At 58.1% G+C, this 56,547-nt stretch carries 58 protein-coding genes (2 of these 58 running past the window's edge); 15 read left to right on the top strand and 43 right to left on the bottom strand.

The window, feature by feature from the left end:
* From lon to K5E80_RS02735, 5 genes are all read left to right on the top strand, one after another.
* A protein-coding gene (gene lon, locus K5E80_RS02755; protein ID WP_220634718.1) for an endopeptidase La crosses the window boundary here: on the top strand, positions 1-436 show its 3' portion. Its footprint begins 2,024 nt before the window's first position; the window shows 436 of its 2,460 coding nt (coding positions 2,025-2,460); its start codon lies beyond the left edge, outside the window; the stop codon is at positions 434-436.
* A gap of 360 nt (positions 437-796) precedes the next feature.
* A complete protein-coding gene (locus tag K5E80_RS02750) occupies positions 797-1,834 on the top strand; it encodes an HlyD family secretion protein (protein WP_220634717.1) in 1,038 nt (345 codons plus the stop codon).
* A complete protein-coding gene (locus K5E80_RS02745) occupies positions 1,834-3,663 on the top strand; it encodes an ATP-binding cassette domain-containing protein (protein WP_220634716.1) in 1,830 nt (609 codons plus the stop codon). The genes K5E80_RS02750 and K5E80_RS02745 overlap by 1 nt, the downstream gene beginning before the upstream one ends.
* A 47-nt stretch (positions 3,664-3,710) precedes the next feature.
* Positions 3,711-4,817 (top strand): ABC transporter permease, encoded by a 1,107-nt coding sequence (locus K5E80_RS02740; protein WP_220634715.1) that lies wholly within the window; start codon positions 3,711-3,713, stop codon positions 4,815-4,817.
* A 5-nt stretch (positions 4,818-4,822) separates the two neighbouring features.
* The gene (locus K5E80_RS02735) at positions 4,823-5,932 is read left to right on the top strand and encodes an ABC transporter permease (protein ID WP_220634714.1); all 1,110 of its coding nucleotides are present in this window, start codon (positions 4,823-4,825) and stop codon (positions 5,930-5,932) included.
* Between the two features lie 380 nt (positions 5,933-6,312).
* Here K5E80_RS02735 and K5E80_RS02730 read toward each other — a convergent pair whose 3' ends face one another.
* Positions 6,313-6,708 carry an MAPEG family protein gene (locus K5E80_RS02730; protein WP_220634713.1) on the bottom strand — a complete coding sequence of 132 codons (396 nt, stop codon included), beginning with the start codon at positions 6,706-6,708 and terminating at the stop codon, positions 6,313-6,315.
* A gap of 293 nt (positions 6,709-7,001) precedes the next feature.
* Between K5E80_RS02730 and K5E80_RS02725 the strand changes: the two genes are divergently transcribed.
* A complete protein-coding gene (locus tag K5E80_RS02725; protein WP_220634712.1) occupies positions 7,002-7,823 on the top strand; it encodes an alpha/beta hydrolase family protein in 822 nt (273 codons plus the stop codon).
* 112 nt (positions 7,824-7,935) lie between these two features.
* Here K5E80_RS02725 and aceB read toward each other — a convergent pair whose 3' ends face one another.
* From aceB to aceA, 3 genes are read right to left on the bottom strand one after another with little or no spacing between them, the layout of a single operon-like run.
* On the bottom strand, positions 7,936-9,579 hold the full coding sequence (aceB, locus tag K5E80_RS02720; protein ID WP_220634711.1) for a malate synthase A: 1,644 nt from the start codon (positions 9,577-9,579) through the stop codon (positions 7,936-7,938).
* 1 nt (position 9,580) lies between these two features.
* A complete protein-coding gene (locus tag K5E80_RS02715) occupies positions 9,581-9,802 on the bottom strand; it encodes a hypothetical protein (RefSeq protein WP_220634710.1) in 222 nt (73 codons plus the stop codon).
* A gap of 22 nt (positions 9,803-9,824) precedes the next feature.
* Positions 9,825-11,153: an isocitrate lyase gene (aceA, locus tag K5E80_RS02710; protein WP_220634709.1), complete on the bottom strand. Its 1,329-nt coding sequence runs from the start codon at positions 11,151-11,153 to the stop codon at positions 9,825-9,827.
* 144 nt (positions 11,154-11,297) lie between these two features.
* On the opposite strand from aceA, the gene K5E80_RS02705 reads away from it, so the two are divergent.
* Positions 11,298-12,845 (top strand): DUF3612 domain-containing protein, encoded by a 1,548-nt coding sequence (locus K5E80_RS02705; protein ID WP_220634708.1) that lies wholly within the window; start codon positions 11,298-11,300, stop codon positions 12,843-12,845.
* Between the two features lie 44 nt (positions 12,846-12,889).
* Here K5E80_RS02705 and K5E80_RS02700 read toward each other — a convergent pair whose 3' ends face one another.
* From K5E80_RS02700 to ylqF, 6 genes are all read right to left on the bottom strand, one after another.
* Entirely contained in the window at positions 12,890-13,141 is a 252-nt protein-coding gene (locus tag K5E80_RS02700; protein WP_220634707.1) for a hypothetical protein, read from the bottom strand.
* A 55-nt stretch (positions 13,142-13,196) separates the two neighbouring features.
* Positions 13,197-14,444, bottom strand: a complete 1,248-nt coding sequence (locus tag K5E80_RS02695) for a TIGR03862 family flavoprotein (RefSeq protein WP_220634706.1) — start codon at positions 14,442-14,444, stop codon at positions 13,197-13,199.
* The gene (locus K5E80_RS02690) at positions 14,431-14,979 is read right to left on the bottom strand and encodes a YaeQ family protein (protein WP_220634705.1); all 549 of its coding nucleotides are present in this window, start codon (positions 14,977-14,979) and stop codon (positions 14,431-14,433) included. The genes K5E80_RS02695 and K5E80_RS02690 overlap by 14 nt, the downstream gene beginning before the upstream one ends.
* A 195-nt stretch (positions 14,980-15,174) precedes the next feature.
* On the bottom strand, positions 15,175-15,600 hold the full coding sequence (locus K5E80_RS02685; protein WP_220634704.1) for an acyl-CoA thioesterase: 426 nt from the start codon (positions 15,598-15,600) through the stop codon (positions 15,175-15,177).
* Between the two features lie 8 nt (positions 15,601-15,608).
* A complete protein-coding gene (locus tag K5E80_RS02680) occupies positions 15,609-16,445 on the bottom strand; it encodes a class I SAM-dependent methyltransferase (RefSeq protein WP_220634703.1) in 837 nt (278 codons plus the stop codon).
* Positions 16,442-17,317, bottom strand: coding sequence for a ribosome biogenesis GTPase YlqF (ylqF, locus tag K5E80_RS02675; protein WP_220634702.1), 876 nt, complete (start codon positions 17,315-17,317; stop codon positions 16,442-16,444). Before ylqF ends, K5E80_RS02680 begins: the two co-directional genes overlap by 4 nt.
* A 105-nt stretch (positions 17,318-17,422) precedes the next feature.
* Between ylqF and ygiD the strand changes: the two genes are divergently transcribed.
* From ygiD to K5E80_RS02660, 3 genes are read left to right on the top strand one after another with little or no spacing between them, the layout of a single operon-like run.
* Entirely contained in the window at positions 17,423-18,223 is an 801-nt protein-coding gene (gene ygiD, locus K5E80_RS02670; protein WP_220634701.1) for a 4,5-DOPA-extradiol-dioxygenase, read from the top strand.
* A complete protein-coding gene (locus K5E80_RS02665; protein ID WP_220634700.1) occupies positions 18,220-18,741 on the top strand; it encodes a gamma carbonic anhydrase family protein in 522 nt (173 codons plus the stop codon). Before ygiD ends, K5E80_RS02665 begins: the two co-directional genes overlap by 4 nt.
* Before the next feature lie 11 nt (positions 18,742-18,752).
* Positions 18,753-19,454 carry an SIMPL domain-containing protein gene (locus tag K5E80_RS02660; RefSeq protein ID WP_220634699.1) on the top strand — a complete coding sequence of 234 codons (702 nt, stop codon included), beginning with the start codon at positions 18,753-18,755 and terminating at the stop codon, positions 19,452-19,454.
* 48 nt (positions 19,455-19,502) lie between these two features.
* On the opposite strand, the gene K5E80_RS02655 is transcribed toward K5E80_RS02660, so the two are convergent.
* Both K5E80_RS02655 and K5E80_RS02650 read right to left on the bottom strand, forming a co-directional pair.
* Complete coding sequence (locus tag K5E80_RS02655; RefSeq protein ID WP_246590839.1) at positions 19,503-20,120, bottom strand: outer membrane lipoprotein; 618 nt, start codon at positions 20,118-20,120, stop codon at positions 19,503-19,505.
* 150 nt (positions 20,121-20,270) lie between these two features.
* Entirely contained in the window at positions 20,271-20,918 is a 648-nt protein-coding gene (locus tag K5E80_RS02650; RefSeq protein WP_220634698.1) for a GDSL-type esterase/lipase family protein, read from the bottom strand.
* Positions 20,919-21,249: 331 nt separating this feature from the next.
* Here K5E80_RS02650 and K5E80_RS02645 point away from each other — a divergent pair, with 331 nt between their 5' ends.
* A complete protein-coding gene (locus K5E80_RS02645; protein WP_220634697.1) occupies positions 21,250-22,488 on the top strand; it encodes a protein kinase domain-containing protein in 1,239 nt (412 codons plus the stop codon).
* A gap of 178 nt (positions 22,489-22,666) precedes the next feature.
* Here K5E80_RS02645 and K5E80_RS02640 read toward each other — a convergent pair whose 3' ends face one another.
* The 7 genes from K5E80_RS02640 to K5E80_RS02610 form a co-directional block, all read right to left on the bottom strand.
* Positions 22,667-24,709, bottom strand: coding sequence for a PAS domain-containing sensor histidine kinase (locus K5E80_RS02640; protein WP_220634696.1), 2,043 nt, complete (start codon positions 24,707-24,709; stop codon positions 22,667-22,669).
* A gap of 64 nt (positions 24,710-24,773) precedes the next feature.
* Positions 24,774-25,874: an HD domain-containing phosphohydrolase gene (locus K5E80_RS02635; RefSeq protein ID WP_220634695.1), complete on the bottom strand. Its 1,101-nt coding sequence runs from the start codon at positions 25,872-25,874 to the stop codon at positions 24,774-24,776.
* A complete protein-coding gene (locus K5E80_RS02630; RefSeq protein ID WP_220634694.1) occupies positions 25,867-27,087 on the bottom strand; it encodes a protein kinase domain-containing protein in 1,221 nt (406 codons plus the stop codon). Before K5E80_RS02630 ends, K5E80_RS02635 begins: the two co-directional genes overlap by 8 nt.
* Positions 27,088-27,095: 8 nt before the next feature.
* A complete protein-coding gene (locus K5E80_RS02625; RefSeq protein WP_220634693.1) occupies positions 27,096-28,169 on the bottom strand; it encodes a protein-glutamate methylesterase/protein-glutamine glutaminase in 1,074 nt (357 codons plus the stop codon).
* Positions 28,170-28,414: 245 nt separating this feature from the next.
* On the bottom strand, positions 28,415-29,485 hold the full coding sequence (locus K5E80_RS02620; protein WP_220634692.1) for a protein-glutamate methylesterase/protein-glutamine glutaminase: 1,071 nt from the start codon (positions 29,483-29,485) through the stop codon (positions 28,415-28,417).
* Positions 29,482-30,093 (bottom strand): chemoreceptor glutamine deamidase CheD, encoded by a 612-nt coding sequence (gene cheD / locus K5E80_RS02615; RefSeq protein ID WP_220634691.1) that lies wholly within the window; start codon positions 30,091-30,093, stop codon positions 29,482-29,484. The genes K5E80_RS02620 and cheD overlap by 4 nt, the downstream gene beginning before the upstream one ends.
* Entirely contained in the window at positions 30,086-30,952 is an 867-nt protein-coding gene (locus tag K5E80_RS02610; protein WP_220634690.1) for a CheR family methyltransferase, read from the bottom strand. The genes cheD and K5E80_RS02610 overlap by 8 nt, the downstream gene beginning before the upstream one ends.
* Between K5E80_RS02610 and K5E80_RS02605 the strand changes: the two genes are divergently transcribed.
* Positions 30,872-31,048: a hypothetical protein gene (locus tag K5E80_RS02605; RefSeq protein ID WP_220637379.1), complete on the top strand. Its 177-nt coding sequence runs from the start codon at positions 30,872-30,874 to the stop codon at positions 31,046-31,048. The two genes, K5E80_RS02610 and K5E80_RS02605, sit on opposite strands and share 81 nt — an antisense overlap.
* An 89-nt stretch (positions 31,049-31,137) precedes the next feature.
* On the opposite strand, the gene K5E80_RS02600 is transcribed toward K5E80_RS02605, so the two are convergent.
* The 10 genes from K5E80_RS02600 to K5E80_RS02555 form a co-directional block, all read right to left on the bottom strand.
* Positions 31,138-31,656 (bottom strand): chemotaxis protein CheW, encoded by a 519-nt coding sequence (locus K5E80_RS02600; RefSeq protein ID WP_220634689.1) that lies wholly within the window; start codon positions 31,654-31,656, stop codon positions 31,138-31,140.
* An 82-nt stretch (positions 31,657-31,738) separates the two neighbouring features.
* Positions 31,739-33,412 (bottom strand): methyl-accepting chemotaxis protein, encoded by a 1,674-nt coding sequence (locus K5E80_RS16900; protein WP_220634688.1) that lies wholly within the window; start codon positions 33,410-33,412, stop codon positions 31,739-31,741.
* A gap of 113 nt (positions 33,413-33,525) precedes the next feature.
* Positions 33,526-33,999, bottom strand: coding sequence for a chemotaxis protein CheW (locus tag K5E80_RS02590; protein ID WP_246591041.1), 474 nt, complete (start codon positions 33,997-33,999; stop codon positions 33,526-33,528).
* Between the two features lie 127 nt (positions 34,000-34,126).
* A complete protein-coding gene (locus K5E80_RS17085; RefSeq protein ID WP_220634686.1) occupies positions 34,127-35,830 on the bottom strand; it encodes a methyl-accepting chemotaxis protein in 1,704 nt (567 codons plus the stop codon).
* A gap of 47 nt (positions 35,831-35,877) precedes the next feature.
* On the bottom strand, positions 35,878-36,396 hold the full coding sequence (locus K5E80_RS02580; protein ID WP_220634685.1) for a chemotaxis protein CheW: 519 nt from the start codon (positions 36,394-36,396) through the stop codon (positions 35,878-35,880).
* 82 nt (positions 36,397-36,478) lie between these two features.
* Positions 36,479-38,197: a methyl-accepting chemotaxis protein gene (locus tag K5E80_RS02575; RefSeq protein ID WP_246590838.1), complete on the bottom strand. Its 1,719-nt coding sequence runs from the start codon at positions 38,195-38,197 to the stop codon at positions 36,479-36,481.
* A 229-nt stretch (positions 38,198-38,426) separates the two neighbouring features.
* On the bottom strand, positions 38,427-40,199 hold the full coding sequence (locus K5E80_RS02570) for a chemotaxis protein CheA (protein ID WP_220634683.1): 1,773 nt from the start codon (positions 40,197-40,199) through the stop codon (positions 38,427-38,429).
* Positions 40,200-40,228: 29 nt separating this feature from the next.
* Positions 40,229-40,594: a response regulator gene (locus K5E80_RS02565; protein ID WP_220634682.1), complete on the bottom strand. Its 366-nt coding sequence runs from the start codon at positions 40,592-40,594 to the stop codon at positions 40,229-40,231.
* A gap of 87 nt (positions 40,595-40,681) precedes the next feature.
* Positions 40,682-41,203 carry a hypothetical protein gene (locus K5E80_RS02560; RefSeq protein ID WP_220634681.1) on the bottom strand — a complete coding sequence of 174 codons (522 nt, stop codon included), beginning with the start codon at positions 41,201-41,203 and terminating at the stop codon, positions 40,682-40,684.
* Positions 41,200-42,546, bottom strand: coding sequence for a protein kinase domain-containing protein (locus K5E80_RS02555; protein WP_220634680.1), 1,347 nt, complete (start codon positions 42,544-42,546; stop codon positions 41,200-41,202). The genes K5E80_RS02560 and K5E80_RS02555 overlap by 4 nt, the downstream gene beginning before the upstream one ends.
* A gap of 237 nt (positions 42,547-42,783) precedes the next feature.
* Between K5E80_RS02555 and K5E80_RS02550 the strand changes: the two genes are divergently transcribed.
* On the top strand, positions 42,784-42,939 hold the full coding sequence (locus K5E80_RS02550) for a hypothetical protein (RefSeq protein WP_220634679.1): 156 nt from the start codon (positions 42,784-42,786) through the stop codon (positions 42,937-42,939).
* A gap of 236 nt (positions 42,940-43,175) precedes the next feature.
* Here K5E80_RS02550 and tpx read toward each other — a convergent pair whose 3' ends face one another.
* The 5 genes from tpx to K5E80_RS02525 form a co-directional block, all read right to left on the bottom strand.
* The gene (gene tpx / locus K5E80_RS02545) at positions 43,176-43,679 is read right to left on the bottom strand and encodes a thiol peroxidase (RefSeq protein WP_220634678.1); all 504 of its coding nucleotides are present in this window, start codon (positions 43,677-43,679) and stop codon (positions 43,176-43,178) included.
* Positions 43,680-43,868: 189 nt separating this feature from the next.
* Positions 43,869-44,834 carry a magnesium/cobalt transporter CorA gene (corA, locus tag K5E80_RS02540; RefSeq protein WP_220634677.1) on the bottom strand — a complete coding sequence of 322 codons (966 nt, stop codon included), beginning with the start codon at positions 44,832-44,834 and terminating at the stop codon, positions 43,869-43,871.
* Between the two features lie 23 nt (positions 44,835-44,857).
* Positions 44,858-46,042 carry an acetyl-CoA C-acyltransferase family protein gene (locus K5E80_RS02535; protein ID WP_220634676.1) on the bottom strand — a complete coding sequence of 395 codons (1,185 nt, stop codon included), beginning with the start codon at positions 46,040-46,042 and terminating at the stop codon, positions 44,858-44,860.
* A 74-nt stretch (positions 46,043-46,116) separates the two neighbouring features.
* A complete protein-coding gene (locus tag K5E80_RS02530; RefSeq protein ID WP_220634675.1) occupies positions 46,117-47,043 on the bottom strand; it encodes a CobD/CbiB family protein in 927 nt (308 codons plus the stop codon).
* 56 nt (positions 47,044-47,099) lie between these two features.
* Positions 47,100-47,702: a CoA pyrophosphatase gene (locus K5E80_RS02525; protein ID WP_220634674.1), complete on the bottom strand. Its 603-nt coding sequence runs from the start codon at positions 47,700-47,702 to the stop codon at positions 47,100-47,102.
* 317 nt (positions 47,703-48,019) lie between these two features.
* On the opposite strand from K5E80_RS02525, the gene K5E80_RS02520 reads away from it, so the two are divergent.
* Positions 48,020-48,730, top strand: a complete 711-nt coding sequence (locus tag K5E80_RS02520) for a type 1 glutamine amidotransferase (protein WP_220634673.1) — start codon at positions 48,020-48,022, stop codon at positions 48,728-48,730.
* Positions 48,731-48,962: 232 nt separating this feature from the next.
* Here K5E80_RS02520 and K5E80_RS02515 read toward each other — a convergent pair whose 3' ends face one another.
* From K5E80_RS02515 to rpsT, 9 genes are all read right to left on the bottom strand, one after another.
* A complete protein-coding gene (locus tag K5E80_RS02515) occupies positions 48,963-50,222 on the bottom strand; it encodes a YCF48-related protein (protein ID WP_220634672.1) in 1,260 nt (419 codons plus the stop codon).
* Positions 50,223-50,606: 384 nt separating this feature from the next.
* Positions 50,607-51,101 carry a YajQ family cyclic di-GMP-binding protein gene (locus K5E80_RS02510; protein ID WP_220634671.1) on the bottom strand — a complete coding sequence of 165 codons (495 nt, stop codon included), beginning with the start codon at positions 51,099-51,101 and terminating at the stop codon, positions 50,607-50,609.
* Positions 51,102-51,113: 12 nt separating this feature from the next.
* The gene (gene ppnP / locus K5E80_RS02505) at positions 51,114-51,428 is read right to left on the bottom strand and encodes a pyrimidine/purine nucleoside phosphorylase (protein WP_220634670.1); all 315 of its coding nucleotides are present in this window, start codon (positions 51,426-51,428) and stop codon (positions 51,114-51,116) included.
* Position 51,429: 1 nt separating this feature from the next.
* Positions 51,430-51,657, bottom strand: coding sequence for a DUF2788 domain-containing protein (locus K5E80_RS02500; RefSeq protein WP_220634669.1), 228 nt, complete (start codon positions 51,655-51,657; stop codon positions 51,430-51,432).
* The gene (locus K5E80_RS02495; RefSeq protein WP_220634668.1) at positions 51,654-52,913 is read right to left on the bottom strand and encodes an argininosuccinate synthase; all 1,260 of its coding nucleotides are present in this window, start codon (positions 52,911-52,913) and stop codon (positions 51,654-51,656) included. The genes K5E80_RS02500 and K5E80_RS02495 overlap by 4 nt, the downstream gene beginning before the upstream one ends.
* Before the next feature lie 21 nt (positions 52,914-52,934).
* Entirely contained in the window at positions 52,935-53,855 is a 921-nt protein-coding gene (gene argF, locus K5E80_RS02490; RefSeq protein WP_220634667.1) for an ornithine carbamoyltransferase, read from the bottom strand.
* The gene (locus K5E80_RS02485) at positions 53,852-55,030 is read right to left on the bottom strand and encodes an acetylornithine transaminase (protein WP_220637205.1); all 1,179 of its coding nucleotides are present in this window, start codon (positions 55,028-55,030) and stop codon (positions 53,852-53,854) included. The genes argF and K5E80_RS02485 overlap by 4 nt, the downstream gene beginning before the upstream one ends.
* 139 nt (positions 55,031-55,169) lie before the next feature.
* Complete coding sequence (locus K5E80_RS02480; protein ID WP_220634666.1) at positions 55,170-55,394, bottom strand: hypothetical protein; 225 nt, start codon at positions 55,392-55,394, stop codon at positions 55,170-55,172.
* 197 nt (positions 55,395-55,591) lie between these two features.
* Positions 55,592-55,852: a 30S ribosomal protein S20 gene (gene rpsT, locus K5E80_RS02475; RefSeq protein WP_220634665.1), complete on the bottom strand. Its 261-nt coding sequence runs from the start codon at positions 55,850-55,852 to the stop codon at positions 55,592-55,594.
* Positions 55,853-55,981: 129 nt separating this feature from the next.
* On the opposite strand from rpsT, the gene murJ reads away from it, so the two are divergent.
* Positions 55,982-56,547 carry the 5' portion of a murein biosynthesis integral membrane protein MurJ gene (gene murJ / locus K5E80_RS02470; RefSeq protein WP_220634664.1) on the top strand. Its footprint extends 967 nt past the window's final position, so only the first 566 of its 1,533 coding nucleotides appear in the window; the start codon lies at positions 55,982-55,984; its stop codon lies off the right edge, out of view.

Raw genomic sequence — 56,547 nt, 5'->3', positions numbered from 1 at the left:
CGACGTGATGAAGGAAAGCGCGCAGGCGGCGCTATCGCTGATCAAGGCGCGTGCGGCGGAACTGGGACTCGATGCCGGGCTGCTCGGAAAGTCCGACATCCACGTGCATGTGCCCGCCGGCGCCACGCCCAAGGACGGGCCCAGCGCCGGCGTCGCCATGTTCACCGCCCTCGCCTCGCTGCTCACGCAACGTCCAGTACGCAGCGACGTGGCGATGACCGGCGAGATCAGCCTGCGCGGGCTGGTGCTACCGATCGGCGGCGTGAAAGAGAAAGTGCTCGCCGCGCTGCGCGCCGGCATCAAGACCGTGCTGCTGCCCGCCCGCAACCGCAAGGATCTGGAGGACATCCCCGCCGAAGCGCGCGAGAAGCTGGAATTCCTCTGGCTGGAACATGTGGATGACGCGCTGACGGTGGCGCTGTCGAAAGATGGCTAAGGAAACGCTGAATAAGCCGCCGCAAAACTCAGCGGTAATTTGCCCTTTGCTGTATCATGACATTGGCAAGTCCCATGGCGGCTTACTGATATAGCTGCCGCCCACGAGAATTGGCTGTCAGACAGCAGGTGGGCCATTGCCGCCGCTGCACCACGGCATGGTGTGAGAGCGGTGATCTTCGGCTTTTAGAGCGAAATAGCTTTGATTCATGTCAATATCGGCAATTCGACGCCAGAAAAAAAGTGTGGGAATTGCGGCGGGCTGACACTCATGGATGCACATTATGAAACAGCTATACTTCATGTCACAAAGATGTTGCATTTCAGATTTACATCTGCTGTTTGAAATGAGCAAGGCCAAATGAAACGCAAAATAGGTATTCTGCTCCTCGTGATTGCCATTTTCGGTACGGCTGGCGGCTATTTCTGGCAATACACGCATAATCATGAACCGCCAGCCCACGTGCTTACGCTTTATGGCAACGTCGACATCAGGCAGGTGCAGCTGGCATTCAATGGATCGGACCGGATCGATCGCATGCTGGTCAAAGAGGGAGAGACCGTTCGCCAAGGGCAGCTCCTTGCTTCGCTCGATACTACCCGGCTGCAACAAAATGTCGCATTACTGGAGGCGCAACAGGCTGCGCAGCATCAAGTGGTTGCCCGTCTCAAGGCAGGCAATCGACCGGAAGAAATTCGAAAGGCACGTGCGGATGAAGACGCCGCCAGGATTGAGGCCAACAATGCCGAGCGGACTTATCATCGATTGAATGATCTTGTCGCCCGGAACTTCGTCGCCAAGCAGCAGGCAGACGACGCCAAGGCTGCGGCAGATGCCGCACATGCCAAGTACGAAGCAGCGCAAGCGATGCATCGACTTGCCGAGTTGGGCCCGCGTATGGAGGATATCGCCGCCGCCAGTGCTACTCTCAAAGCAAATGGGGCGGCGCTTGCGATTGCCAGCAGACAACTGGCCGATGCTTCACTTTATGCGCCTGCCGATGGTGTCATTCAAGACCGGATTCTTGAGCCGGGCGACATGGCTTCACCTCAACTTTCCGTATATACCCTGGCCCTGACCGATCCAATCTGGGTGCGCGCGTATGTGCAGGGATCGGACATGGGCAAGATTCACAACGGTATGCGCGCCGAGGTCACCACAGACAGTTATCCCGGCAAGCGCTATCGTGCATGGCTGGGATATATTTCGCCCAGCGCCGAATTTACACCGAAATCGGTGGAAACGACGGAAGTCCGATCCAACCTGGTTTATCAGTTGCGGGTGTTTGTCTGCAACTCGCAGAATGAACTGCGCCTCGGCATGCCTGCAACGGTGAATATTGTGCTGGATCAATCCCAGTCCGTTGCTACTGAAATACCGCCTTGCCCGAGCCAGTAATGCCGCAAGGCACCGCCATACTTTCGACAAGCCTCCATTTCCCATCGGATCGGGGGGGTGACATCGTACTGGACATCGATCAGCTCTCCAAGAATTTTCATTCGAACGGGCGCGTGGTTCAGGCGCTCAACAATGTCAGTTTTCGGGTTCAGCACGGCAAGGTGACCGGCCTTATCGGCCCGGACAGCGCCGGCAAAACGACCCTCATGCGCTTGGCTGCCGGCTTGCTGGTTCCCGATAGCGGCAGCATCAAGGTGCTTGGTAAAAATGCCGCCACCCAGTCACTTCAGGTTCAAGGCAGCATCGGATACATGCCGCAACGTTTTGGCCTTTATGAAGACCTGACGGTGCAGGAGAATCTCGACCTCTACGCTGACCTACAGGGCGTTCCGGTCATACATCGTGCGGATCGCTATCAGGAGTTGCTACAGATGGCGGGACTTGAACCATTTACCGGGCGCCTAGCCGGACAACTCTCCGGAGGCATGAAGCAGAAGCTCGGGCTGGCCTGCAGCCTGGTGCGCCAACCCGCTTTGCTACTGCTGGATGAGCCGACCGTCGGCGTGGATCCGCTGTCGCGGCGCGAACTGTGGGCCATCGTCAATCGGCTGGTTCGCAATGAATTCACCACCGTGCTGCTGAGCACCGCCTACCTGGATGAGGCGGAACGCTGCGACGAGATATTTCTGTTGTATGACGGGCAACTCCTTGATCAGGGCGATCCGAAAGCATTGCGCGACCGCATGCAAGGCAGAACCTGGTCCGTCACCGCAGAAAGTCTGTTCAAGCGATCGCTGCAGGCGCATTTGTCGCATGCACCCGGCGTGGTGGACGCACTGGTTCAGGGCGAGCATGTGCGTCTGGTGATGGAGGATACGACGCCCCCCGATCTGGAAGCGATACTGCCCGGCATGCAAAACGTCAGCGTGGCCAAAGTGGCGCCTCGCTACGAGGACAGCTTCATCGCCCTGCTGAAGGGCCAGCCCCATCCGGACGGCGCCACCTTGCCTCAAGCTACGCCTCCACAGGCATTGTCATCCGCAAAGACAGCCGATGGCGGAGCAATCATCGAAGTGGATCAACTGGAGCGCCGTTTCGGCAGTTTCCGCGCCGTCAAGAACGTCAACTTTGCCGTAACGCGCGGCGAGGTCTTCGGCTTGCTGGGCGCCAACGGCGCCGGCAAGACCACTACCTTTCGCATGCTGTGTGGTCTGCTGCCGCCCAGCGCCGGCAACCTGAGGGTGGCCGGCGTCGATCTTCGGAATGCGCCTGCTGCGGCGCGTGCACACATCGGCTACATGTCGCAGAAATTCTCGCTGTATGGGCACCTCAGCGTCATCGAAAACCTGCGCTTTTTCAGCAGCGCCTATGGCTTGTCGCGCAAGCGGGCCGAGCAGCGCATGCAATGGGCAATGACGGAGTTTGCCCTGGCACCGCTGGCGAATACGGTCAGCGGCGATCTCTCGCTTGGCTACAAGCAGCGCCTGGCACTGGCCTGCGCCCTGATGCATGAACCGGACATCCTGTTTCTGGATGAACCGACATCGGGCGTCGATCCCCTCGCGCGCCGCGAATTTTGGCAGCGCATCGATACGCTGGCCGAGCAGGGCGTCACCATCATGGTGACCACCCATTTCATGGAAGAAGCCGAATATTGCGATCGCCTTGCCATCATGGTGAGCGGTGAAATCCTGACCATCGGCACCCCGACCGCGATCAAGCTTCAGGCCCGGACCGAGGCCGTGCCCGACCCGACCATGGAAGATGCCTTCATTGGCCTGATCGAAGCGCAGACCCAGGCCAACAGTCAAATGGTGCCCAGCGCGTGAACGATCGCCCACATCAAAACAGTTCGGAAGCGCCAGGAAAATTCGGCATGCGTTTGCGCGGCCTGATTCGCAAGGAATTCCTGCAGATTTTCCGCGACCCAAGCAGCATCGGCATCGCTTTTCTGATGCCCGTGGTCTTGCTGCTGCTGTTCGGTTATGGCGTTTCGCTGGACTCGGAATCGATCCCGGTGGCCCTAGTGGTCGAACAGCCGAGCGCGGACACCGCCAGCTTCACCGCAGCGTTCCACAAGTCCCGTTATTTCGTGCCCACTTCATACCCCACCACCCGGGCCGCTGAAGCCGACATGATGGCAAGCCGCGTGAAAGCCATCGTCGTGTTGCGCCAGGACTTTGCACAACGTCTGCGGGGGCGGGGCAGCGCGCCGATTCAATTGATCGTGAACGGGGTCGATGCCAACACGGCCCGCATCATTTCGGGTTATGTCGAAGGCGTATGGGGTACATGGCTGGAGCATGTCGCCCTGGCACGCGGCCAGTCGCTGGCCACGCCGGTGCAGATCGGGCAGCGCGTCTGGTTCAACAGCGAACTGCGCAGCCGCAATTTTCTGGTGCCGGGTCTGGTCGCGATCATCATGACGCTGATCGGCGCCCTGCTGACGGCGATGGTGATGGCGCGCGAATGGGAGCGCGGCACCATGGAAGCGCTGATGGTGACGCCGGTGACCATGAACGAAGTGATTCTGGGCAAACTGATCCCCTACTTTATTCTGGGGATGGGCGGGCTGGCGCTTTCCGTAGCCATGGCGCTGTGGCTGTTTGATGTACCGCTGCGCGGCTCGCCCTGGCTGCTGCTCGGCGCATCGGCGCTGTTTCTGCTAACCGCGCTGGGCATGGGCCTGTTCATTTCCACCGTCGCCAAAAGCCAGTTCGTCGCCGGGCAGATCGCGATCATCACGACCTTCCTGCCAGCATTCCTGCTGTCCGGATTCATTTTCGATATCGGCAGCATACCCCGCATCGTGCAAACCCTTACGCATGTCATTGCAGCCCGCTACTACGTGGCCATTCTGCAAACAGTATTTCTTGCCGGCAATGTATGGAGCGTAATTCTACCCAACCTGTTGGGTCTGGCCGTATTGACCGTGATCTTCCTCGGTCTGACTTACCGCAAATCCCGCAAGCGCTTGGAGTAGTCCTGATGTGGAGACGCATTCTCGCCCTGACGATCAAGGAGTTCCTGACGCTGCTCAAGGACAAGCGCAGCCGTGTGGTCATCATCGTGCCGCCGCTGATCCAGTTGATCGTGTTTGGCTACGCCGCCACCTTCGATCTGAAACAGGTACCGTTTGCCGTCTTCAATGAAGACAGCGGTATCGTTTCACGGCAGGTAATCGCGGCCTTTCGCGGCTCGCCCAGTTTTGAGGAAGTCGAGCAGCTGACGCAGGACAGGGAGATTGTGCCGATGATCGACAGCAAGCAGGCGCTGCTGGTCATTCGTATCGGGTCACGCTTCAGTGCAGAGGTGCTGAACGGACATCCCGCGCCGATCCAGATCATGGTTGACGGACGCAATTCGAATACGGCGCAGCTGGCAGTCAACTATGCGCAACTGATCATCAAACAGTTCAATACCGACTGGGTAGCCAGCCACGGTGGCAGGCCGCCGCCGGCAGTGATCGAAACACGGGCCTGGTTCAATCCCAACCTGGAAAGCCGCTGGTTTTTTGTGCCAGGCATCGTCGGCCTGCTGACGCTGCTCGTCACCATGCTGGTGACGGCTCTGTCTGTAGCACGGGAGCGCGAACAGGGCACGTTTGACCAGTTGCTCGTTACGCCCCTGCGGCCGGTTGAAATCCTGCTGGGAAAGGCATTGCCCAGTTTTGTGATCGGCATCGCCGAAGCCACTGTGATCATTCTGGTTGCCGTATTCTGGTTTCATGTCCCGCTGTTGGGCAGTTTGCTGACGCTGTATACCGGCATCGTGTTGTTCCTGCTGTCAGCAATCGGTCTGGGCCTGATGATTTCGTCGCTCGCCGTCACCCAGCAGCAGGGATTGCTAGGGGCTTTTTTCTTCATGGTGCCCGCCATAATCCTGTCCGGATTTGCGACTCCGATCGAAAATATGCCGTCGCTGGTGCAGGATCTGACCTTGCTGAATCCCCTGCGATATTTTTTGGTGGTGCTGCGGGGGGTATTTCTGGAGGGCACTCCGTTCCATCTGCTGATCCACCCGTTTGTTGCAATGGCGTCGATTGGTGCGGTAGCTCTGACGAGTGCGGCATGGCTGTTCAGGCACAGAATGTATTGAGACCATTAACCATCGAATCAGCGAGCCTCAAATTGAAATTTTTCTCTGGCATAACTGAGTTGGTTTTGCTTGCAAAATGGGTCGCTTTTGTTGAGGGCTCTGCCAAGAGATCACCAAAGCCGCTTTTCAGTATGATTTTCTGGCATACATCCGGCGACGAACCCGTGGTAGCCGTCAGAGTCCCGTGAGTCCAACGGCGGCAATTGCCGAGGATTGGGCTGGATTACTACAGGGGCGAGCGGCAGGTATCTGATGAGTTGCCAGCCGTTCGAGCGGCTCAATTTTTTTGGGTCGCTACGCCCGCACCTGGCCGACTTCTGCCTCATGAGAAAGGTAGTCCATGGACACATGGAGCTAACAGTTATATATGCTAAACAGATTCAGTGCAACATCACTCTTCCAACACCCCATAGAGCTCCAAGCCACAGCCCGACAAATGCCAGGAAAGAGAGACCGTATCCGCCGCTTCGTTTGACTGGGTCGCTCATATAAGCAACCGCATACCATACACGGGCGCCAAGCCATATGATTCCCATTACGCCGGCACCCCGGTCGCCGATATATCCTGCGTATATCCACAAGGCGGGCAACAACAGTGCTGCACTTTCCAAAGTGTTCATTTGAACGCGGAACGCGCGCTCGAACATCGCATGTCCCGTCACTGCGGGGGCTTTGATGCCATAGCGTTCCCTGGCACGTCCAACATTCACTCCTGTAACAGCCATAAGCAAGAGCACCAGCAGGGTAACCAATGAAGCCAAGGGGAAGGAAGTCATAACGTAATCCTTGAATAATTAGGCCAGTTTCTTCCATACACAACCGCCTGCCATCGCACAGGCATGGCCAAGCAACTCATCAGCAGTACTATAAATCGATTGACATGGATACCATTCATGGCCTTGGAACTTCTTGTTGATACAGGAGCAACAGTATTGCTGACTTGAGTCTTTGAGTGTAATTTCCAATTGCATGCATGAGTGACAAGAGTCTGACACGCTGACAGGTGGATTGCACTTCATGCGCACTCGACCGGTATATTTAGACAAAAAAAGGCCAAATTAACAACGTCATGAGTCCAAAAACCAATAAAGGCGTCGTGATTGCCTCAACCGCGCTCCTGGCGACCTGGGCGGGGATTCTCGCAACCCTGCTAGTGAAACAGGATACGCTGGCGTTTCCGGGTTCGCGCACCTTGGTACCACCCACATCGGATGCCTTGCACAATGCAGATGCCCGCCTTCTATCTGTTCTTGCCGACGATGGACGTTCTATCCAATGCTTCACTGTCGGTGCGCACGAATCGAAAAACATCCTCCTGGCTTTTCCGGGCAATGGCGGTGACGCACTGGAATACGCTACCCGGCTGCGTGAGGAGCTATTGTCTTACGCCCCGGCAGCATCGTTCTGCGTGATTGCACCTCACTATCGGGGCTACGGCGCCACGGGCGGACAAGTTAGCGGTCCCGCCATGGCTTTGGATGCGCAGGTGCTTGCACGTACGCTCCAGCCGCGCGCCATCTTCGGTCGTTCATTTGGGGCCGGCATGGCGGCGCTGGCGGCTACGGCGTACCCAGTACCGGCATTGGTCGTGTCCCCCTGGGACTCCCTGACCAAAGTCGCACATGACTACTCCCATGGCATTGCACCGCTGCGGATACTCAAGAGATTTTTCCGACATGGAATCGATGTCGATAGCGCGGTCGGGCAAGCAGCCTCGCCGATTCGCTGCCTGGTCTTCGCCCACGACGTCGTCATTCGGAAGGAGCGTTCGCGGGCGTTCTTTGAAGCCTGGTCAGGCCCTAAAACCTGGGTGGAGCTAACCGGAGAACATGAAGACGACATCCGGCTATCGTCTGCAGACGCCGAGTTTTTGCTGAGTACTCTAGCCTGATTTCCAACTCGCTGACCCACGTCAAGCAATGTCTTGCGTCATCAAAACTCCAATGGGGAAGCTCCTCGTAATGTATACGCGGCATGATAAACCATGGCCATTAAGCAGTAACTCACATGATCATTTCATATGCCGGCAATGTCAGGAATTCCGTGTATTTGTCGCTGGTCGTAATTTGCTCGAACAACCGCGCCGCGTTTTCGTACTGGCCTGCGTTCCAGCCTTTCTCGCCAAGCAGAGTTCGGATTCGCGGCAACTCTTCGGCGAGCAGTTGACGGAACAGAAGCTCGGTCACCTTGCGACCGTCGTCGAGCACGCCTTTGGGATTCCTGATCCATTGCCAAATCTGCGAACGTGAAATTTCGGCGGTGGCGGCATCTTCCATCAGGTTGAACACCGGAACGCAACCGTTGCCGGCCAGCCATGAGCCCAAATACTGCACGCCCACGCTGATGTTGTTGCGCAGTCCTTCTTCGGTAATCGGTGTTTCTGGCTCGAACTGGAGCAGATCTCGCGCAGTGACGTTGACGTCGTTTCGCTGGCGCTGGATCTGGTTTGGCGTGGGCATATGCCGGTCGAAAATCTCTTTTGCAATGGCAACCAGGCCGGGGTGAGCCACCCATGTGCCGTCACAGCCATCGGTAACTTCGCGCAACTTGTCCGCGCGCACTTTTTCCAGGGCTGCTTCGTTTGCCGCCGGATCATTCTTGATCGGGATCTGTGCTGCCATGCCGCCCATCGCGAACGCGTTGCGACGATGGCAGGTTTTGATCAGCAAGAGGGCATATGCGCGCAGGAACGGTGCCGTCATCGTCACCCGCGCGCGATCGGCGAGGCAGAACTCGTGACGGGAGCGAAATTTCTTGATGCAACTGAAAATGTAGTCCCAGCGCCCGATGTTAAGGCCGGCCGAATGCTCGCGCAGTTCGTAGAGTATTTCGTCCATTTCGAACGCAGCGAGCACGGTTTCGATCAGCACCGTCGCCTTGATGGTGCCTTGCGGGACGCCCAACATGTCTTGCGCCGCGATAAAAACATCGTTCCAGAGCCGTGCTTCGAGATGGCTTTCCATTTTCGGCAGGTAGAAGTAGACGCCGCTGCCGTTGGCGATACGCTGCTTCGCGTTGTGAAAGAAATAGAGCGCAAAATCAAAAATGGATCCCGCGACCGCATCGCCATCGATTTGAACGTGTTTTTCCAGGAGATGCCAGCCGCGTGGCCGCACCAGCAGCGTCGCCGTTCGCTCGGCCAGCCGGTAGCTTTTCCCTTCCGTGCTGGTGTAGCTGATAGTGCCATCGATGGTGTCGCGCAGATTGATCTGGCCCTGAATGAGGTTCTCCCAGGTCGGGGTATTCGAATCCTCGAAGTCTGCCATGAAGACGCTGGCGCCGGAATTCATGGCGTTGATCACCATCTTGCGTTCCGTCGGACCCGTGATCTCGACGCGGCGGTCCTGCAGGTCCGCCGGACACGGCGCAACAGTCCAGCTTCCGCTCCGGATATGCGCAGTGTCGGGCAGGAAATCCGGCAGCATGCCGGCGTCGAATTCCATCTGCCTTCGCGCGCGCGCCGCGATGAGTTCGCGGCGGCGCGACTCGAAGGTGCGATGCAGCCTGGCGACAAATTCAAGCGCGTCGTGAGTCAGTATCTCTTCGAAACGTGGCAGCAGGGGAGCGTCTATTCTGACGCCCTTCGGCAGATTGAAAGACATTGGCGCCCTCCGGCTCAGCGCCGCGGTATTCTTGGCGTAGTTCATTTTAATCCTCCGGCACCAGCTCTGCCACGTCTGCTTCGATGGTGATGCCGAGCTGCTTTTGCGCGTCGGTATCGATGATGGCGTCAATATGTGCCCGTACCGCATCCCATGAATGGCAGTCGCCGTTGCTCTCTGTCAGGTCATTGACGAAGTTGATGATAGCCTCGGCCTGGGCATTGCGGCGGTTCTGGTTGCAATTGGCATAGTAGGTGGTGATGGTCATGATGTTCTCCTTTAAGGATATATCAGGCAGCGACAGCCTTGGGCTGTGCCGCGGCGTGGAACTGAGTTTCTTCGGTGGATCCTGTAAAGGCCGTGGTTGAGGACAGCCCGCCCTGAACGATTTGCGTAACGGCATCGAAGTAGCCAACGCCGACCTCGCGCTGGTGCCGCGTCGCCGTGTAGCCATGCTTCTCGGCGGCAAACTCGGCGTTCTGCAGGCGCACATATGCCGTCATTTCTTCCTGCGCATAACCCTTCGCCAGTTCGAACATGCTGTAATTGAGCGCATGGAAACCGGCGAGCGTAACGAACTGGAACTTGTAGCCCATGGCGCCCAGTTCGCGCTGGAATTTCGCAATGGTCGAAGCGTCGAGGTTCTTGCGCCAGTTGAAGGAGGGCGAGCAATTGTAGGCAAGCAGCTTGTCGGGATAGACCTTGCGGATCGCCTCGGCGAATCTTTTTGCGAAGTCAAGATCGGGTTTCCCCGTTTCACACCAGACCATGTCGGCATAAGGCGCATAGGCCAGGCCACGCGACACCGCCTGATCGAGACCCTCACGCACATAGAAGTAGCCTTCCGGCGTGCGCTCACCAGTCGCAAATGGCTTGTCGTTGTCATCGATGTCCGATGTCAGCAGGCAAGCAGCTTCCGCGTCAGTGCGTGCAATTAGCACGGTGGGAACACCCAGGGTGTCCGCTGCCAGGCGCGCGGATATCAGTTTCTGCACGGCTTCCTGCGTGGGAACCAGTACCTTGCCGCCCATGTGGCCACATTTTTTCACGCTGGCCAGTTGATCCTCGAAATGCACCCCGGCGGCTCCCGCTTCGATCATCGCCTTCATCAGTTCGAAGGCATTGAGCACACCGCCAAATCCCGCTTCCGCGTCGGCGACGATAGGCGCAAGCCAATCGATGCTGTCGTCGCCCTCGGTGTGGTGGATCTGGTCGGCGCGCAACAACGTGTTGTTGATTCGCCGCACGACGTTGGGAACGGAATCCGCTGGATATAGCGACTGATCGGGATACATCTGGCCTGCATTGTTGGCATCCGCGGCGACCTGCCAGCCGGACAAATAGATCGCAGGAACGCCGGCCTTCACCTGCTGCATCGCCTGGTTGCCGGTCATCGCGCCCAGCGCATTGACGAAGGGACGCTCCTGAAAGAGCCGCCAAAGATTTTCTGCTCCGCGTTCGGCGAGCGTATATTTAATGCGCACGGTCCCCCGCAGCCGAACCACGTCGTCTGCGGTATAGCCACGCTTCACTGACCGCCAGCGCGGATTCTCGGTCCAGTCCTTCTGAATCATGGCAGCGTCAGCTGCAGCCTGCCGCTTGTCCGTGCTCTTGATCATGATGATCTCCTTTGATGTGAAAACGATGGCTGGACGATAAGGCAGGTATTATGTGAATTCCACATAATAGAAGTTGACTGTGTTAAGTTGACAAGCATCGGTTTCTGCAACTTCACAGCATCATTTTTACGGGCTGGATGAGACATGGAACAAATCATCAGGAATAGCCACTTTCTCGGTGCCAAACTGCGCAACCTGCGCAAGGAGCACCGGATTACGCTTGAAGACCTGTCTGCACGTTGCGCTCAGATCGATCCGCAATCCGCTCCGTCAGTGTCCTACCTCAGCATGATCGAAAGCGGACGCCGCAATCCCTCCCAGGAATTGCTCGCCCTGATTGCGGGCGTTCTCCAGCGCAAGCCGGCGTGGTTCCTCGACCAAACGGAGTTCGCCCCGGTTGGGCGCAAACAAGCCGCGGGCGGTGCGGCACGGATTCCTTTCGAGCCTTCGTTCCTTTTTTCCAAGGATCTGCTGCAGGCTGCGATTCCTGAACTATTGTCACAAACGGGAACGACGGGACGCCAATTCGCGCAACTGCTGATTCGCTCACATCAGGAAATATCCCGTAACGAATATCCCGATCTGGAACGTGCCGCCGAGATGGTGGGCAAACGCGTCTTTCCGCTCAACGTCGACGATCTGATGGCGTTATGTAAGCATCATGGCCTTGAGATTCGCTGGTTTGAGCGCAAGCCGATTCTTGCGGGGAATAAAGACCGCGAGGTTCGTAGCGTGATCCGATCCTTTTTCGATTCTCCCGGCACCATATTTCTGAACAAGGCTTTGCAATCGGATCCGGCGCGGCTGAAGTTCGATCTGGCGTCCCATATCGGACATAAGGTGCTCCATGGCGGCGACGGCCTGAAATCTCCTCATGCCACTGGAGGCGATATAGGGGAAAGTCCGGACAGCGGTTCAGCCTCCAATACCGGCATCGAAGCGAGAGATGTTCTGCATGCATGGAGAGACTTCGAATGTAGTTTCTTCGCCGGTGCGCTGCTCTGCCCAAAAATACCGTTTCGCCGCTTTCTCACCAGGGAACGATATCGCGTCGAGGCAAGACAAAAGCTCGAACTCACAGCGGCAGTCATCATGCGGCGAATGACCAAGGTTTCCGCTTATCCCTATTGGCACTTTTTTGACGCGGACGCACCCGGCCATTTTCGCGCCGTGTATCGCGGCAACGGCATCCCGCTGCCTTGGGGCAATATGGCTCGCGCTACAGATCCATGCCCGCATTGGGCGGTATTCCGCATGTTTGGAAACACGCCGAACGCGAGTTCGCAGATATCGGTGCTGAGAGAAAACGATCAGTGGCAACTTTACTGTTGCCACACGCTGCGCACGCGCGATATGGCTGGAAATCCCCATGTCCTGTCCGTAGGGATCGACCTGTTGCCCGCCCTGTCATCGAATGGGGCCGATGCAGTGCAGATTGTGGATAGCATCGCAGAAGACTGCCTGCGGAAAAAAGGCCAGGCCAAGGTAAATCGCGCGGCAACAGAGGCCATTCGCGAAGTGGCCAGCATTCTCAGCATTGCCTGGGTAGAAGAATCCCTGGAACAATCCGCACGCATAATCTGCTCCCGCTGCTCAAGTTGTCCGCGCCAGGGACAATGCGATGCGGCACCGGTGACTCGCGCGCGCAACATCGCCGACGTCCAACAGGAAATCCTCACGACTACGAAATAAGAACCAGCCCCGAGCAAACCGGGGGTTCCCTGCCCTGGCGCGCGTCAGTGCTGAAACTTGAGTTCCAGGTCCGTGTCCAGCCCGATGACGGCATCGAGTACCTTGCCGACGATCTCGGCGTCCTCATCCGACCATTCGGCATCCGGATCGTCCGAACGCGTCGACAGCGGCGCGATGTCGAAGTCGACAAACTCATCACCGATCTTGAGCACCTGAGCGCCGGAAGGATGTTCGACCAGTTCCCAGTCGTCGGGGACTTCCAGTTCCGCATGGATAACGACGTTCAATCTTTTCATTTTCAGGCCCCCTTGGCGAAAGGTGAACTTTACCCCGGATATCGGATCGTATCGCTTAGTGTCGGCTCAACAGCCAATTGAGAACGCCCTGCCCCGCCTTGCGTCCGCTGGCGAAACAGGCGGTGAGAAGGTAGCCGCCGGTCGGCGCCTCCCAATCCAGCATCTCGCCGGCGCAGAAAACGCCGGGCAGTTGTCGCAGCATTAATTGCGCATCGAGTGCATCGACGCAGATGCCGCCCGCGCTGCTGATCGCTTCGTCGAGCGGGCGGGGCGAAACCAGTGTCATGGGCAGTGACTTGATTGCCGCGGCAAGACGCGCGGGATTGGCATAGTCGTCCCTGCTCGCGCATTCGCGCAGCAGGCCGGCCTTGACGCCGCGGATGCCGGCGCGGCTTTGCAGGTGGCTGGCCATGGAGCGCGCGCCGCGCGGATGGGCGATCTCTTCGCTGAGGCGCTGCAAGGACTTGGCCGGAACAAGATCGACATGCACGATGGTGCTGCCCTGCGCCTCGATGGCATCGCGCAGGCGTGCCGAAAAAGCATAGATCAGGCTGCCTTCGACGCCGTGCGCGCTGATGACGAATTCGCCTTGCCTGTGCAGCACATTCCCCTGCGCATCCGTATGCGAAAGCGCTATGTTCTTGAGCGGATGGCCGGTGAAGCGGCTGCGGAAATGTTCGCTCCAGTTCACGTCGAAGCCGCAATTGCTCGGCCGCAACGGGGCAATGTCGACGCCGCGCGCCGCAAGCAAGGGTACCCATGCGCCGTCAGAGCCAAGCCTGGCCCAACTGCCGCCACCCAGCGCGATCACTACCGCAGCGGCGGCGACTGACTTCTCGCCGCCGGGTGTGGCGAAACGCAGCGCGCCCTGGGCGTTCCATCCGGTCCAGCGCTGACGCACATGAAATTTTGCGCCACCCGCGCGCAGGCGATGCAGCCAGGCGCGCAGCAATGGTGCGGCTTTCATCTCCGCGGGGAAAACGCGGCCGCTACTGCCGACGAAAGTCTCAATGCCAAGATCATGCACCCAGGTGCGCAGCGCCGTCGCATCGAAATCGGCCAGCCACGACGCCACCTGCTCGCTGCGCGCGCCATAGCGCGCGATGAACTCGGGCATGGCTTCGGCATGGGTCAGGTTAAGACCACCCTTGCCCGCCATCAGAAACTTGCGCCCCAGCGAGGGCATGGCGTCATAGACGTCGACCTGCGCCCCGCCATTGACCAGCACTTCGGTCGCCATCAGTCCGGCCGGGCCGCCGCCGATGACGGCGACCTTGAATTTTCGTGCTTCAGCCGGCGGCATGCGTCAGTTCGCGCAATTCGATCAGCACCGTCGCCGGGCCATTGGTGATCCATACCTGGCTGTCCTGCACGGTGCATTGCAGACTCATGTTGCGATCCGCGAGCGCAGTCAATGCGGTGGACTGCTCATCGGACAAGGCAAACACATGCAGGTTGCGCAACCGCGCAAGTGCTGTGCCTTCCTTCTGCCACCACATTTCCATGGCCTTGCCGCCATAGGCGAACACCACCACATTCTCGGCACGGCCAGCGGCACGGCGCAGCAGGCGCTCGTCGGGCAGGCCCACTTCGATCCAGAGCCGGATTTCGCCGCTGTATTCCTTCAACCACAAAGCAGGCTCGTCGTCGCTGGAAATGCCGCGACCGAATTCGAGACGCTCGTCGGCGTACAGCGCAAAGGCCAGCAGACGCACCATCAAGCGCTGCTCGGTCTCGGAGGGATGGCGCGCAAGCGTGAGGTTGTGCTCGCCGTAGTAGGGGCGATCCATGTCGGCGATGCCAAGCGTGGCTTTATAGACGGTGGATTTGAGTGCCATAGACAATAAATGCGTATCGAGAAGCCGGCAAAACTATTGGGTGTTACGTAATTTAACGACAAACCCTCCGTCATTCCGGACGCGCGAAGCGTGAGCCGGAATCCAGTGTCTTGGCCGGGAAAGCCACTGGATTCCCGCTTTCTTGGGAATGACAAATATTTTTTCTATACGGTTCATCAAGAATACAGCACTACCTTAACCGGAAAACTTGCTTCTGAAAGACTCGGGAACCAGAGCCGCTTTTTTTGCCTGAACGTCATAAAACACCATCCCTGTCTTGCCGCGCGCCACTTCGCGCCCGCTGGCCTTGTCGCTGACGCGAAACACCATATCGAAGCCGTATTTGTTGAACTCGCGCGCCGCCACCTCGACCACCATGACTTCGCCATGGAAAGCCTCGGAAAGATATTGCACGGCGATGTCGCCGACGAAAGCGCGGAGACCTTCTATGTTTCCGGACTGATAGCCGATGGACGCAAAAAAACGCATCCTCGCCTCGCCGACGATGCCGAGCAGCATCGCATTGTCGAGATGTCCGGCCAGGTTGATGTGCTGGTAATACAATGGAATATCGGTGGAAAAGGAAAAGCTTTGCGGGAGTTCGATGAAAATGCGCGCCATGATGTTTGCTAGAGTCGATCGGGAATGAAGAATCGTTGCTGCAGCTCGGTCAAACCAAGCAGGTCGAGAATTTCCGCCAGCCTGGCCGCGGCCTGGCGGTTGCCCTGCGCGCCGCGCCGGGCGATGATGAGTTCATTTTTCAGCGAGTGCTCCCAGCCCACCAGTTCGGTGACGTTCAGCCTGTAGCCATGCGCTTCGAGTTGCAGGCAGCGCAGCACATTGGTGACATGGCTGCCGAACTCGCGGGTATGGATCGGGTGCCGCCACAACTCGCCCAAGGCGCCTTTCGCCAATGCGCCGGCCTTGTGACGGCGCAATGCGGCAGCCACTTCGGCCTGGCAGCAGGGCACCAGCACGATAAACTGGGCTTTTTTCTGAAGGGCAAACCGGATCGCATCGTCGGTCGCCGTATCGCAGGCATGCAGTGCGGTGACGACATCGACCGCAGCGGGAATCTCGTCCGCCGTTGCTGCTTCGGCGACCGTGCGGTTGATGAAGGACATGCCGGGAAAACCGAGACGAATGGCCAGCTCGCGCGACTTTTCGACCAGTTCGTCGCGCGCTTCGACGCCGTAGATATGCGAGTCGCCCGGCAGGGACTTGAAAAACAGGTCGTAGAGGATGAAGCCGAGATAGGACTTGCCGGCGCCGTGATCGACGAGCCGCACTGTACCGCGCTCTTTCATCACCTCGGCCAGCAGGGGTTCGATAAACTGGTAGAGGTGATAGACCTGCTTTAACTTGCGCCGGCTGTCCTGGTTGAGCTTGCCGTCGCGGGTGAGGATATGCAATTCCTTGAGCAGTTCGAGCGACTGCCCGGGGCGAATCTCAACCGGACCGCTCATGATTCATCCGCGCCTGACGCCAGCATCGCCGCCCGCGTTTGCGGCGTCTCCAGGCTGATGCGGCCAAGCACGCCATCGCGATAATCGGTGAGCAGGATCAGCGCGGCCTTGCCGATATCCAGTTCCTTGCTGCGCGGCTTCAGGCAATTGCGTTTTTTCGCAACAGCTTCGACGACGCCCACCGCATCGAGTCCCTCGGTTTCGAAACCGTAGCGTTGCTTGATGCTGTCGGGATAGCGCGCGAGCAGGATACCGGCGAGAAAGTAGGCCACCTCGTCTTCGACCACCGCATTGGTGCCCACCGCATGGCTGGCGGCGAGCATGTAGCCATCCGAATCGTGCTCGATCTTCGGCCACAGCAGGCCCGGCGTGTCGATGAGGGTCATGCGCGGATTCAGATCGAAGCTCTGCTGCGCCTTGGTCACCGCCGGCTCGTCGCCGACGGCGGCAATGCGGCGCTTCAGCAGCGCATTCATCAGGGTCGACTTGCCGACATTGGGAATGCCCATGATCATCATGCGCAGCGTCTTGATATTGTCATTGCGATGCGGTGCCAGTTTCTGGCACAGGCCCGGCAGTTTGGCCACATCGCCGGCCTTTTTGGTGCTGATCGCAACCGCCTTGACGCCTTTCTGCGCATTGAAGTAGTCGAGCCAGGCTTTTGTGGCAAGCGGATCGGCCAGGTCGGCCTTGTTCAGCACCTTGAGGCAGGGTCGCTGCCGCTGCAGGCGAAGTTCGCGGATCATCGGATTGCTGCTGGCTTCGGGCAGGCGCGCATCGAGCACTTCAATGACGACATCGACGCGCTCCATCGTCTCGGCCGCCTTCTTGCGCGCCGAGGCCATATGCCCGGGAAACCACTGGATCGCCATTGAATGTAGGTGAAGTGCGAAAACGTGGATTATCGCAGGTGTGATGCCGGGTTTTTCCCGGGTAACGTTTCTCTTCGTCCAATTCGGCGCTGCTATCATGGCTTTATGGAAAAAACAGCCAACACCTTGCCGGCCCTGTTCATCGGCCACGGCAGCCCGATGAATACCCTTGAAGACAACCGCTACACGCGGGTCTGGCATGCCCTCGGGCGATCCCTGCCGCGCCCGCGCGCAATCCTCGCCATCTCCGCGCACTGGTACATCGGCACCACCGCGGTCACGGCAATGGCACGACCGAAAACCATCCACGATTTCGGCGGCTTCCCCCAGGCACTGTTCGACTTTCAGTACTCAGCCCCCGGCGATCCGGCGCTCGCGGCACGGATTCAGGCGCTGCTGGCACCGCTGACGGTGGTTGCCGACCACGACTGGGGGCTGGATCATGGCACCTGGTCGATCCTGGCCCATATGTTTCCGCAAGCGGATATTCCGGTCGTGCAGCTCGCCATTGACGCTAGACAACCCGCCGCTTTCCATCACCAGTTGGGCCAGAAGCTGGCGGCGCTGCGGGACGAGGGCGTGCTGATTCTCGGCAGCGGCAACCTCGTGCACAATTTGCGTACCATTCGCTGGGGTGACGATGCCCCGCCCTACCCCTGGGCCAGCCGCATAGAACAACGCCTGAAGGATTGCCTTGCCAATGGAGATCCGCAAGCGCTGATCGACTACGCCGCGCTCGATCAGGAAGCGCCGCTCGCGATTCCCACGCCGGAGCATTATCTGCCGCTGCTCTATGTGCTGGGAGCGCGGCGGCCGGATGACCGGATATATTTCCCCGTTGAAGGCATCGATCTCGGTTCGATCGGCATGCTTTCCGTTTTCCTCGGCCAGGATTATTCATCATGAATTTGTACCAACTGCCGGATCGCACTCCAAGTATCCATCCTGAATCATGGATTGCGCCCAATGCGATCGTGATTGGTACCGTCAATGTGTGCAAAAACGCCAGCCTGTGGTGGAACGTCGTCGCCCGTGGCGACAACGACCTCATCACCATTGGCGAAAACACCAATGTGCAGGATGGCTCCGTGCTGCATACCGATGCTGGCATACCGCTGCAAATCGGCGCCAACTGCACCATCGGCCATATGGTGATGCTGCATGGCTGCACGATTGGCGAGAACTCCTTGATCGGCATCGGCAGCGTAATAATGAACCATGCCGAGATTGGCAAAAACTGCATTGTCGGTTCCAGTTCGCTGGTTCCCGAAGGCAAGATATTTCCTGACGGCGTATTGATCCTTGGCTCTCCGGCGAAAGTGATCCGCCAGCTGGAACCCGCTGAAATCGAGAGACTCAAAGTCAGTGCCGGCAATTACGTTCTGAACTGGCAACGCTATGAAAAACACTTGAGTCCTATATGAGGAAAATCGGAATGCACTCGCTCCCGAAATCGCTGGCAGTTTCGATGCTATCGTTATGCGTCTTTTGCTCGACGACCCTTGCCGCCGATGAAAAGAAACCAGTGGGCACCTTGCTTAGCTTCTCCGTCGAGGCCAGCCAGATGGTTGCCAACGATCTGGCACATGCCATTGTGTTCGCCGAGGCCACCGATACGCAATCGGCTGAAGTCGCGCGCAAGGTCAACGCGGCCATGGCAAGGGCTATCGCCGTGGCAAAAACTTACCCGGACATCAAGACCAAAACCGGGGCAACCTGGACCGCGCCCGTCTATGGCAAAAACGGACGCAACATTGAATCTTGGCACATGCGTTCCGAAATTCATCTGGAGAGTCAGAAGCTTGCTGCGTTAGCAGAATTGGTGGGCAAATTGCAGGAGGACCTGGCCGTGAGCCAGATCACCTTGCAGCCAGCTACGGAGACCCGGCGCAACGCAGAAGACATGGCCACTCTGGACGCGTTGAACGCATTTCAGGCCAAGGCACAGTTGATTGCTTCAAACTTCAAGAAGCTCTATCGCATCATCAACATGAACGTCAGCGGCGGCAGCCATGGGCCGGCCTACCCGATGGCACGAGGCGCCATGCTCAAAATGGAAGCCGCCCCGATGCCGATCGAAGGCGGTGACGGCGTTGTCACCGTTTCAGTGAACGGCGAGATTGAACTGATCGATTAAGATCAATCATGCCATTCCCGCCAGCGCGGGAATGGCTGCTACCCTTGCTTAATGCCTAACGATATTGTTGCCGGTCTGTTTCACCGCATCGCCCGCCGCATAGCCGGGATCGTTCTCGAAATTGAAGCTGCGCTCATCGCCATTTTCAAACTGCACATTCACGACCCATAGCTTCTTGGAGCGCACTTTCTGTTCTATCTTGTGGCCCGCGTAGGCGCCACCCGCCGCACCGGCAATGGTGGCCAGATCCTTGCCGCTGCCGCCACCCACCTGATGACCAAGTACTGCCCCCGCCACTCCGCCCGCTATCACGCCCAGAGGAGAACCCTCCCCTTCCTTCTCGACAACCTTGACCGACGTCACCTTGCCGCACTCGGCACAGACCCCTGAAGTCCTGGTGACCGGTTGCTTGGCGACTGGTTGAGCGGACGTAGCCTGCTTGGCCGCCGCCAAAGCCTTCTTGTACTCTGCCTTGGCATCGCGCAAACACTGCATGCGTGCGCTGGACGAGGTTTCTTCGGCGCATAGGTTTTTGTCTTCCGCATAGCGAGTTGCCGCCTCTTTTTTGGCTGCCCCGTAGCTGGCTTTGCTGGTCGCATCGGCAGCGGCAGCGGTAGTGGCGAAAAGTCCAATTACGACTACAGTGGCAAGCTTTTTCATGTTCATGATGTTTCTCCTGTGTTCAAACGACAATTTTATTCACATAAGATGGTGGCTGGCGATGCAGCCCAGACAGATTATCGCCCTGCAACGGTCTGGCAAGATAATCCATATGCCGGAAAATTGCATCCTGGCGTGGACCTACGCCCCATCATGTCAGCGCTTTGCCAGCAGACCCGACTTCACCAGACTGGCGGCAATGCCTTCCGCCAGCTTGCGATAGCCCGCGGCGTTGGGATGTATCTGATCCGACTTGAGTGATGGATCGGACAGCACCTCAGCAAACACATCCGGCACCAGCAGGACGCCTTCTTCTTTCGCCAACTCGGCATACAGTGCAGCGTCCGGCAGCGCCCCTAGCGTAGCGCCCAGCAACGAAAATCGTGGTGTCGCCACCAATGCCACCGGTACTCCAGCCTGCTTGACCGTCTTCAGAATGCTGCGGATGTCTTCCTTGATTTGCGCTTCGGGATGCCGCCTCAGGAAATCATTGCCGCCGATCTCGACAATCACCAGCTTTGGCTGCGTGACATCGAGCGCTTCCGCAATCCGCGCCGTCGCCTCTTCCGCGGTATCGCCGGGCACGCCACGATTGGCCACTTGCCAGCCGCTGATCGACACCAGCTGGCTCGGGTAATTTTCTTCGCCGGCCGCACCGATGCCGAACGTGACACTGTCACCAAAGGCAAGCACCACACTGCCGGGTGGCAGCGCAGCGTAGCTGGGCGCACGATGACAAGCGGCCATTGCCAGCGCCAGGAATGTCAGCAATGCAGCGAAACAAATGCAAAGCCTGGAATTCATTTTTCCTATCCGTCTGTCGCCAGGTGGATGTCTTCAGATGTTGAAGGCAAGACCGGTTACGGCATCATAACGCAAACGGATTTGGCTTATTCAAAGCCAGGAATCGACTGACATAGCGCGTCAGGTCAAACGCCTCAAGCCGGCAAGGAACAATGCTGGGCGGGTTGCAGGTAAAATGAATCATCATGTCTTCCGCTTAGCCCGACAGCAATGAGCGTCACCCCCCAAACCCCGGACGAAACTGAAAAACGCGCGCCGCCGGTAAAGTGCTGGATGACAACGCCACCAGCAGGGCGGCTGCGCGTCTTGTTTACGGAGTCCCCCTAGCACGATGAAGCTGTCGGTACTGCTCATCGACGACGCCGAAGAATACCGCGTCCTGTGCACTGCGTTTGTGCGGATGCGCTGGCCCGACGCATCAGTGGCGCCGTGGGATCCTGTCAAGCAGGGCTTGCCGGGCGCAGACCAGGATCTGTCCCAATACGACGTGATTCTGCTCGATTTTCGCCTGGGGGAAGAAGACGGACTGGAGTGGCTGAAAATTCTGCGCGCGCGGACGGGCTGCCCACCGATCGTCATGATCACCGGAGCGGGAAGCGAAGAAGTGGTGCTGACGGCGATGCGCGCGGGCGCGATCGACTACATTCCCAAGGCCTCGTTGTCGGTCGACAGACTGGCGGAAGCGATCGAGGAAGCTATCACATTGTCCGCCGTTGATCCGTATTTCGGCGACCACTGGCGCAGCCATAATTTTGGGCGACGCGGCACTACGATCGCCATCAAGGATTACCGCACGATTCGTCAGATCGGCATTGGCACCTCATCGGTGATCTATCTGGCCGAAAAGATTGTCGATGGCACCCGGGTTGCGATCAAGCTGATGCGTTCGCGCCTTTTCCGCGATCCGGAGATGATGCGGCGGTTCGAGCAGGAGCGCAAGATCGTCCTCGGCCTGAACAGCCGTCATGTCGCCAAGATCCACGACCAAGGCATCGTCGCGGGCCGAACCTATATAGTGATGGAGTATTTCGAAGGCGGCGACTTGAAGCGGCAAATCGCCCAGGGGATCGGGCAGGCACGGGCCGTCGAACTGCTTTACCGGATTGGCGAAGCGCTGGCGGATATACATGATGCAGGCATCATTCACCGCGACTTGAAGCCTGACAACATCATGTTTCGGGAAGACGGCAGCCTTGGCATCCTCGATTTCGGCGTCGCCAAGCTGGCATTCAATGATGCGGGCATCACGCAAAGACAGAGCCTGCTGGGCACTCCTTTTTACATGAGCCCGGAACAGGCCAATGGAAGAGCTGTCGATGCGCGAACCGACCTGTATAGTGCCGGTGTCATCTTTTATGAAATGCTGACGGGCGTCAAACCGTTCCTCGGCGACAATTTTCTCGATGTCATCAACAAGCACCGCCGCCTGCCGGTACCCGTGCTGCCTGACGATTTGGCACAGTACCAGGAGCTTGTCGACCGCTTGCTCGCCAAGCGCGCCAGCGACCGGTTTCGCGATGCGCATGAACTGCTCGCCTATCTTGAGGCAAGGTTCGGCTTGTGTGCTTAAGTGGCCTCACTTGGGCCTACCCCTGCCCCCGGAGGGCTCGCTTTGCACAGTTGGCCCGCTACGGCGACTCCGAGCGATACTTGTTGAATTCTCGCCTTCGCCCCAAGGAAGGAGGTGACTGGAGTTCGCTTCGCTTCGGGCAACGCCTGCCCCGCCTTGGGGCGGCCCGGCAGCGGGGCTAGCCCGCGACCGTTTTGGCGAGCGCTGACCGCAGGTCATGCCCGGCGGCTTCGCACCTGGCGATCAGGTGGGGTATGAGTTCTTCGGCCGGTTCGCCGCGCTTGATACGATCCTCGACCTGACGCGCAGTTTCGGCGAGTTCGTCAAAACCGAGCGTTGCTGAAATACCGGCCAGATTGTGCGCTTCGATCTTGATCGCCGGTAAATCCGGACGCTCCACACGGAACAGGTCCAGACGCTTGACCAAAGCTGCTTCAAATGCCTTTGCTACCTGAACGGCCGAGTCCTTGCCGACCATGGCAATGAGTTTGCCAAACGGTGCAACGGCGGGCTGGGGAATGGCGTTCCTGGGCCTCATGCGGCGTTCCGGCAACCAATGATCCAACGCTCGAATCAACACTTCACGCCCGACCGGCTTGGCGATGTGGTCGACCATGCCCGCTGCCCGGCATGATGCGATGTCGTCAGCATACACGGAAGCGCTCATGGCAATGATGGGTATGTTCCTTGCCGGATTGGTCATGGCGCGAATACGCCGCGTTGCCTCCAGTCCACCCATTACCGGCATTTCCATATCCATCAGCACCATGTCGAATCTTTCCTGCAGCAGCCTGTCCAGTGCTTCGCTTCCATTCGCGGCCAGTTCCACCTGGTGCCCCATGTCTTCGAGCAAGGCCTTGGCCAAAACGGAATTCGCTTCCTGATCCTCGACCACGAGGATGCGCCCGGTGCGGGCTCCGCGCAGTGGTGCCACAACGGCGACGGGAGCCAGGGCTTCACGCAGCGGGACCGTAACACGGAAGATGCTGCCGCTGTCCGGCTCGCTTTCGACCGCGATTTCACCCCCCATCAGCTTCGCCAGGCTTTTGCAAATCGCCAGGCCGAGTCCGGTTCCACCGAACCGCCGCGTGATCGATACATCGGCCTGACTAAACTTTTCGAAGATCGCTTCCAATCTGTCAGCCGGAATTCCCACCCCGCTATCGGCAACGCTGATTTCCATCATTCGCTCGCCGGCAGTCCGCGCCGATACGTGGATTGAACCCTGCTCGGTGAATTTCAGCGCGTTGTTGAGCAGATTGAGCAGAATTTGCCGCAGGCGTGCCGGGTCGCCCCGCACCCATCGGCCCAATTTTGCGGAGATATCAATGCCGACATCGATGCCGCGCAACTGCGCCTCGCTTCGGATCACGTTGACCGAAGTTTCGATCAGTTGCGCCAGGTCGAAGTCGACTGTCTCAAGCTCTATCTTTCCCGCCTCGATTTTCGCCATGTCCAGCAAATCGTTGACCTGGGTTAGCAAAGCCTGCCCGGCATCGCGCGCAAAACTCAGGTAGCGCCTACGCTCCTCCTGCGAACAATCCTTTTCCAGCATTAGGGAATTGAAACCGATGATCGCATTGAGTGGAGTACGCAACTCATGGCTAACGGTGGTGAGGAAAGCATCCCTGGCACGCGCGGCACTCCTTGCCTGGTCCAGCGCCTCCCTGAGTTTTTCCTCGTTATGCCATTGTTCGGTGACATCGATGAGCAAAGCATAAAATCCGAGCACCTTTCCGTCCTCGGATACATGCGGCACCAGCCTGACCCGGTCGGTGCACCGCACCCCGTCCCACGTTCTGTAGAAGCTTCGAAACGACGATTCGGCGCGATTGAGGGCGAGTTGCACATGCTTCCTCGTCCGGCGGTAGAGCAGCTCGCCCAGAATCTCCCGCAGCGTGCGTCCGATCGCCGATGGCCCGGCCGGACCGAACCTCTTGTAATACGCGCGGTTGTGGAAAACCAGCCGTTCCTCCGTATTTACGTAAGCAATCAGCGCCGGCACAGCATCGGTGAGCAATCGAAGATTTGCTGCCTGTTTTCGCCATTCAATGTCCAGCCACACGAGCGTAGCAGCGAGGATCACGATTCCGCCTTCAACGGCCCAGACAATCGGTGCGCGCAGTCTGCTGGCATCCAGCAATTGCAGGGCGCCCAGCGAAGCCGCCAGCACCCCCAACAGAGCCACTGCCAGTGTAAATTTCGTTCTCGATGCCTGCATTGTCCTACCTTCCGCATCCACGCGGACGGCTCCAGTCAGACTCTCCCGACATCCCGGGTCCGGCTCAAGCATCATCTCTCGCCTCGCCAGCGGAGTCAGGCGTGAAATTCAGATCGTGAATGCCTTCGAGCTCGTCGGAGATCTTGTTCTTTACTTCAATCATCATGGGCAACTGCTTCTTGAATGAATCCACAACCTGCGGATCGAACTGTTTGCCGGATTCCTTCACGATCCGGGATGCGGCTTCCCGGATCGGCATTGCTTCTTGGTGCCGCCGGGTGCTGGTCATGGCTTCGAATGCGTCGGCCACCGCCATGATCCGGCCAGGCCAGGGTATCGCCTGGCCATCGAGTCCAGCCGGGTACCCGCTCCCGTCCCAGCGCTCATGATGCGTGAGTGCCATCACCCGCGCGATTTCGAGCAGGGAATCCTGATGCTCGCCGATAATGCTGGCGCCGATCTCGGGGTGACGCCGCACTTCTTTCCATTCACTCGCGGAAAGCTGGCCCGTTTTACACAATATGGCCTCAGGCACACCGAGCTTTCCGATGTCATAGAGTGGCGCGGCCTCCGCCAGCAATTCGCAGTGCGCTGCCGGCACGCCCATCCCCGCGCAGAGCAACTTGACGTAGTGGGTTATTCGCGCGACACGATGCGTCAGGCCGCCTTCCCGGTATTCCATGGCACGCGCCAGGCGCCGAATCACCATCCGCCGCGTTCGATGCAGTTCACTCTTCGTTTCGGCCAAGGCATGCTCGAGGTTGCGTCCGTGGTCGCGGAGCGCCAGTTGCGCGGCGATGCGCAGCAGCGTACTCGATACATTGATGGGTTTGGTCACAAAGTCCGCCGCGCCGAGCCTCAGCGCCCACGTCTCGTCCTTGTCGTCGGTCCGTGCTGTAATGAAAATCACGGGAATATCGGCCGTAAATGCGTTCGCCTTCAGCCGCTTGAATACTTCATAACCGTTTAGGTCGGGCATCATCACGTCGAGAAGAATGAGGTCCGGCCGGGGTTCCACGTTGGCGGCGCTCAGTGCCTCCGTCCCGCTGTTTACGAGCCGTGTGTCATAGCGCGGCTTGAGCATTACGGCAAACAGCGTCCGCGAATCCTCCGCGTCGTCGGCAACCAGCACCAGGGGGCGTTTGGCTGCGGGTGGCTCACTCATAATAAAGCCGGTCTATGAGTTTCAGGGTCGCCTCGGCGGAAGGTGGGCGCGCATCGGGATCCTTCGCCAGCAGGGCGTCAATGAGCGCCTGGAAGTCATCCTGTGAACGCGGCAGCGGCGAAACTGGGGCGCTAACGTGCTGTTGCAATATTTCCTCGGCCGAATTTCCCTGAAAAGGCGCCTTTTTCGCCAGCATCTGATAAAGCATGATCCCGGCGCTGTACAAGTCGGAACGCGCATCCGCGACGCCTCCCAGAATGGTTTCCGGACTCACGTAAGTAGGGGTACCGAGCAACGTACCTTGCTGGGTCACCCCGGGTTCGTCAAGGATTCTGGCAATCCCGAAGTCGACCAGCGCGACACTGCCGTCCTTGCGAAACATGATGTTGTGCGGCTTCAAGTCACGGTGCACGACGCCAGCCGCATGGATGTCACGCAGCGCCAGGAGCACCTGGCGAAAGATCGCCATGATGCGTCCCTGGTCGACCTGCCGTGAAGTAAACAAATCGCGCACATCGCCGCCCGGCAGATATTCCATAAGAATATATACGCTGCTGTCGCTGAAGCCGTAATTGAAAATTTTTGCAACGTACGGGCTCTTGATCCTGCCTGCAATCTGGTATTCCTTGAGAAACCGCGCGAGGTAGTCCTGATTCTGGATGAACTCTTCCAGCAATACTTTTGCAATGATCGGTTCACCGCCCGCTTCCGGTTCGATCAAATAAACGCGCGATGTTGCGCCCTGTCCGATTTCTCGGATCACCCGATATCCCTCAATTTTCAATTCGGCGCCGCCGGGATTCTCGTGGATAAACTGCAGGGTGCTTGCGGCCTGCTCCTTGCGGGCATCTTTTGCCTCTTGCACGATTCGCGCCAGCGTTTCCCCTGAGATACGCTGTTTTACGAGATAGTCGGCGGCGCCAAGCTTTATCGCCTGCACCGCTAACGCCTCGTCTCCCTGCCCGGTCATGAGGACGATTGGCGGGCAGCCTGGCCTGGATTTAAATTCACGAAGCCATTTCAAGCCGTCTTCCTGACCAAGGTGGTAGTCCAGAAATATCAGGTCGAAGGCGACCAGGCCGAACTCTGCGGTCGGACAGCCCTTTTCCACCGGATCGTAGTGCTCGACTTTGATATCGGCACCGACGAACGCAAGCATCCCCGTCAGCAGGTGCCGAAAAGCGACATCGTCATCGATCACCAACACCCGCATCCTGGCTCCTACACTGCCTTGTCGACAGGCGCCTCCGCTATGTCCAGCAGCCGCTTCCCGATTTTCTCGAGCGGAAGAATTTCATCCACGGCATCCAGCGCGATCGCATCCTGTGCCATGCCGAACACCACCGACGTTTGTTCGTCCTGGACTATGGTGCGTGCGCCGCTGTTCTTCATTTTGAGCAACCCCGCCGGGCCATCCTTGCCCATGCCGGAAAGGATCACACCGATCGAACCGCTGCCGATGCTTTTTGCAGCGGAACTGAAAAGCGCGTCAATGGATGGTCGATGTAGATTTACGGGTCGAGCCTGTACCAGTGCGGCACAGTAACGATGCGGACCGGTGCTGCGCATCATCAAGTGGATATCGCCGGGCGCAATGTAGGCATGCCCAGGCAGGAGAGGCTCGCCATTCTCGGCTTGCTTCACCACGATTTCACAAAACCGGTCGAGCCGTTCAGCAAATGGCTGCGTAAAATTCTCCGGGATATGCTGCACAATCAGAATCGGTGGGCATGATGTCGGCATCATTTCAAGAATCACGCGAATTGCCTCGGTACCCCCGGTGGATGCCCCCATTACGACGACGTGTGGAGTATCCACCGCCAATTCCTTTCTCGACTCACTGGACTCAGGAGGCTTCGCCACGGCATCGGGCACCCGGTTTGGCGCGCGAACATTTACGCGCGCGCATGCCGCGGCACGTATCTTCTGGGCAATCATTTCACCGTAGTTCTGCCCGTCTTGCGAATTCATCTTGGGCTTTGTAACAAAATCGACCGCGCCGATCTCGAGCGCGCGAAAGGTGATGTCCGATCCGATTTCCGTGTGCGATGAAACCATGAGGACGGGTCTTGGCGCCTCCTCCATCAATTGCCGGAGAAAGCTGAGCCCATCCACCTTGGGCATTTCGATGTCCAACGTGATCACGTCCGGGTTGAGCAGGCGAACCATGTCGCGCGCGACGATGGCGTCGGGCGCCGCTCCCACCACCTGCATGTCCGATTGCTCGTTGATAATAGTCTGAAGCACACCCCGGACGAGGGGGGAATCATCGATAATAAGAACTCGAATGGTCATGCGTATATCTCCGAAAACTCCTTTTCGCGATTGGCATGAAACGGGATGCGCGCAATGAAACTGCACATAATTCCACGTCCCTTGGGCGCCGGAAAACCCGCCTTCGGGCTCATGACGATAACATAACAACCGCCTGATTATCCCTATTTTAGAGTAACGCGTGCCGGGACGGTTCCAAAATTATATTTCGGTCATGGGCGCTGCGCTGTCCTGAAAGCCGTACGGGCGGGGATTGCCCAGATGGTTCAGATGCGCACCGAACGCGGCCCCATGGTGACAACCTGCCTCATCAGATGCGCGGGGATGTCCCCGATTGAGACAACTTCGTCGATCGCACCGATCGCAATGGCTTCCTTGGGCATGCCGAACACAACGCAACTGGCCTCATCCTGCGCCAGCGTATGGGCGCCAGCGTGGTGCATATCCAGTATCCCCTGGGCACCATCCTTGCCCATGCCGGTCAAAATCACGCCGATCGCGTTCGGACCGGCGTGCGCCGCAACCGATTTAAACAGCACGTCGACCGACGGCCGGTGCCGGTTCACCGGCTCGGATTGGCTCAGCCGCAGCAAGTAGTTCGCGCCGCTGCGCTGTAGCAACATATGCGAATGACCCGGTGCGATGTACGCGTGTCCCGGCAATACGCGTTCGCCATCCTCCCCCTCCTTCACTCTCATCCGGGAAAGGCTGTCGAGTCGCGCCGCGAACGACCGGGTGAACCCCTCCGGCATATGCTGCGCGATAACTATGCCCGGCCCATCCGGCGGCAAGCTCACAAGGAGTGTTTTTATGGCCTCCGTCCCGCCAGTGGAGGCCCCGACCGCGATCAGATGTTCGGTCGAGAGCGTCCGCCGCTCCCATATCTTCGGTAGTGGACACAATGGTTCGCGCGGGCGATTAAGAATGCGAGCATGTGCCGCGGCGCGAATTTTTTCGACGATTTCCCCGCCGCATTCATTCATTGTGTGCGCGATATCCAGTTTCGGCTTGGAGACGAAATCCACGGCGCCGAGTTCGAGCGCGCGCAGACTGATGTCAGATCCCTTTTCCGTGAGCGTGGACACCATCAGCACCGGCATTGGCCGCAACCGCATCAGGTTCTCCAGAAACTTGAGCCCGTCCATCCTCGGCATTTCGACGTCCAGAGTGATGACGTCAGGATTGTGCGAGCGAATCATCGCGCGTGCGATATAGGGATCGCTCGCGACGCCGACCACCTCCATGTCCGCCTCGGCCCCGATCAGCTCGCTAAGCAGCAACCTCATCAATGCTGAATCGTCCACCACCAGAACCCGGATTTTTTTCTGTGAGTTCATTTGAACAAGCTGATCTCGCCTTCGATTTGCGCCTGTTGCAGGCGCGACAAATATTCCGCGTCGCGACGCCGCACGGTATCGTTTTTCAAAGCGCGCAATTGTCTTACTCTGACTCGCCCCGTTGCTCCGTAAAGGTAGACCTTGCGCGCGTATTGTCCCTCCAGATCGGAAGACAGGATTGAAATGCCCTCGGTGTTGAGATAGTCAACGACGAAAACGGCGTTGCGCGCCCCCACGTTCAGCAACTTCATGTCCGGCAACACCGCCGCTCCGCCGACGATCTTCGCATGCAGCCGCTCACGGCGCGCACCGAGCTTGAACATCTCGTTGAGCAGGACTTCCATTGCATACGCGCCATAACGCATGGACTTGCTTGCCTGTCCGCTACCTCCAGGAAGCATGAAGTGATTCATTCCGAACACTCCGGCTACGCTGTCGTACAGGCACGCAGCGACGCACGAGCCCAGTACCGTAACGATCACCGTTTCGTTGGCACTCGCCAAATACTGTCCAGGCAGAAGCTTGGCTACCCATCTTTCGATGGAGCTGTCGAAATAAAGGTGGTTGGGCGTCGTTGGTTGCGCTGGGTTGATTTCAGAATCAAGCATCGCAGTCAGTACGCATGTAAGCTGTCTGCCCCAACGACCGGAACACGCCGCCAAAGTCGGCGATATTTTCAGCGTGCCCGAGGAATAACAGCCCGCCCGGATCCAGCTGCGCGGCGAAGCGTTCGAGAATCCGGCGCCTGGACGGCGCGTCGAAGTAGATCATCACATTCCGGCAAAAGATCACCTTCACCGGCACGCGCACGGCCCAGCTGGTTCCGTGCAGATTAATCTGACGAAAGGTGATGAGCTGCCTCAATTCCGGCCGCACTTTGACGAAGCCGGCGTTGTCGCCCATTCCTCCCAGAAAAAAACGTTTCAGGTCCGCGGGCGGAACATTCTTCACGCGTTCCTCGGTATAGACTCCGCGTTCTGCATGTTCGAGCACGCTGGTATCGATATCGCTCGCCACGACCTGCCCGTTCTGCGGCCGCAATCCCCGTACTGTTGCGAGCACCATTGCAATGGAATAGGCCTCCTCGCCGGTCGAACAGCCGGCCGACCAGATGGTCGCGCCACGTGGCAGGCCGCCGCTTTCAAGGAACGACCGGAGTACCGAAAAGTGGTGCGTCTCGCGGTAGAAATACGTCAGATTCGTGGTCAGGGCATTGATGAAAGCGGCGAACTCCTCGCCCGTGCCGGACTCCATGCAATCGAGATATTCCTTGAACGACGCAATATTGAGCTTGCGCAACCGCCGCCCAAGACGGCTGTAGACCATCGCTCGTTTATTGTGTCCAAGCCGTATTCCTGCGCGTGACTGTATCAGTCCGCATATACGATGAAAATCGTCATCCGTAAACTCGAATTCATCGCCTATCTGTCGGACGTCATCGACAAGGGAGTCCCGTTGCTGTTGCACGATATTCCAGTTCTAAAATTGCTATTGACATTCGTGACAGCAGTCGTTCGCTGCGTCACCCACCGTAAGACAATCCGCGCGACCAGGCCCCGGTGACCGTTCCAAGTCCGGCACCGAGCCGGACACCGATTTTCATATTGCCGATTGCAAACATGTTTTCCCTCTCAAAATAACCGTTGCTGCGTTTATTGCAGCGTCGTCTGCTCGATCAGGGCCATGTCGGCCCCCGACATCAGTTTCTCGATATCCACCAGGATCAGCATGCGCTGCTCAATGGTGCCCAGCCCAGTGATGTATTGGGTATCGAAAGTCGATGAGGAAAAATCCGGCACCGCCCGGATTTGCTCCGCCCCCAACTGAATTACATCCGATACGCTGTCCACCACGATCCCCACCACCCGCCCCACCACGTTCAGAATGATCACCACCGTGAACTCGTCGTATTCCACCTTGCCCAGATTGAACTTGATCCGCATGTCCACGATCGGCACTATGATGCCGCGCAGGTTCATCACGCCCTTGATGAATTCGGGTGCATTCGCAATCCGCGTCACCGCCTCGTAGCCCCGTATCTCCTGTACCTTCAGTATCTCGATGCCGTACTCTTCCTGGCCCAGCGTGAATGTCAGGTATTCACTGCCCGCCTGCTCCTCCACCACCGCCGACGGCGCAACCGCGCCTCCCCCCGAGAATGATTTCGTCACTGGCTTGCTCCTTGTCGATCCATATTTACCAACCGGATCGCCAACCGCAGGTCATCATACTGGCATCGCCCAAACCGGCACCTCATAGCTCGGTCCATTGGTCGTTTTCGGGCTTCTCAGCCGCATGGCCGAACCCGTGCGCGATGCTCAGGCGTCGCTCAGTAGGCGCGCCAGCATCGAGTGGCTTGTGCGCCGGCGCATGCGTGACAATTGGCCGCGACCGGGGCACCCCATGTTTGCGCTCCCTCACCAGCGAGACCGGGCGCTCCATGCCCTCACCCAACTTGAACACCGCTACCGCCTGCGCCAGGGATTGCGCCTGTTCCTGCATCGACTCCGCGGCTGCGGCCGCTTCCTCCACCAGCGCCGCGTTCTGCTGCGTCACACGATCCATCTGCACGATCGCCTGGTTCACCTCTTCGATGCCATGGCCCTGCTCCTGTGACGCCGCCGCAATCTCGCCCATGATGTCGGTCACCCGCTTCACCGAGGACACGATCTGCTCCATGGTCTTGCCCGCTTCATCCACCAGCCGCGTGCCAGCCTCCACCTTGTGCACCGAGTCGCCGATCAATTGCTTGATCTCCTTGGCCGCCGCCGCACTCCTCTGCGCCAGCGCGCGCACTTCCGTCGCCACCACCGCAAAACCCCGCCCTTGCTCGCCTGCCCGCGCCGCTTCCACCGCCGCGTTCAGCGCCAGGATGTTGGTCTGGAACGCAATGCCGTCAATAACCGAGATAATGTCCACGATCTTTTTCGAACTCTCGTTGATCGAACTCATGGTCTCCACCACCTGCCCCACTACCAGGCCGCCCTTCACCGCCACCGCGGAAGCTCCCGCCGCCAGTTGATTGGCCTGCTTCGCATTCTCCGCGTTCAGCTTCACCGTGCTGGTCAGTTCTTCCATCGAGCTCGCCGTCTCTTCCAGCGAACTCGCCTGCTGCTCGGTCCGCTGCGACAGGTCGGCGTTGCCGCTGGCGATCTGTTCCGAAGCCGTGGAGATGACATCAGCGCCCTCCCTCACTTCGGTCACGATTCCCTTCAGGTTTTTATTCATGTCCTTGAGCGCGCCAAGCAACACACCCAACTCGTCGGTCGAGCTGGTCTCAATACGGCCCGTCAGATCCCCCGCCGCAATCTTGCGCGTGATTTCCAGCGCTGCTTCGAGCGACGCCAGCGTGCTACGCCGCAGAACCACAAAGATACCAATGAGCAGGAATGCCCCCAAGACCGTCACCGTCCAGATGACGCTTTGCAGGAAGTCCACGGCGTCGCCGACCGCGGGGCCGAATTTGTCGCCAATGTCGAGGAGTTTGGCAAAATTCGGCTTAAGTTTTGCGACCAGTGCCGGCGTCATCGCCTGCCCCGGCTCGATCTCTATGGTCTCGCGCATGCGCAGCAGATTCCGTATGGCGTCCTCCGGCAGGGCAAGCACTGCGCCGTGGCCAACCGCCTGAAATAATTTCCTTTCTATCCAGAACAGCTCGGTTACTGCCGTTTCAGCCAATTCCTTGTCGCGTGCGATGTGCGCCAGGAAGCCAGCTCGCGACACAGTCGCGGCGAGCGGTGTGCCATACTCTACCGCCTCGAGTGCTCGGCGCATTTCCATGTTCTCCGCAAGATACAGGCGCTCAAGATGATAGAAGCGCGCACCCTTGCTCAGGTAACGCACCCCTGCCAGGTTAAAAAGCGACACCACGACTACGAGAACAAGCCCGATGGCGTACTTCTGCTTCAGCGTCAATTTTTTTATCATTTCACCCTTCTCCCTCCGTTATCGCTTAGAACTCCCGCCACTTGCCGATCGAAAACACGCTCATTGCTCTTGGAATCTGATTCGGTTCAATTCGCGACAATCCGTTGCGGCGCTTATTGCAGCGTTGCCTGCTCGATCAGGGCCATGTCGGCCCCCGACATCAGTTTCTCGATATCCACCAGGATCAGCATGCGCTGCTCAATGGTGCCCAGCCCAGTGATGTATTGGGTATCGAAAGTCGATGAGGAAAAATCCGGCACCGCCCGGATTTGCTCCGCCCCCAACTGAATTACATCCGATACGCTGTCCACCACGATCCCCACCACCCGCCCCACCACGTTCAGAATGATCACCACCGTGAACTCGTCGTATTCCACCTTGCCCAGATTGAACTTGATCCGCATGTCCACGATCGGCACTATGATGCCGCGCAGGTTCATCACGCCCTTGATGAATTCGGGTGCATTCGCAATCCGCGTCACCGCCTCATAGCCCCGTATCTCCTGTACCTTCAGTATCTCGATGCCGTACTCTTCCTGGCCCAGCGTGAATGTCAGGTATTCACTGCCCGCCCGCTCCTCCGCCACCGCCGACGGCGCAACCGCACCTCCCCCCGAGAATGATTTCGTCACTGGCTTGCTCCTTGTCGATCCATATTTACCAACCGGATTGCCAACCGCAGGTCATCATACTGGCATCGCCCAAACCGGCACCTCATAGCTCGGTCCATTGGTCGTTTTCGGGCTTCTCAGCCGCATGGCCGAACCCGTGCGCGATGCTCAGGCGTCGCGCCTTGGGAGCGTCGTGTATGGCGATCGCCTGCGTCAGCGGCATCTCGGGCTTCTGTTGCCTCACTGCCACCACTGGGCGCTCGCTCGACATGAACACCGCCACCGCCTGCGCCAGTTTCTGCACCTGCTCCTGCATCGATTCCGCGGCCGCGGCTGCTTCCTCCACCAGCGCCGCGTTCTGTTGCGTCACACGATCCATCTGCACGATCGCCTGGTTCACCTCTTCGATGCCATGGCCCTGCTCCTGTGACGCCGCCGCAATCTCGCTCATGATGTCGGTCACCCGCTTCACCGAGGACACGATCTGCTCCATGGTCTTGCCCGCTTCATCCACCAGCCGCGTGCCAGCCTCCACCTTGTGCACCGAGTCGCCGATCAATTGCTTGATCTCCTTGGCCGCCGCCGCGCTCCTCTGCGCCAGCGTGCGCACTTCCGTCGCCACCACCGCAAAACCCCACCCTTGCTCGCCTGCCCGCGCCGCTTCCACCGCCGCGTTCAGCGCCAGGATGTTGGTCTGGAACGCAATGCCGTCAATAACCGAGATAATGTCCACGATCTTTTTTGAACTCTCGTTGATCGAGCTCATGGTCTCCACCACCTGCCCCACCACCTGGCCGCCCTTCACCGCCACCGCGGAAGCTCCCGCCGCCAGTTGATTGGCCTGCTTCGCATTCTCCGCGTTCAGCCTCACCGTGCTGGTCAGTTCTTCCATCGAGCTCGCCGTCTCTTCCAGCGAACTCGCCTGCTGCTCGGTCCGCTGCGACAGGTCGGCGTTGCCGCTGGCGATCTGTTCCGAAGCCGTGCCGATCGCATCCGTCCCCTCGCTAACTACGCGCCTGATCTTCTTTATGCTTTTGCTTATGATTTTCAACGCCTCCAGCATCTGGCCGATCTCATCTTTCGCGGTGGTTTCGATCCAGTCACTCATATCCGCATTGGCCATGCGCTGCATTATTGCCATCACTCCATTCAAGGGCTGCGTGACGCTGCGCATGATCCACCAGCTCAGGCTGATCGCCAGCAGAATGGCGAATCCACTGATCCACAGCACAAGGATACGTCCGTCCTGATAGGCCTCTGCCGCGTTCTTCATCCCATCGGCGACGGATTGATTCTGTAATTCGACCATGGCATCAGCTTGTTTCATGAGAGCGTTGCGTGCATCCCGCGTGTCGGTCAGCAGGTGCGTTAAGGCCTCCTCATTCTTGCCGTCAGATTGCAGCTTGAGGGCCTCGTCAATTTTGGTGAAGAATGTGCTCTCTGCCGCCGTCATAGCCTGAAGTATCTCCTTGTCCTTCTCAGAGGAAACCGTTTTGCCGAGTTTTTCAATGTTTTCTGCGAGCATAGTGCGCGCATCGGCGAGTTTCGTTTTTTCTTTCTCGGCAAAGGCCGCATCTCGCGTGAGCAGCAATCCATAGCTCGAGTTGACGATATCGCTGATCGCGAGATCGGCCGCGTTCGACCATTTCAACATTGGAATCCGGTCGCTAGCGATCTCGACTGTCATCTCGTTAAGCTTCGCCATGCGCTCTAATCCCAGAAACGGAATGGCCCCCAGCAGCAGCAGCCCCAGTCCAAACGCCAACGCGAGCCGGACACTGACCTTCATGTTTCTGATTGAAAACATTATTTTTCTCCTCCCCCAATGGTAATTCGTGATGGCTATTACAGCCTCTATTGCAGCGTTGCCTGTTCGATCAGGGCCATGTCGGCCCCCGACATCAGTTTCTCGATATCCACCAGGATCAGCATGCGCTGCTCAATGGTGCCCAGCCCAGTGATGTATTGGGTATCGAAAGTCGATGAGGAAAAATCCGGCACCGCCCGGATTTGCTCCGCCCCCAACTGAATTACATCCGATACGCTGTCCACCACGATCCCCACCACCCGCCCCACCACGTTCAGAATGATCACCACCGTGAACTCGTCGTATTCCACCTTGCCCAGATTGAACTTGATCCGCATGTCCACGATCGGCACTATGATGCCGCGCAGGTTCATCACGCCCTTGATGAATTCGGGTGCATTCGCAATCCGCGTCACCGCCTCGTAGCCCCGTATCTCCTGTACCTTCAGTATCTCGATGCCGTACTCTTCCTGGCCCAGCGTGAATGTCAGGTATTCACTGCCCGCCTGCTCCTCCACCACCGCCGACGGCGCAACCGCGCCTCCCCCCGAGAATGATTTCGTCACTGGCTTGCTCCTTGTCGATCCATATTTACCAACCGGATCGCCAACCGCAGGTCATCATACTGGCATCGCCCAAACCGGCACCTCATAGCTCGGTCCATTGGTCGTTTTCGGGCTTCTCAGCCGCATGGCCGAACCCGTGCGCGATGCTCAGGCGTCGCTCAGTAGGCGCGCCAGCATCGAGTGGCTTGTGCGCCGGCGCATGCGTGACAATTGGCCGCGACCGGGGCACCCCATGTTTGCGCTCCCTCACCAGCGAGACCGGGCGCTCCATGCCCTCACCCAACTTGAACACCGCTACCGCCTGCGCCAGGGATTGCGCCTGTTCCTGCATCGACTCCGCGGCCGCGGCCGCTTCCTCCACCAGCGCCGCGTTCTGCTGCGTCACACGATCCATCTGCACGATCGCCTGGTTCACCTCTTCGATGCCATGGCCCTGCTCCTGCGACGCCGCCGCAATCTCGCCCATGATGTCGGTCACCCGCTTCACCGAGGACACGATCTGCTCCATGGTCTTGCCCGCTTCATCCACCAGCCGCGTGCCAGCCTCCACCTTGTGCACCGAGTCGCCGATCAATTGCTTGATCTCCTTGGCCGCCGCCGCGCTCCTCTGCGCCAGCGTGCGCACTTCCGTCGCCACCACCGCAAAACCCCGCCCTTGCTCGCCTGCCCGCGCCGCTTCCACCGCCGCGTTCAGCGCCAGGATGTTGGTCTGGAACGCAATGCCGTCAATAACCGAGATAATGTCCACGATCTTTTTCGAACTCTCGTTGATCGAACTCATGGTCTCCACCACCTGCCCCACTACCAGGCCGCCCTTCACCGCCACCGCGGAAGCTCCCGCCGCCAGTTGATTGGCCTGCTTCGCATTCTCCGCGTTCAGCTTCACCGTGCTGGTCAGTTCTTCCATCGAGCTCGCCGTCTCTTCCAGCGAACTCGCCTGCTGCTCGGTCCGCTGCGACAGGTCGGCGTTGCCGCTGGCGATCTGTTCCGAAGCCGAGCCGATCTCGTCGGTACCGTTTCTCACTTCGCCCACGATCTTCTTCAGGCTCTGGTTCATCTCTTTCAACGCCTGCAACAACTCGCCAATCTCATCCTTGCTCTTGATATCCACCTCGCTGGTGAGATCCCCCGCCGCCACGCGTTGCGCCACCCTAACCGCTTCGCTAAGCGGGCGGGTAATCGACCGAACAAGAATCATCCCCACCAATACCGTGCCCAGCAGTGCGGCCCCAATCGTTAATTTGAGCAGAAGTCGACCTTGGCTCATCGCGGCTGCCGTATCCTGCCCTTGAGCGTCGACAATCCTTTGCTGGAGATCGATTAGCTTGGCCAAGGCCTTGACCGTTGACCTGCCTGCCGGCGTGAGATGCTCGGCACGAAATGCCGACGCTTCTTCCATCTTGCCGCTGCCGTAGAGTTCGAACCACTTGGGCCGGGCGTCAATATACCGTCCGAATGCGTCCATAAGATCCTTGATGGCCGCATTTTCCTCCGCGGTACGAGCGCCGCCCTGATAGAGACTGATGGCATTGCTGAACTGCTTGCGCAGCTTTTCCTGGTTATCGACGATCTGCTTTCGCTCATTTGCCTCCGTCACGGCGATGAATTGCGCGACATCCCATCGCAGCGCCCAAACGGCGCTTTGCGCGCTGGAGAGCGCGATCGTCTCCCGATTGTTTTCCGCCATCGTGCGATTGAGAGAAATTGCATTGGTAGTGTTCATGATGCCCAGCATGGCTTCCAGCAACAGCACCAGTAAGCCTATTCCAAGTCCGACACCAAGCCGAACACCGATTTTCATATTGCCGATTGCAAACATGATTTCTGATTCCCTCTCAAAATAATTAATTGCTGCAGCGTTTATTGCAGCGTCGCCCGCTCCACCGCTACCACTGACGCGCCGGCCACTGCCAGTGTCTGTATCATGTGACTGCTTCTTGTGGGTCGAAGTGGGCTAACTGGATTACCACCCGTGCCGCCTGCACAAGCCGCCTGTTTTGCGCCCTTTTCATTTGCATGGGGGACCCGTCTCAGGCCACCTTGTCGATCCGGTTATGACAAATCCCGACGATGTGGGCGACATCCAGGATCAGCGCAACGCGCCCGTTGCCCATGATGGTCGCGCCCGATATCCCCGGTACATTGCGGTAATTTGTCTCCAGGCTCTTGATGACCACCTGGTGCTGCCCCATCAGTTCGTCCAGGAAAAGCGCGGTCCTCCCTCCCTCTGCCTCCAGGATCACCAGGATTCCATCGTCGTAACACTGCGCATCACCCGGCAGGTTGAACGTCTCGGCAAGGGAGATCAGCGGTAGATATTCGCCACGCACCGCCACGACCTGCCCGCGGTTGGCCATACTGCTCACCGGTACCGCCGCTGGCTGCAGGGACTCCGCGATATGGCTGAGCGGGATGATAAAAATTTCCTGGCCCACGCGCACCGACATGCCTTCCAGGATCGCCAGCGTCAACGGCAGTTTGATCGAGATGGATGTGCCGGCGTTGAGCATGGTCCGGACCTCGACCCGACCGCCCATCTTGTGAATGTTTCGGCGTACCACATCCATGCCGACGCCGCGGCCGGAGATATCGGTGATTTGCCCGGCGGTCGAGAAGCCAGGCTCGAAGATGAGTTGCCACACCTGCGCGTCGCTCATCGAGTCCGACACGGCGATACCACGCTTGCGCGCTACGGCGAGGATATCGTCGCGCGACAGGCCGCGGCCGTCGTCGATCACTTCGATCACGATCGAGCCGCCCTGGTGGCCGGCACTGAGTGTAATTTTGCCGCTTTCCGTCTTGCCCGCCGCGGCGCGTACATCCGGCATCTCGATGCCGTGATCGATCGCGTTGCGTATCAGGTGCGTCAATGGATCGACGATTCCTTCGATGAGCGCCTTGTCCAGTTCGGTCGCCTCCCCGACCATGGTCAACTCGACCTTCTTGCCAAACCTTTGCGAGAGATCCCTGACCATGCGCGGGAAGCGATCGAAGACGAACGCGATCGGGATCATGCGGATCGCCAACGCCGCTTCCTGCAAATCACGGAGATTCCGGTCGACGTTCACGAGATCCAGGGCAAGTACGTCGCTGGAATTGTTCATGCGAACTTCTTGCTCAAGCCGCAGTATCGAATGTCCGATCACCAGTTCACCGACTAGGTCAATCAAGCGATCAATTTTCTTGGTGCTGACGCGGATCGACAGGGTTTCGGAAGCGCTGGCGTGGGCATCGCTGCGGGTGGTTGCCTTGCCGGCGTCAACCTGCCCCGGAAGATTCTCCTCGAAGAACCCGAAATCGGCGGACTCAACCGGCTGTTCCCCGCTGACTGCGGCTTCGGCTTGTCCCTCGCCGTCGCTTGTACCCTCGGGTATGTGCTCTGCCGGCGCGGTTCCAGCAGCAGGCACAACAGATTTCGCCGAAGAAATTTTTTCCAGTTGTGATGTGATGGCCTGGGCGCTTGCGGCATCCACATCGCCTCCGCTCCGCTGCACCGTGAGGGCGCCGCGCGCGACATCATTACCACTCAATACGGCATCGATGATCTCGCCGGTAATGCTCAGGATACCGCGTCGCACACTGTCGAGCACAGTCTCCATGGCGTGGGTGACGCTGCTGATTTCGCTGAAACCAAACATGTTAGCGCCACCCTTGATCGAATGGGCAGCACGAAAAATGCTGTTGATATCCTCGGGATCAGGATTTGTGAGGTCGAGATTGAGCAGCAAGAGTTCAATCGTCGACAAATGCTCCTCGGCCTCCTCAAAGAACACATCGTGGAACTGTTTCAGATCAATCGTCAAGCGCGTATCTCCCCGTTCCGATTTACAGCTTAGCTGACGAATTTCCTCACAACTTCCAACAGGCGGTTTGGATCGAACGGCTTGACCATCCATCCTGTTGCGCCCGCAGCCCTGCCCATGGCCTTCATTTCATCCGAGGACTCCGTGGTAAGCAAGACGATCGGCGTGCGACTATAGGCGGGCAGCGCGCGCAGCGCCTGGACCAGGGAGATACCGTCGCTGCCCGGCATGTTCTGATCGGTCAGAATCATGTCGAATCTGCGCTCGCCCGCATAATTCAAAGCCTCTTCGCTATTGGCGGCCTGAACCACATCGTAACCCGCTGACCTCAAAATAAAGCCCAGCATCTGCCTCATCGAAGCGGAGTCGTCTACCGTCAAAATGGACGCTGCCATAAGCTCCCCCTATTTACTGATAAATACAAATCCGAGACTGAATTATCTGCACCGGATTGATTGATGTCGATTGCGTACTCGATATCGTTAAAACAGGTCGACAGAACCCGAATTGCCTTCCCCCAGACGGCCGCCTCCGGGCCGCTCCGCCTTCCGGAGCGAGTCAAGGGTGCGCGCAAGCACCGTAAGCGCATGCTCGCCCTGCCCGTCGCCGCTTCGTTCGCAGACGATGGCCCGGGTCTGGTTCAGCGCTACTGAAATCGATTCGATCCTCTTCACAGCGTAGCCGAGGCTCTGGCTCAGGGAATCCTCGAATTGCAGCTCCACCGTCAACCCATCGACGACGCGCCGCAGGGCGATCAGCGTATCGTTTGGCATATGCGCATCGCTTTCCTCACCAGCCCTAGCGATGGAGTGAACTTTGGCGAAGTTCGCCGCGATCTGCCCAAATGAGGTGGAAAGAAATTGCCGGGACTCGCTGATGTCCTTCGCCACGTTCTGGAGGTTCAAGTCAAGCGCTTCGATGAAAGCAAAAACCGCGGCGACATCGGTTTTTCCGGGTATGTCCATACCCTCACCCAAGGCTATGGCATCTCTCTTGACATTCATCCGGCATTTCCCCTCACGTCTGAATAAGTATCCATTTTATCTTCGGTAGAAATCCGCGACAGTTTTTCATTCGCCTCCGTAAGCCTGAGAGCCAGCCTGTCCAGCAATATCGCGTCGACTTTGCGCTCGGCGCCTTCCAGAAGCACCCAGACCAGGTCGGGGTTGAATTCGACCGTCCGGACGCTGCTGTCCGATACCAGGCTCACGGTACGCCGGACGCGCCCCCGCGTCAGATAGGCGATCTCGCCAAACCAGTCGCCAGAGTGAATTTCCCCGATCGTCCGCCCACCCTTCACCACTTTGAGCTCTCCCTCGACGAGGATGGAGAAGGAATACCCCTTGTCATCCTCCGATAGAACCCGGGCGTTGGGAGGGAAGTCGCGCCAGGTGGTTCCCGGCAAAATCGCTCCGATCTCCGTATCGGACAATCCCGCCAGCACCGGCAATTCGCGCAGCGTCTTGAATTTTTCTTTTTCCGAAATGATCCTCGTTGTGCGCGGAGCTCCGGCCGCGAATCTCGCGAGGTCGGCGGCGAATTCGTCCCATGTGCGGTAGCGCCGGTCGAGATCCCGCGCAGTGGCGCGCCGGACGATCGCGTCAAGCTGCGGCGGAACCTCACGGCGCAGCTTGCTGGGCGCCGGCACGTCGGTGCCGGTGATCATATCCCCCAGGTCCGCGAGGGATTCCGCGTTGAATGGCGTGCAGCCGGTAAGCATTTTGAATAACACGACACCGAGCGAATAGATGTCGGTCTGAAATGTCAGCGAATGGCCGTGGATCTGTTGCGGCGACATGTAGGCGACCGATCCGAGCCCCGAGACGTGCGTCACTTGCGCAGTTTTCATGCTTACCGCCGCCCCGAAATCGGTGACTTTGATACTCCCGTCGCGCCCCATGAGGATATTGGCCGGCTTGATGTCGCGATGGACCAAGCCATGACGCTGCGCGAAACTCAAGCCTTTACAGCATTTGTAGACGATGTCGGCGACCGTATCGAAAGGGGCAAGCCGCCCCGGCACGCAAAGCTTCTCAAGGGTTGTCCCCTCGACGTATTCCATGACGATATAGCAGTCGTTGTCGTCGATACCCGCATCCAGAAGCTCGACCACGTGCGGGTGCTGCAGCCTGCCGACGAGCGTGGCTTCGCTAAAGAACATGCGCTGAAACAACATGCCCGCTTCGCCATCAAGCTGGTTTGCATGGATAACCTTGATCGCCACATCGCGCTGCTGAAAGCGGTCGCGCGCGAGGTATACAGTACTCGTCGCACCGCTGCCCAATTCGCGCAGCAACTGATATTTGCCGATCGAATCTGACCTTTCAATTGCGGGATTCGAATTCATACACGTAATGCACAGGCCGGTTCCCAATGCATCATATTTGGGTTACGAATGAAGGATGACCGAATAATACCAGTACCACCCCCCCCTTCACCATCGTTGCAATGATCCGGCAGGCGGTTGCCGCAAAAACGCGCAAGTAACCTGGGTTAGAGTGTCAGTGACACGGTTTGCTACAGAAATGAGGGCAAATGCCTTATTCTGTCGACTTCCAATAAAACCAGGCAAAAGAGACGTCGAATGGCCAAACCCAACTATGCATTTGCAAAGCGTCAGCGCGACCTCGCCAAAAAACAGGCGAAGGAAGAGAAGAAACAGCGGAAAGCCGGTACAACCGACACTCAGCCTCAAGAAGTTCAGCCGCTACCGCCAAGTGACGACAAAACGCCTGGCTGATTTCGATGCGCGCCGGGAAAGATGACCAGCGCTACCGCAGCATTGTCACCACCTGAGGCTTGATGGCTGACGTGCATTTCTTTCTCGGCACACACTCCGGAGGTAACCTTCCCAACCAACCAAGCCTTCGAGGAGCGGGCAACGCTGGCGATTCCGATCCCGCGCAAACGCTTTGCGAGCGCTGCGACGGGACTCTCGGCCTTTATCCCTGAAGCCGCTTTTTCAGAATCTACGGATCACTTCAGCGCCGCAAGTGCCGCCGCGTAGTCCGGTTCGTTGGCGATCTCGCTTACCAGTTCACTGTACACCACCTTGTCGTTCTCGTCGAGCACGACCACGCCACGCGCCGCGACGCCGGACAGTGGCCCCGATTTCAAGGCCACGCCGTAGTCTTCGAGAAAGCCACGGCCGCGCATGGTGGACAGCGTCACCACATTGCTGAGACCCTCAGCGCCGCAGAAGCGCGACTGCGCGAACGGCAGGTCGGCCGAAATGCAGAGCACGACGGTGTTTGGCTTGTCGTTGGCCTGCTGGTTGAACTTGCGCACCGACATGGCGCAAGTGGGCGTGTCGATGCTGGGGAAAATGTTGAGTATCTTGCGCTTGCCGGCAAACTCCTTCAGCGTGACGTCGGCAAGGCCCTTGTCGACCAGCGTAAACGGTTTGGCCTGCTGGCCGGACTTGGGAAAATCGCCGCTGACTTCGATGCTGCTTCCCTTGAGCGTTATGATGCTGGACATTTCAGTCTCCTTTTGACTCTGTCGTGATTGAAGTGGGCATGGCCGAAGGATAGCAAGAACTATCCACCAAGGACTACCCTGCCCAATATTCGCCATAGCGTAAAACAACATTGAACCACGAGCCTGCCGTGCAAACGATCCATCGATTGCAGTACTTCGCGGCGGCGGAAAACGACGTATGGAAAGCGGCTATAGCCAGCCGGCGCGCCTGAAGCGGTGGTACAGCACTCCGCATGTCACTGCGATCACCGCCAGTGCGGCCGGGTAGCCGTAAGCCCAGTCGAGTTCTGGCATGGACTTGAAGTTCATGCCCCAGATGCCGGCAAAGGCGGTGGCGACAGCGAAAATCCCGGCCCAGGCAGCAAGCCGCTTGTTCACTTCATTTTCCTCGATCGTCGCCATTGACAGATTGACCTGGATCGCCGTGCCGGCGGTATCGCGAATACCGTCGAGCGAGGCGTTGATGCGCACCAGATGGTCATACACGTCGCGAAAATAAGCTTCGTGATTAACGCAAACCGGCGGCACGCGTCCGCCGGACAGCTTGCTGCTGGCTTCCATCAGTGGCGTTACGGCATGCTTCAATATAGTGATCTTGCGTTTCAATTCATACAAACGTTCGGTATTGCTGCGCACCTTGCCCTTGGCGAAGATGATCTCCTCGATGGCTTCAAGTTCCTCGTCGAGATCGTCCAGCAGCGGGAAATAGCGATCGACCACCGCATCCATCAAAGCGTAGAGCACGAAGCCGGAACCATGCTGCAGCAGATGCGATTCGCGTTCGCAGCGTTCGCGCACGTCGAGGAAACCGTGGCTGCAGTGATTGCGCACCGAAAGCACATAGTTCCTGCCGGCGAAGACATCGACTTCACCTGTCTTGAGTTCGCCCTCGACCAGTTCCAGCAGATGCATCACGACGAAAAGCGAGTCGCCGTATTCTTCCACCTTGGGTCGCTGATGGCCGTGATGAGCATCCTCGACTGCGAGCGGATGCAGGCTGAACTCCTCCTGCATCTTGGCCAGTTCCTCGTGACTGGCATCTTGCAAAGCGACCCAGACGAAACAGTCGGGGCGAATCACATAATCGCTGATGTCCTCGACCGGCAAATCACGCAGCTTGATGCCATTCTGGTAGACGGCACAATTGACGAGCATGATGTCGCGGTGGCGGCAACAAGTCAGATGCGTTCGAAGATGACTGAGATCCCCTGCCCGCCTCCAATGCACAAGGTGACCAGCGCGTAACGGCCATTGATGCGTTGCAACTCATACAGCGCCTTGGTAGCGATCACCGCGCCACTGGCGCCGACCGGGTGGCCGATGGCAATGGCGCCGCCATTCGGATTGGTCTTGGCCGGGTCAAGCCCGAGCCCCTTCGAAACCGTGATCGACTGCGCGGCAAAGGCTTCATTGGCCTCGATCACATCCATCTGATCCAGCGTCAGGCCAGCGCGTTTCAGGGCCAGTTTGGTGGCCGGGATCGGACCTTCACCCATCACGTCATTCGGCACGCCAGCGACGGCATACGACACCAGGCGCGCAATCGGCTTGTAGCCGGACTTTGCAGCGACATCGGCGGCGGCCAGCACGAAGAACGAAGCTGCATCGTTAATGCCGGATGCATTGCCGGCAGTCACCGTACCGTCTTTCTTGAAAGCCGGCTTCATTTTTGCCAGCACTTCCAGCGTAGTGCCGGCCTTGATATATTCATCGGTGTCGAACACAAGATCGCCCTTGCGGCTTTTCAGTGTGATCGGGACAATCTGGCTCTTGAAACGTCCCTCAGCCAGCGCAGCGGCGGCCCGGCGTTGCGATTCGAGCGCGAAGGCATCCTGCTCCTCGCGCGAAATCTTCCATTTCACCGCCAGATTCTCGGCGGTGAGGCCCATGTGGCCGACACCGAACGGATCGGTCAGCACGGCGACCATCGCATCGACCAGGGTGGTATCGCCCATGCGCGCGCCACTGCGCATGGCAGGACTCAGGTAAGCACCGCGCGACATGACTTCGACGCCGCCGCCGATGCCGAAATCGTCATCGCCCAGCATGATTGATTGCGCAGTGGACACGATGGCCTGCAAGCCGGAAGAGCACAGACGATTCACCTGCATCGCAATGGACTCCGGCGCCAGACCAGCCTGAATCGAGGCAACTCGCGGCACATAGGCAAAGCGCGACTCGGTTGGAATGCAGTTGCCAACCGTCACATAGTTGATTTGCTTGGGATCGACTCCGGAGCGGGCGATGACATCCTTCATGACCATGCCAGCCAGTTCGCACGGCTCGATGCCGGAGAGCGAACCACCAAAGGAACCTACGGCGGAACGTGCCGCGCCCAATACCACCACATCTCTTGTCATCATATTTCTCCAGAAATCAAACCTGTAAAAAGCAACTCCATCCCTTGATGGAGAAAGCCGAAATATCAAATATCAGATCAGTTAACCCAGCCGGCAATCCAGACCAATGCCATTACCAGCAGGTAAAGCACCAAGGTACGCCAGGCAAGGCCAATGGCGCTTTGCATGAAATCGGCATCGGCATCGTCACCCAGCCCCATTTCCGGGCGGTCTTCAACGCCATAAGCACTATCCTGAACCGGCAAACCAAGGCGAACGCCCATGGCGCCGGCACCGCTGGCGAGGAGTATACCTTGCTCCGGTTCCGGCCAGCCTGCTGCCTGAGTGCGCCAGCAGAAGATCGCATCCTCGAAATCGCCTGTCACGGCAAAAGCGACGGCCGTGAGCCGCAACGGCAACCAGTCGATCAGATAAAAGGCACGTTGAGAAAACTGGCCGAAGCGCGTGCTTCCGATTTCCGGCGGGCCGTCTTTCCAGTATCTCTGTGCAAACAGGGCCAGACGGTAGAACAACGCCCCACCAGGCCCGAACAGGCTAAACCAGATCAAAGGCGCAAAGACATGCCGGTGGCATTCGATCAAGGCCTGTTCCATCGCCAGACGGGCAATCTCGTTGGAGCCAAGCCGGTCACCCGACCTGCCACGCCACTCGGCCAGAAGCGCTCTGGCGCGGTCGAGTTCTCCTGCGCGCAATGCCAACTGCACATTGGTGAAATGATGACTGAACTGGCGGAAGCCCATGGTTAGATAAAGCGTGGCAACTGCCAGCAGCAGGGCGGCAAGGGGGTAACTGGCGGCCAGCAGCAGATAGCCGATGGCCAGCAGCAACGCCGGAGCCGCCACGCCGAACAGCCAGGCCACTATGCCGTGACGATATTTCCCGTCATTGAACTGGCGGTCGAGGAAGGCGAAACTACGGCTCAGCGGCGCCATTACCCAGCCTTGTACCGGCAGGGGCCGGTACTGCTCAATGACAAGCGCGACGATGGCGGGGAACAGGGTCATGCTGGAAAACCAACAGGGCTGGAATCGGGCGAAGATACCACAGCGATAGCCATGAATCAGCGCCGCCGCCCATGATCAAGACAGTGCTTGAAATTCACGATCATGCCGGCGGTGGCGCCCCAGATATAACGGTCACGCCACGGCATGGTCCAATACTGGCGGGTCCTTCCGCCAAACGCGACATTTTCAAGACGCCAGTTGGCTTCATCCATGAGGAAACCGAGCGGAACCTCGAACACGTCAGCCACCTCGAAATCGTCGAGTTTCAGATTAAGCGGCGGCGTCACCAGCCCCACCACGGGTTCGATGATAAAACCGGTAACGGTGCCATACCTCGGCAGGGTCGCAATCACTTCAATCTGACCCGCGACCAGTCCAACTTCCTCCTCGGCCTCGCGCAATGCCGCCGCGACGTAACCGGAATCCTCGGGGTCGATGCGGCCGCCAGGAAAACTGATCTGGCCGGCATGATTATGCAAATGCGCCGTGCGCTGCGTCAGCAATAGCGTAATGCCGCTCTCGCGCACCACCAGCGGCACCAGCACCGCTGCCGGCGTCAGTCCCTCAAGGGCAACAACGTCTTCACTGTGCTCGGGCTCAAAGGTATGCGCCTGGCGCAACCATTGCCTCAGATTCTCGACAGAAAGTAAATCGTGCATCTAGGGTCTGTTCTCAATTAGTCGGCGCGATGCGTTGCTGGCGAAATGCGGATGGATGCAAGGCGGAGGGCTTGCCAATGGCCAGCCCCTTGGCAAGCCCGACAACGCCGCAGACGCCGCATTTTGCCGCAATCCGGAGGGAACGGGCGAATCTGCCGCATGGCGGCGTTGCTCGTCGTTTATTTGGAACAACCAAATCGCTCTCCTCGCGCCTTGCCCTGCACCGGATTCGCCTCGTTCGCACACGTCGCCTGATTGAGAACAGACCCTTGGAATACCGGCGCGCTAAAATTCGCCATCAGCAAAGGACAGCAGAGATGAATTCGGTGACAAAGCCGGTCGCGGTGTTCAGGCATACCAGCAGCGAAGGGCCGGGCTATTTTGCCACATTCCTCGACGCTCACTCGGTACCTTGGCAACTCATCAAAATCGATGAAGGAGAAGCCGTCCCCGCATCAATCGAGGCGTTCAGCGGGTTCTGCTTCATGGGCGGGCCGATGAGCGTCAATGACGATCTGCCCTGGATTCCACCGATACTCGACCTGATCCGGCAGGCGGTATCGCGTGACATTCCCGTCATCGGTCATTGTCTCGGCGGCCAACTCATTGCCAAGTCGCTAGGCGCAACCGTATCGCGCAATCCGGTCAAGGAAATCGGCTGGGGCCGCGTCGAAATCACCAGTCCGCTCGCAGGCGAATGGCTTGGCGACACGCAATCGTTTGAGGCCTTTCATTGGCATGGTGAAACCTTTTCCATTCCGCCCGGCGCCACGCGCCTGCTGCAAAGCGATTATTGCGGCAACCAGGCCTATGCCATCGGCAAGACACTGGGTATGCAATGCCATATCGAGATGACCGAAGCCATGATTCGTTTGTGGAATCGGTCGTGGCAAAAGGAAAACGCCACACCCGGCTCTTCGGTGCAGCGGCCTGAGGAAATGTACGAGCGGCTGGAAGAGCGTATTTCCGCAATGCGCGCCGTCGCCAACAGAATCTATGGGCACTGGATCGAAGTGTTAACCGCTTGAAGCGAAAATACCGCGGGCAGCTGATCACGCGCTTGCCAGGTTAGCCGGTACTTTCGCGCCTAAGCCAGCCTATCGGCTGGAGCAAACCGAACTTCTGTTGTTCGGCCTAAGCGGGCGGATACCGAAGAATCCAGGCACCGTCGTCCGATCTGCTTTACGCAGCCATAAATCCGCGCGCCCCTCCAGTCATAAGCAGACGCTTGGGCATATATACCATATGGATGGCTAGAAGTTACTGTGAGTAAATATTGGCCCCGGCTTGTCCAATTGCATTGTACTGGCCTGCTGCCCCTATCACACCATACAACGTGGCCGCCGTACCGCTAGTTGCTTGGTGCCAGGTTATCCCGTCCAGGCTGGTAAAAATTGAGCCGTTGGCTCCCACGGCAACGAACTGGGACATAGCGGAAACCGCAAACAGATCGGGGGCGGAAACCACTATCTGGCTGGTCCAGGTAACTCCATCGCTGCTCGTAAGTACCGTTCCGCCAGCGCCTACCGCCACGAAAGTGTAGGTCGTAACCAGTGTCGTTGGATTTGTCAACGCCAGAACTGCGACGCTTTCAAGGTTTGAACTCGTACCAGAAACAACCGTATGCCAGGTAACGCCATCAAAGCTGGAGATCAGGGTTCCAGCATCGCCGACCGCTACCCAGGTTGAATTAGGAAATGGCGAGTAGGCGACACCATGTAGATTGTTGACGGTAGGCGAAGTGGCTGTAGTCCATGCGGTGGGATTGTTTGAATAGAGGATAGTTCCCGAATCGCCTACAGCGACAACCGTTGCTGTATCGGTGCCAAGTGCGTTCAGCGTCTGTGCGGTACCAGATACAGCCGTTGTCCAGGTTACCGTATCCGGACTATACAAAATACTGCCTGCGGCACCGGCAGCAATGAATTTACCTAGAGAATAAACAGCGGCATTCAGGTTATTCCCCGTCGGTGAGGGAACTACTGCTGTCCAATTGACACCATCGGTGCTATTGAAAATTGCGCCTGCGTTGCCAACAGCCACGTGATACCCAACAAGATTCGTGAGATCGGTGCCATATGTGATGCCATGCATATCGCTACTACCAAGGCTTGCAGCCGCTTGCCAGGTTGCACCCGCCATGCTGGGAGTGGCTGACACGATGGCCGTATTGGCTCCAGCCGGACCATCGCTCTTGCGACCGTTCATAACAAAATAATACGTCACACCATTGATCAGGCCAGATGCGAGATAAGGTGAGCGTATGTGAGTACGTAACAGGCAACTTGCTGGAATTCCGCCATTGGTGCTCTGGCATGACTCAACATTTGATGTCGGGGCGTACCAAAGATCGTACTGGACACCTGGATCTTCATTCCAACTAACCAGAATCAGGCCATCTTTAGGAACAAGAGTCAAACCGCCTGCTGGTGGCGGCGCCGAACTGCCTCCACCACTACAGCCGGAAACAAGTGCAGTTGCGATAAGGGCAAGAAACAAACGGACTGAGTGTTGGAACATAAGCTGAGTTACCCAGAAAAGTTGAGGGGCTTTCCCCTGATCAGAACTTTAGTCAATATCTTCGGGCAGTTACCCTGGAGAAACTTCTTTAAGATATTTTGATGTATGAAAGATGCGGAATTGATTTGCTTCATCGATAATCCAAGAAACTGGTTCAGTGTATCAGCAATGAATAAATACTGAACGCGAAGCCACCTCACAAAATAATGAATAAAACCGTTAGACAATTGCATTGTCGCCCTGACTCAGGCTTCAATTAGAACCTTGGGTACAACCAATTGTTACGACTATTGCAATATACCTCGGTGATGTTTTTGACTTTAGGAAATGGCTATTTGACAGGAACCACCTGAACCTGGCAGTCGTCATTTCGCAAACAAGAATCTAGTCGCGGAAATTGCCGTAATTGAGGGGAAAGTCGGTAATCGACTTTCTCACCAGCGCGATGGTTTCCTGCAACAGGTCACGCTTGGCACCGGCCACGCGCACCGCGTCGCCCTGGATGCTGGCCTGCACTTTGAGTTTGCTGTCCTTGATAAGCCTGACGATTTTTTTCGCCAGTTCGCTTTCGATGCCGATCTTGATTTTCAGCACCTGCTTCACCTTGTTGCCGGAAATCTTGCCCACATCGCCGTGATCAAGGCGCTTGGTGCTTTCGGCTTCCTTCTTTTCCATCGCAGGAAACAGGATGTCCTTGATCTGGTCGAGCTGGAAGTCGGAGTCGGCGAACAGCGTGATGGCCTTGTCTTTTTCGTTCAATTCGACGGCCGCCGATGTGCCCTTGAAGTCGTAGCGGTTGTCGATCTGCCGCGCGGCGACATCGATGGCGTTTTTCAACGCCACCATATCCGCTTCGGAAGAAATATCGAACGAAGGCATTTCAGTCGGCCATTAGCCAAAGTGACAGACGTAATGATAAGGCTCTTCCGTGACTTCGATGTCAAAGCTGGAGTTGCCCGGAACACTGAAGCTCTCGCCCGCCCTGGCGGTTTTCCAGGCTGTATCGCCCTTGATACGATAGCGCACCGAGCCCGCCACGGTTTCCATGGTTTCCGGCACGCCAGTATTGAAGGTCAATTTGGCGGGCAACACCACACCAACCGACTTCTTCACGCCGTCCGCCAGTACAACGGTATGGCTGACGCACTTGCCGTCGAAATAGACATTGGCCTTTTTGACCACGGAAACATTGTCGAACTGCGGCATTTCAAATCCCCCAAAAATTCTGGATGAAAAGTTTGGCGACAAAGCCTACCATGCCGAAGGAAAGCACGAAGAACAGCACAAAGGTGCCGGTTTTGCCCGCCCTGGATCTATAGGCCAGTTCGCCAATAATGAAAAGCATGTAGAGCATGAGGCCTCCCAGCACGAACGTCATGCCGAAGCGTGAGACCTGCTCTTCATTGAAACCGAGCAATATACCGCTGCCGCTCATCGCTTCTTGCTCGCCCCCTTGTCCTTCGCCGCGCGCTTGATACGGGCATTCTCGGCAATGCGCATGCGCAGCGCGTTGAGCTTGATGAAGCCGCCCGCGTCCTTCTGGTCGAAGGCGCCGGCGTCATCTTCAAAGGTAGCGATGGTCGAATCGAACAATGAATCCGTTTTCGAGTCGCGCGATACGACGCTGACGCTGCCCTTGTAGAGTTTGATGCGCACCCAGCCATTGACACACTGCTGGGTATGATCAATCAGCACCTGCAGGGTCTTGCGCTCCGGACTCCACCAGTAACCGCTGTAGATCAGGCTGGCATAACGCGGCATCAGATCGTCCTTGAGGTGCGCAACTTCGCGATCGAGGCAGATCGATTCGATGCCGCGATGCGCCTTCAGCAGGATGGTACCGCCCGGAGTTTCATAACAACCGCGTGACTTCATGCCGACGTAGCGGTTCTCGACCAGGTCGAGACGGCCAACGCCGTGCTTGCCGCCAATCTGGTTGAGCGCGGCGAGCAGTTCATGCGCTTTCATCTTCTTGCCGTTGATGGCGACCAGATCGCCTTGTTTGAACTCAAGGTCGAGACACTCGGGCTTGTTGGGCGCCTTCTCCGGCGGCACGGTCCAGCGCCACATGGATTCCTCGGCTTCCGCCGACGGGTCTTCCAGATGCCGGCCCTCGTAGCTGATGTGCAGCAGGTTGGCGTCCATCGAGTAAGGCGAGCCGCCCTTCTTGTGCTTCATTTCGATGGGAATGCCGTTTTTCTCGGCATAAGCCAGCAACTTCTCGCGCGAGAGCAGATCCCACTCGCGCCAGGGGGCGATCACCTTGATGTTGGGCATCAGCGCGTAGGCACCGAGTTCGAAACGCACCTGATCGTTGCCCTTACCGGTGGCGCCGTGGGAAATGGTATCGGCGCCGGTCTTCCTGGCGATTTCCACCAGACGCTTGGCGATCAGCGGCCGCGCAATCGAAGTCCCGAGCAGGTATTCGCCTTCGTAAATCGCATTGGCGCGAAACATGGGAAAAACGAAATCGCGCACAAATTCTTCGCGCAGGTCGTCGATGAAAATGTTCTTCGGTTTGATGCCGAGCTGGAGCGCCTTCTTGCGCGCCGGTTCCAGCTCTTCGCCCTGCCCCAGATCGGCGGTGAAGGTCACCACCTCGCATTGGTAGTTATCCTGCAACCACTTGAGGATCACCGATGTATCCAGGCCGCCAGAGTAGGCGAGCACAACTTTTTTCACGTTGCCCATATTTTTCTCTATCGAAAAAAATTAAATTTTCACTTTCCCCAGGAGCAGGAATTCCATCAGTGCCTTTTGCGTATGAAGCCGGTTCTCCGCTTCGTCCCACACCACGCTTTGTGCACCATCAATCACTTCCGCAGCCACTTCCTCGCCGCGATGTGCCGGCAGGCAGTGCATGAAAAGAGCCCACGGCTTCGCCACCTTCATCATGTCCGCGTCGACCTGCCACTCGGCGAAGTCGCGCTTGCGTTCCTCGTTCTCGGCTTCGAAACCCATCGAGGTCCACACGTCGGTGGTGACCAGGTCGGCGTCACGCGCCGCACCCATCGGATCGGCAAAAGCCTCAAAGTGGGTACCGTGTATTCCTGCGCGATCAGGCTCCACTTCGTAACCCGGCGGCGTCGACACATTCACCTTGAAACCGAAGACTTCGGCTGCCTGGAGCCAGGTATTGCAGACGTTATTCGAGTCGCCGATCCATGCCACTGTCTTGCCGCGAATATCGCCGCGATGTTCAATGAAAGTATAGATGTCGGCCAGAATCTGGCAGGGGTGGTACTCATTTGTTAAACCGTTGATGACGGGTACGCGCGAATTGGCGGCGAAGCGCTCGACGATGTCCTGTTCAAAGGTGCGGATCATCACTATATCGCTCATGCGCGACATCACCTTTGCCGCGTCCTCGACCGGCTCGCCGCGCCCGAGCTGTGAGTCGCGCGTATTGAGGTAGATGGCCGAACCGCCAAGCTGCTGCATGCCGGCCTCGAACGAGAGCCGGGTACGCGTGCTCGCCTTCTCGAAAATCATCACCAGCGTGCGATCGACCAGCGGCCAGTATTGGCGATAGCTTTTGAATTCGTTCTTGATCCAGCGCGTGCGCTCGAACAAATAGTCGAGCTCCGCACTCGAGAAATCCCTGAACTCGAGAAAATGTCGGGGCGTCTTCATGATTTCGTGGTCAGAAATTCACCGATCAATCCGGAAAGCATGGACACCAGCAGCGCTGCATCGTCATCGCTGAACGTCAGCGGCGGCAGCAACCGGATTACGCGGTCAACAGTAACATTGATCAGGAGGCCGGCATCGAGCGCACGTTGCACCAGATCACCGCAGGGCCGGTCAAGCTCGATACCAATCATGAGGCCGTCGCCGCGAATGTCGGCAATGCCGGGAACACCCTTCAACGCCTGACGCAGACCGCTGCGGATCGAATTTCCCAACGCAGCGGCGCGCGACATCAGGCCATCCTGTTCAATCACCTCCAGCGTTGTCAGCGCTGCAGCACAAGCCAGAGGGTTGCCGCCGAAAGTGGAACCGTGGTTGCCGGGTCCGAAAACATCTTTCGCCGGACCGGCGGCAAGGCAAGCTCCTATTGGCACGCCCGAACCCAGGCCCTTGGCCAACGTCATTACATCGGGCCTGATGCCGGCGTGCTGATGTGCAAACCATTGGCCGGTGCGGGCAATGCCGCACTGCACTTCGTCCACCATCAACAGCCAGCCCTTTTGATCGCAGATGCGGCGCAGACCGCGCAGGTAATCCTGATGCGCGACATTGATGCCGCCCTCGCCCTGGATCGGCTCGATCAGCACAGCAACGACATTGGTGTTGTGGGCGGCCACCGTTTCGATGGCGGCAAGATTGTCGAACGGCACACGCACGAAACCGGCGACCAGCGGCTCGAAACCGGCCTGCACCTTGCGGTTGCCGGTAGCTGAAAGTGTCGCCAGCGTACGCCCGTGGAAGGCCTGCTCCATGACGACAATGGCCGGCGCTTCAATCCCCTTGCGATGACCATACAAGCGCGCCAGCTTGATCGCCGCCTCGTTGGCTTCGCAGCCGGAATTGCAGAAGAACACCTCATCCATGCCGGACAGCGTCGCAAGCCGGTCGGAGAGAGCTTCCTGCTCCCGCACGCGATAAATGTTCGAGACATGGATTAATCGCGCCACCTGATCCGAAAGCGCTTTCACCAGCCGGGGATGATTGTGCCCCAGCGTATTGACGGCGATACCGGCCAGCGCATCGAGGTAGCGTTTGCCCTGTTCATCGAACAGATGGCTGCCTTGCCCGTGAGTAAATGCAACGGACAAGCGTGAATAGTTGTTCATCAAGTGCGGCATATATGCTCCGGTCACGACGATTCCGTGACTGAAAAAGCACACGGCGGCTTGCGCCGCCGTGTTTTGGGAAAACGGATATTATGCGAAAAAACAGGCTCTGTACAGAGCTAAGCGGCCGGATGTTGAGCGGGCAGAAAGATCAGCGCAAGATCGTGCTTGGCACATCTTTGCAATTGGTATTGACCGGGGTCCGCACGGAACCGTGGTGCGCAACGCATTCGAGAATTTCACAATCGCGATACATCTGGCGCAATTTTCGTTGCGCTTCCTCATGATCGCGGCCGTGGATCATCAGCTTGTCCAGCACCAAGCCGGCGCGGGTGCGAATACGGAATCCGTACTTTATGAGGCTGAAGGGCTGCATAAAACCCCTTTCGGGTCATAGGGATGCGAAAAGTATATGCAGACCGTTCTCGTTATGCAAGCTAATTCTTTAATTTCAATAAAACTATCGCGCCGCAGCATCATTTATGGCGCGGCTTCGCGAACTACAGGCTTGTGGCTGGAAGGGAGAAGCGTGCCGCGCCCGGACTTAACTCAAGTCCGGACGGGAAGAGATGATCAGAGTGCCTTGATCGCTGCTGAAAGACGGCTCTTGTAGCGGGCAGCGGTATTTTTGTGAACGATTTTTTTGTCGGCGATCGAGTCGATCACGCATTGCGACTGTTTGAAAACTTCGGCGGCAGCATTCTTGTCGCCGGCAGCGACAGCCTTGCGCACCTGCTTGATCGCGGTACGCAGTTTGGTGCGCAGACCGACGTTGTGGGCGCGCTGGACGGGTGCCTGACGTGCGCGTTTGCGGGCTTGGGCGGTATTGGCCATGAGGGTTATCCGGTGGATTGCTACAAAAGCGCGTGATTATAGGGAGTCCTCCCCCGTTTTGCAAGGTAAATCCCGCCGCCGGAACGGCTACCATTGGCGACTTCTGGCATCCGGATATCCGCTGCTACCATGAATTTGCTCAAGGCACTTGCCACTGTCAGCGGAATGACGCTGCTATCGCGCATTCTCGGCTTCGTCCGCGACTTCGTGATTGCCCGCGTCTTCGGTGCCGGACTCGCCACGGACGCCTTCTTCGTCGCCTTTCGCCTACCCAATCTGCTGCGCCGCCTGTTCGCCGAAGGCGCTTTTTCGCAAGCCTTCGTGCCAATGCTGGCCGAATACCACAACAAGCGCGGGGAGGCCGACACCAAGCTGCTGGTCAACCGGGTCGCCTCAGTCCTGCTGGTTGCAGTATCGACGGTCGCGGCAATCGGCATGCTCGCCACGCCGCTCATCATCTATCTCACTGCGCCGGGTTTCAGCAGCGATCCGGAAAAATTCGCTTTGACCGTCATGCTGACCCGCATCACCTTTCCCTACATCGTATTCATGTCGCTGGTGGCAATGGCAGCGGGAATACTGAATACCTGGAGCCGGTTCGCACTGCCGGCTTTCACGCCAGTCATGCTCAATCTGGCGATGATCGCCGGCGCGCTGGTTCTGACGCGCTATTTCGATCCACCCGTCATGGCGCT

The organism is Georgfuchsia toluolica (genome assembly GCF_907163265.1).
In the GTDB taxonomy this organism is placed as follows: domain Bacteria; phylum Pseudomonadota; class Gammaproteobacteria; order Burkholderiales; family Rhodocyclaceae; genus Georgfuchsia; species Georgfuchsia toluolica.
The sequence above is the reverse complement of the archived record's forward strand: the minus strand, read 5'-3'. Positions and strand labels throughout refer to the sequence as shown.

Excerpts from the sequence above, each read along its gene's own strand:
- K5E80_RS16900 (WP_220634688.1), bottom strand. The coding sequence starts at position 33,412 with ATGATAAAAAAATTGACGCTGAAGCAGAAGTACGCCATCGGGCTTGTT.
- K5E80_RS02735 (WP_220634714.1), top strand. The coding sequence starts at position 4,823 with ATGTGGAGACGCATTCTCGCCCTGACGATCAAGGAGTTCCTGACGCTG.
- K5E80_RS02535 (WP_220634676.1), bottom strand. The coding sequence starts at position 46,042 with ATGATGACAAGAGATGTGGTGGTATTGGGCGCGGCACGTTCCGCCGTA.
- K5E80_RS17085 (WP_220634686.1), bottom strand. The coding sequence starts at position 35,830 with ATGTTTTCAATCAGAAACATGAAGGTCAGTGTCCGGCTCGCGTTGGCG.
- rpsT (WP_220634665.1), bottom strand. The coding sequence starts at position 55,852 with ATGGCCAATACCGCCCAAGCCCGCAAACGCGCACGTCAGGCACCCGTC.
- argF (WP_220634667.1), bottom strand. The coding sequence starts at position 53,855 with ATGAAGACGCCCCGACATTTTCTCGAGTTCAGGGATTTCTCGAGTGCG.
- ppnP (WP_220634670.1), bottom strand. The coding sequence starts at position 51,428 with ATGCCGCAGTTCGACAATGTTTCCGTGGTCAAAAAGGCCAATGTCTAT.
- ygiD (WP_220634701.1), top strand. The coding sequence starts at position 17,423 with ATGGAAAAAACAGCCAACACCTTGCCGGCCCTGTTCATCGGCCACGGC.
- K5E80_RS02695 (WP_220634706.1), bottom strand. The coding sequence starts at position 14,444 with ATGCCGCCGGCTGAAGCACGAAAATTCAAGGTCGCCGTCATCGGCGGC.
- K5E80_RS02690 (WP_220634705.1), bottom strand. The coding sequence starts at position 14,979 with ATGGCACTCAAATCCACCGTCTATAAAGCCACGCTTGGCATCGCCGAC.
- K5E80_RS02510 (WP_220634671.1), bottom strand. The coding sequence starts at position 51,101 with ATGCCTTCGTTCGATATTTCTTCCGAAGCGGATATGGTGGCGTTGAAA.
- K5E80_RS02530 (WP_220634675.1), bottom strand. The coding sequence starts at position 47,043 with ATGACCCTGTTCCCCGCCATCGTCGCGCTTGTCATTGAGCAGTACCGG.
- K5E80_RS02575 (WP_246590838.1), bottom strand. The coding sequence starts at position 38,197 with ATGAAAATCGGTGTTCGGCTTGGTGTCGGACTTGGAATAGGCTTACTG.
- K5E80_RS02520 (WP_220634673.1), top strand. The coding sequence starts at position 48,020 with ATGAATTCGGTGACAAAGCCGGTCGCGGTGTTCAGGCATACCAGCAGC.
- aceA (WP_220634709.1), bottom strand. The coding sequence starts at position 11,153 with ATGATCAAGAGCACGGACAAGCGGCAGGCTGCAGCTGACGCTGCCATG.
- K5E80_RS02525 (WP_220634674.1), bottom strand. The coding sequence starts at position 47,702 with ATGCACGATTTACTTTCTGTCGAGAATCTGAGGCAATGGTTGCGCCAG.
- K5E80_RS02725 (WP_220634712.1), top strand. The coding sequence starts at position 7,002 with ATGAGTCCAAAAACCAATAAAGGCGTCGTGATTGCCTCAACCGCGCTC.
- K5E80_RS02660 (WP_220634699.1), top strand. The coding sequence starts at position 18,753 with ATGCACTCGCTCCCGAAATCGCTGGCAGTTTCGATGCTATCGTTATGC.
- K5E80_RS02625 (WP_220634693.1), bottom strand. The coding sequence starts at position 28,169 with ATGACCATTCGAGTTCTTATTATCGATGATTCCCCCCTCGTCCGGGGT.
- K5E80_RS02740 (WP_220634715.1), top strand. The coding sequence starts at position 3,711 with ATGCGTTTGCGCGGCCTGATTCGCAAGGAATTCCTGCAGATTTTCCGC.
- K5E80_RS02550 (WP_220634679.1), top strand. The coding sequence starts at position 42,784 with ATGGCCAAACCCAACTATGCATTTGCAAAGCGTCAGCGCGACCTCGCC.
- K5E80_RS02745 (WP_220634716.1), top strand. The coding sequence starts at position 1,834 with ATGCCGCAAGGCACCGCCATACTTTCGACAAGCCTCCATTTCCCATCG.
- K5E80_RS02555 (WP_220634680.1), bottom strand. The coding sequence starts at position 42,546 with ATGAATTCGAATCCCGCAATTGAAAGGTCAGATTCGATCGGCAAATAT.
- K5E80_RS02750 (WP_220634717.1), top strand. The coding sequence starts at position 797 with ATGAAACGCAAAATAGGTATTCTGCTCCTCGTGATTGCCATTTTCGGT.
- K5E80_RS02665 (WP_220634700.1), top strand. The coding sequence starts at position 18,220 with ATGAATTTGTACCAACTGCCGGATCGCACTCCAAGTATCCATCCTGAA.
- aceB (WP_220634711.1), bottom strand. The coding sequence starts at position 9,579 with ATGAACTACGCCAAGAATACCGCGGCGCTGAGCCGGAGGGCGCCAATG.
- ylqF (WP_220634702.1), bottom strand. The coding sequence starts at position 17,317 with ATGGCGATCCAGTGGTTTCCCGGGCATATGGCCTCGGCGCGCAAGAAG.
- cheD (WP_220634691.1), bottom strand. The coding sequence starts at position 30,093 with ATGCTTGATTCTGAAATCAACCCAGCGCAACCAACGACGCCCAACCAC.
- K5E80_RS02715 (WP_220634710.1), bottom strand. The coding sequence starts at position 9,802 with ATGACCATCACCACCTACTATGCCAATTGCAACCAGAACCGCCGCAAT.
- K5E80_RS02730 (WP_220634713.1), bottom strand. The coding sequence starts at position 6,708 with ATGACTTCCTTCCCCTTGGCTTCATTGGTTACCCTGCTGGTGCTCTTG.
- K5E80_RS02645 (WP_220634697.1), top strand. The coding sequence starts at position 21,250 with ATGAAGCTGTCGGTACTGCTCATCGACGACGCCGAAGAATACCGCGTC.
- K5E80_RS02650 (WP_220634698.1), bottom strand. The coding sequence starts at position 20,918 with ATGAATTCCAGGCTTTGCATTTGTTTCGCTGCATTGCTGACATTCCTG.
- corA (WP_220634677.1), bottom strand. The coding sequence starts at position 44,834 with ATGCTCGTCAATTGTGCCGTCTACCAGAATGGCATCAAGCTGCGTGAT.
- K5E80_RS02700 (WP_220634707.1), bottom strand. The coding sequence starts at position 13,141 with ATGAAAAGATTGAACGTCGTTATCCATGCGGAACTGGAAGTCCCCGAC.
- K5E80_RS02680 (WP_220634703.1), bottom strand. The coding sequence starts at position 16,445 with ATGAGCGGTCCGGTTGAGATTCGCCCCGGGCAGTCGCTCGAACTGCTC.
- K5E80_RS02630 (WP_220634694.1), bottom strand. The coding sequence starts at position 27,087 with ATGCGGGTGTTGGTGATCGATGACGATGTCGCTTTTCGGCACCTGCTG.
- K5E80_RS02640 (WP_220634696.1), bottom strand. The coding sequence starts at position 24,709 with ATGCAGGCATCGAGAACGAAATTTACACTGGCAGTGGCTCTGTTGGGG.
- K5E80_RS02560 (WP_220634681.1), bottom strand. The coding sequence starts at position 41,203 with ATGAATGTCAAGAGAGATGCCATAGCCTTGGGTGAGGGTATGGACATA.
- K5E80_RS02635 (WP_220634695.1), bottom strand. The coding sequence starts at position 25,874 with ATGAGTGAGCCACCCGCAGCCAAACGCCCCCTGGTGCTGGTTGCCGAC.
- K5E80_RS02655 (WP_246590839.1), bottom strand. The coding sequence starts at position 20,120 with ATGAACATGAAAAAGCTTGCCACTGTAGTCGTAATTGGACTTTTCGCC.
- tpx (WP_220634678.1), bottom strand. The coding sequence starts at position 43,679 with ATGTCCAGCATCATAACGCTCAAGGGAAGCAGCATCGAAGTCAGCGGC.
- K5E80_RS02685 (WP_220634704.1), bottom strand. The coding sequence starts at position 15,600 with ATGGCGCGCATTTTCATCGAACTCCCGCAAAGCTTTTCCTTTTCCACC.
- K5E80_RS02515 (WP_220634672.1), bottom strand. The coding sequence starts at position 50,222 with ATGTTCCAACACTCAGTCCGTTTGTTTCTTGCCCTTATCGCAACTGCA.
- K5E80_RS02485 (WP_220637205.1), bottom strand. The coding sequence starts at position 55,030 with ATGCCGCACTTGATGAACAACTATTCACGCTTGTCCGTTGCATTTACT.
- K5E80_RS02495 (WP_220634668.1), bottom strand. The coding sequence starts at position 52,913 with ATGGGCAACGTGAAAAAAGTTGTGCTCGCCTACTCTGGCGGCCTGGAT.
- K5E80_RS02620 (WP_220634692.1), bottom strand. The coding sequence starts at position 29,485 with ATGAACTCACAGAAAAAAATCCGGGTTCTGGTGGTGGACGATTCAGCA.
- K5E80_RS02605 (WP_220637379.1), top strand. The coding sequence starts at position 30,872 with ATGAAAATCGTCATCCGTAAACTCGAATTCATCGCCTATCTGTCGGAC.
- K5E80_RS02705 (WP_220634708.1), top strand. The coding sequence starts at position 11,298 with ATGGAACAAATCATCAGGAATAGCCACTTTCTCGGTGCCAAACTGCGC.
- K5E80_RS02480 (WP_220634666.1), bottom strand. The coding sequence starts at position 55,394 with ATGCAGCCCTTCAGCCTCATAAAGTACGGATTCCGTATTCGCACCCGC.
- K5E80_RS02500 (WP_220634669.1), bottom strand. The coding sequence starts at position 51,657 with ATGAGCGGCAGCGGTATATTGCTCGGTTTCAATGAAGAGCAGGTCTCA.
- K5E80_RS02565 (WP_220634682.1), bottom strand. The coding sequence starts at position 40,594 with ATGGCAGCGTCCATTTTGACGGTAGACGACTCCGCTTCGATGAGGCAG.